Below are 57,671 nucleotides of genomic sequence, written 5' to 3' on the forward strand. Positions count from 1 at the left end.
TGTATCCACCCGCTCCATCTTAGTACTTTTATTGTAACTAAAAAAAGATATGAATCCCATAATAAAATGGAAATCATATCTTTTTTGGACTTTTTCAGTGGCCTCATAAATACATGGAGTTTTTTTACTATAGGGAACGAATTATTCTAAGGAGGGGCTTAATATTTTTGATTGTCCGCTTTCTTGACAGTGGCCTAACCAAATTATTTGCTTTATCTAACCCCTATTCTGTTAAATTTTTATAAAAAGTAGGTATTGGGAGGTTAAATGTTGAGTAAGAGTACAAGTTCTGCGCTAATTACTGGAATGTTATTAATAGCCGGGATGGTTGTAGGTATATTTAGTGTTGTTCCTGTTATAGATGAAGCAAACTACATTGTCAATGCTTTTACATATAAAAACCAAGTACTAATAGGAGGGTTTTTCCAGTTGTTAATGATTGTTGCATACGTTGGTATTCCTATTTTAATGTATCCGATACTAAGTAAGCATAATAAAGGTTTGGCTCTTGGGTCTGTAGCCTTTGGCATTATTGCGGGTGTGTTCATTATAATTGGTGTATTCATTCTTCTGTTACTATTGACATTAAGCCATGAATTTACAAAAGTTGGAGCAATGGATATATCGTATTTTCAGTCCTTAGGTGAATTGAGACAGGACGTGATTTGGTGAACCATGTGGCAACGACCCTGGCTTTTGCTTTGGCTATGCTCTTATTTAACTGCATATTTTGCCAAACAAAACTTGTTCCACGTTGGTTGTCAGTTTGGGGTATTATTGGATCTACATTGTCCATATTGGCAAGCTTATTATTTATGATTTACTTCATCGGTTTGGATGCAACCTACATGATACTAAACATTCCAATAGCCTTTCATCAACTGGTTTTGGCTATATGGTTAATTGTTAAAGGATTCAACCCAACGGTACAGGATTCAGTATCAAATTAATATAAAGGCTCTAGACAAAGAAGTGTAACTAAAATGATTCAATCAGAAAATTTTTAAAAAAACAGCAAGTGCATATGATTAATTAGAAGGATGAACAGACTTACTCAAAATTTCCTAGAGAACTTAGTGTTGTTCCTTTTAATCTATCCGCACATCAATAATGCTTTTTATAAGTAAATATGGTCCGGCTACTTTAATGTGTTTTATTTCAATACAATGCCACCTTCTTTTAACTTCTCTCGACAGTAATTATAAGAAGATGTTTTTATGTATGTTTAAATTTTTCCAAACCATTAGTTTCCTTCCTGCTTTTCATACCACATTTGATAAACATAAATGACATTGGCAACTATTGTCATTATTAATAACATTAGGATTTCTGACAAGTTCCCTGTAACAATTTCAACTTCCCTCATTCATGGAACTAAAGCATATACAAACATCCCATCCAAAATTAAATTAGTTACAAAATATACCCAAAACTTCCGAAAAGTAAAATGAAAGATCCATATGGTTGCAACCCAATATGCGCTGAACACTAAAGGAGCAGGTGTTATTTTATCCCAAGAAAAAAGGGATTTATCGTATTTCCACCAGTTTTGTGTCCAGGCAATCTCATACAAAATAACATTTATGACTGTTACAAAAAGCGCGACTGATATATATCTTCGAATAACAGAACGATCTAAAAAAAATAAAGATATGAATGGCAAAATAAAAACAGCCCAAAAAGTGATTTGAATCATTAGTAAAACAACATCCTTTTCTAAATATTTGATATATAGAATGCATATACTTGCACCAATTTATGCATTGACTATAAAAAATAAAAGAGGAATTTTATGAATATGAAATAAACGATAAGAACGTTCTCGATAGGTGATTTTATGAAAGAGAAATGACTAAGATTGTTATGGAGAAGTAAATTATGAAACGAATTTTGAATTGAAGGATGGTTTCGTGGATCAGTTAAGAAGACTAGAAAATGAAAATCCTCGCTGATCCTTAGTTTTTGCACACTAATACCTTTATGTATATAATGTAAAAGCTCCTGCTGTGAGGGGTGTTTTAGTTTGTTTGATATGACGTTATATTCTTTAAAAATTTTATTCTTTAAATAGATTGGCAGGAATTTGAGAACTTTTATAGAAATATAATTTAATCATAAAAGGGCAGTAAGTTACTATAAAAGCCGTAGTGGTAAAGAACCGACAATAAATTTTTGTAAAAACAAATTCCGTTACCCAAAGAGAGGTGATAACTAATTAATATTTGGCATCCAAAGGAATATGAACATGGAGAATTCTTAGATAAAATTTCTTTATCTGAATCACCCAAAGGATGTTATAAAAGTTGAAAATGAAAATAGAATATTTAGCTTTATATATGATCAATCAGAATTCGGGAATTTTGTACTTGCAATTCGTCTTATAGATGAAATGAAAGCGAGCTATTTATTAGAAGCAGCCAGTATAGCTAGGGAAGACTATTTTGGAGATAACAAGCAAAATTGGTATCTATATAAAACAACAAAATCCGAATTTATAAAATGGTTTGATAATTTACCCGGACCAGGAACTGACATTGACAAAATCGAACATTTCTACATCAGAAACTACATTTGAGATATTAAGTAAATATGAACCTATCGTAAAAGTGGAATTGAAATAAAACGCCATTTCATTTGAATTTAGTGCTTTCCAGAAATAATGGTTCATGCTTTCAGAAAAATATTAAGCCAAGCTAGATCGCTTAATTTTCCTATTCATTCTCTCAGATACACGCACATTGTTTTACTTATGGAAGCTAGAAAGACTAGGCAATGGCAGCTATCAAATTACTGTAGATGTCTCTTCTCATATTTCCAAAAAGCTAGATGAACAATATATGAGTCTTATTTCAATGAAATCAATACATAATTTTTAAAATAAAAGTGGGGCGTTTGTGGGTAAGGTAAAATGAACGATTAAAAACCATTTAAAAAAACTCCTCAACACATTATGTGCCAAGGAGTTCATTAACCTTAATACGTGCTCAAGTATTGTTCACGTTCCCAAGGATGCACTTGTGTTTTGAACATATCCCATTCGATTTCTTTTGCTTCTACAAAATGTTCGAAAAGATGTTCACCTAGAGAGTTAACAATTACTTGGTTTTTCTTCAATTCTTCTAAAGCACCTGCAAGTGTGCTTGGTAAATCTTGAATTCCATTTTCTTCACGCTCTTCCTTCGTCATAACATAAATATTACGATCTACTGCTGCAGGTGGTGTCATTGATTTTTCAATACCATCTAATCCAGCTGCCAATAAAGAAGATAGAGCTAGATAAGGATTTGCAGATGGATCTACACTGCGAGCTTCAACACGTGTGCTAATTCCTCGAGAGTTTGGAATACGCATTAGACAGCTTCGATTAGAGCCAGACCAAGCAATATAGCTAGGGGCTTCATAGCCAGGAACTAGTCGTTTATAAGAGTTTACTGTTGGATTGGTAACAGCCGTAAAGCTATTAGCATGCTTAATAACACCTGCAATAAATTGATATGCAGTCTCACTTAACTCCATATCGCCATTTTTGTCATAGAATGCATTTTCGCCATTTTTGAAAAGTGACATATTTACATGCATTCCGGATCCGTTTACACCGAATAACGGTTTAGGCATGAATGTCGCATGTAGATTATGCTTTCTAGCAATGGTTTTCACCACTAACTTAAATGTTTGAATATCATCTGCATGTTTTACAGCATCAGAATATTTGAAATCTATTTCGTGTTGGCCGGGGGCAACTTCATGGTGGGAAGCTTCAATTTCAAAGCCCATCTCTTCTAACTCAAGTACGATATCTCTTCGGCAATTTTCGCCTAAATCAGTAGGTGCCAAATCAAAATATCCACCATGGTCATTTAATTCTAGAGAAGGTTCGCCTTTTTCATCTAATTTGAATAAGAAGAATTCCGGTTCCGTACCGATATTAAATGCATCAAATCCAAGTTCTTCCATTTTCTTCAGGTTTCTCTTTAGATTATATCTTGGATCGCCTTCAAAAGGAGTACCATCTGTCTTATAAATATCACAAATAAAACGTGCTACTTTCCCTTTTTCAGAAGTCCACGGGAACACAACAAATGTATCTAAGTCCGGATATAAATACATATCTGACTCTTCAATTCGAACAAATCCCTCAATTGAAGACCCGTCAAACATCATTTTATTATCAAGTGCCTTGTCTAGCTGACTTAGTGGGATTTCCACATTTTTAATTGTTCCAAGCATATCCGTAAATTGTAAACGAATAAAACGAACGTTTTCCTCTTTAATTTGCTTTAGAATCTCTTCCCTAGTAAAGCTTTTTCCCATTCTTTCTCCTCCTATGAACTATATTTTTTATTTGAATAGAAAAACAGTTCTATAACATACTGTTAACACACTTGTTTTCCTAAACCTTATGGATGATTGGTAAAAAATCGTGACAACTCTCCTTGCCGTAAATTTGCTTTTCCGTGTCTGCCAGGTTCCTTTAACTCGTTTCTTAAAATTCTGCGGAGATCTTTCTCGCTTAAATCTGATGATTCAGACGATTTTTTGCCTACTTCTTTCTTTTCTTGTCCTTCACTCAATAGCAGCTTGATACCAGCGATATTTAAGCCTTTATCCAATAAATCTTTTATTTCTAATAACCTATCTACATCATGAAAAGAAAATAATCGCTGATTACCACTTGTTCTTTCTGGGTGAATTAATTCATGTTCTTCATAATATCTTATTTGTCTTGCTGTTAATTCTGTCAATTTAATAACAATGCCAATTCCAAATAAGGGCATGGAACGACGATCCTGATCATTCAATTCATGACCCCCTCATCATTAATTCTATTTTATTATATGTTATGTAAAATAACATGTCAATAATATGTTAGGTTTTCTAACATAAAAAAGGCGTTTAAAACATAACGCCCTTTGCCATGGATATACCCTACTTTATAGGGTTATAATCATCACTTTTTAATTTTTTTAACGATTCAACGAGTGCTATTTTAACGTGTGCATAGGTTAAACCACCCTGCACAAATGCAATATAAGGTGGGCGTAGTGGTCCATCCGCTGATAATTCAATACTGGCTCCCTGTATAAATGTTCCGGCTGCCATAATGACCTCATCTTCATAGCCTGGCATTTCACTTGGGTAAGGCTTTACATAGGAATTAACCGGCGAATTTTCTTGAATTGCCTGACAGAAGGTAATCATTTGCTCTCTATCCTGAAAGGTAACCGATTGAATTAAATCTGTTCGTTTCGCTTGGAAGCTTGGTGATGTATTATATCCAGCAAGCTCCATGATCCGTGAAGTAAAAATAGCCCCCTTTAATGCTTCACCAACAACATGTGGCGCAAGGAAAAAACCTTGATACATTTCATGTAATGTATCCAATGTAGCTCCTGTTTCTTTACCTAACCCTGGTGCGGTTAAACGATTAGCGCATTGCTGGATTAGATCACTTCTACCAGCAATATATCCCCCTGCTCTAGCTAAACCACCTCCAGGATTTTTAATAAGTGAGCCGGCAATAATATCTGCACCAACATGAAGTGGTTCTTTCTCTTCAACAAATTCCCCATAACAGTTGTCCACAAATACGATAGCATCCGAATCAATTTCTTTTATAAAATGAATCATCTCACTAATCTGAGTAAGGGTAAAGGACGGGCGATCATCATAGCCTTTTGACCGTTGAATGCCAATTACTTTTGGATTTGAAATCATAGCCTCCCTTACCCCAACAAAGTCAATACTACCGTTACTCATTAGATCCACTTTATTATAGGAAATATGAAAATCACGGAGAGAACCAGTGTTTGTACCTCTTATACCAATTACTTCTTCTAACGTATCATATGGCTTCCCAGTTATGTATAATATTTCATCGCCTGGTCGCAGCATCCCAAATAGTGTAGTCGTAATGGCATGGGTCCCTGATACAATTTGTGGTCTGACGAGTGCATCTTCTCCACCAAAAACATCAGCATAGATCCGCTCTAAAACTTCCCTACCTAAATCATCATATCCATAACCGCTGGTTGAATTAAAATGTGAATCACTTACTCGATATTTTCTAAATGCATCTAAAACTCTTTTTTGATTCGTTTCTACGATATGACTAACATTTCTATGCTGCTCTGCACAGTCAAATTCTGCCTGTTTAATTAACTGTTCAATCATTTGCTGTCTTTACTCCTCTAATATACGATTTAATGGATGATCATGACGCATATATCCATAAACTTGAAATATATTTGTCATTTCATCGAATATTTTATGTTCTACAATGGTTTCTTTTTCTAATTGATGGATAAGCTTACCTTGATCAGGATCTAACTTTACGTTATACCGCTGCCACGCTTCCTTCAATAAACGTTCGATAGTTGATACTAATCGAACGACATCTGATGACTCATATGCACTTATAACAAGATGCGGCTGATTGATTGGAATAACATCCTGCTTAAGTAAATCCTTTTTATTATAAACCGTTAGCATTGGAATCGATTGTGCATTTAATTCTTTAAGTAATTGCATAACGGTATCCTGTTGTTGATCCTGATCCGGATGAGAGCCATCTACAACATGTAATAAGAAGTCCGCTTCAGTTACTTCCTCTAGCGTAGATTTGAATGCTGCAATTAAAGCTGTTGGCAAATCTTGTAGAAAGCCGACGGTATCCGTTATAAGCACTTGTAGCCCTGCAGGTAATTGGATTTTCCGCGTTAGCGGATCTAACGTTGCAAACAATTGATCTTCTTCTAAAGAATTACTATGTGTTAATCGATTAAACAAAGTGGATTTTCCAGCGTTTGTATAACCAACAATGGCTATTTGAAAGACATCCTTAGTTTTCCTCCGCTTCCGATATTGTTCACGCTGCTTTACGACTGTTTCTAAACGCTTTTTAATATCATAAATCCGCCTGCGTATATGGCGCTGATCCGTCTCTAACTTTGTTTCACCAGGACCTCTAGTTCCAATACCTGCACCTAGTCTAGACATTTCAACTCCTTGACCTCGGAGTCTCGGTAGCGCATATTCTAGCTGTGCAAGCTCTACCTGCAGTTTTCCTTCTTTTGTTCTTGCTCGCATAGCAAAAATGTCCAAAATTAATTGGCTTCGATCGATAATTCGAACACCTAATAAGCTTGCCAAATTTCTTAATTGGCCAGCAGACAGCTCATCATTTGATATAACTAAATCAATATCTAGTTCATCAATTATCGAACGAATTTCCTTTATCTTTCCAGATCCAATATATGTAGCAGGGTGGATTCGATCCCGCTTTTGCGTCATAATTTGTTTTACATCTCCACCAGCAGTATGGCTTAAAGATGTGAGTTCTTGAAGCGAAGAGGCGAACCGCTCTTCATCTTGATTTGGCTTTTTTACAGCAATTACTACGATTTTTTCATCTGCCACAAACAGAACCTCTTTCCTTTCAGCTTCTTTGTTAGATATTTTAGTGGCTGTTCACCTTTTCTATCTTATCAAACAATTCTATAATAACAAAATTACATGGCGTTAATTTGTAAATCTTTAGCAGTTAAATGAATCAAATCATCAGGTGTAAAGTGCTCATTTGCCAATAACCGCATTGCATGCATCCGAATCGAATTTTCAATCACATTTCGAACATATCTAGCATTGGCAAAGTTTCTATTGTATTCTTTCGTTTTCATATATAAATGAGCCTTTAATTCTAATTCAGCTTCCCTTGTCAATTGGTAATCTCGTTCAACAGCCATACGCTTCGCAATAGACAGCAACTGACCTGCTTCATAATTCTTAAAATCTAAAATAAAGGGAAACCTTGATTGTAAGCCAGGATTTAGAGTTAGAAAACGCTCCATCTCATATGGATAACCTGCTAATATCAAGACAAAATCATGCTGATTATCCTCCATGTGTTTTACTAATGTATCAATTGCTTCCTTTCCGAAATCCTTCTCCCCACCTCTTGCCAGCGAATACGCCTCATCAATAAACAAAACTCCGCCTTGCGCTTTTTGGATAATGGATCGCGTTTTTTGTGCAGTTTGCCCAATATATTCCCCTACTAGATCCGCTCTTTCAGCCTCTATACAATGTCCTTTTGTTAATAAATTCATTTCAAAATACAACTTAGCTAGCTTTCTAGCTACGGTTGTTTTTCCTGTACCGGGGTTTCCTTTAAATAGCATATGCAGAACTTGCTTTGTATCTTGTAAGCCAAGCTCCCTTCTCTTTTCATTGATAACAACAGTGGCATAGATTTCTTTGATTCGTTCTTTTAATTCATTCATACCCACAAATGATGAAAATGCCTGATCAATATGTTTAAAAGGATTGTTTTTGAATCCTTTTTCTAAATTACGTTTCGTTGATACTGCAGACTTTCTTTCTTGTAAAATGATATTTACTTGCCCGTTTTTATTCCTAATCATTTGTGTTTCCATGTCATCACCCCTCAGTCATTTTAGTATACGCACATATGAAAAAGGTGTGACATTTGCCCATAAAAAGGACTGCTTTTAATCGAATAAAATATTCAACCAATAGAAAATGTTGGAAAATAGGATTGTTTTGATTATAGTAGCATTTATGAATATAAGAGTAAATTTAGTAAACTTTGAAACCAAATCCTTGAGTTGGAAAGTTTTAAGAAACGAAACTGATCTGTTTATATTTCTAGTTGGATTCATGTTAACGATTCGTATTTCAACTTTCTCAGATTGTCTTTAAAAATGTAGCAATTGCATCGATACCGATATTCTTTTCCCCAGCTCTTACCACTATGTCTCATCAATAAACGATAGGGAGCTATCCCAAGAGATAGCTCCCTATCTATACAACTAGAAAATACGCCATTCACGACTACCTACCACACACGAGCAAGCCTACTCCATGCAGGTTTCAAACGAACACTCTTCCTTCAGTAGCCCCTTATAAATTCCAGTCGTTGTATTTTAATGTACCTTATGTGACATCCCAGTTTTTATTGTTATTCCTTGTCCAATTCAACATTTTTAACTGGGGAAAAGGTAGAAATAGCGTGTTTGAAAATTAATTGCTGCTTACCGTCTGTTTCCATTAAAACTGTAAAATTATCAAACGCTTTTATGATTCCTCGCAATTGAAAACCATTTGTCAAAAATACAGTAACCGAAATATGATTTTTCCTCAGCTGATTTAAATATTGGTCTTGAATATTCACGGTTTGCGCCATAATACTTCCTCCTCATTTCTGTCTATATATAATATTTTCTACCTATCTTTTAAGAATCCTGCAAGATCATCTAAAATATTTCTAAATTTTTCATTAATTGTGTCAGAAGATATCGAATACCATGTAACATTCATTTTATTTCTAAACCATGTATATTGCCGTTTCGCATATCTTCGAGAATTTCGTTTCAATAAACAAATAGCATCTTCCAATGATTGTTCTCCGCGGAGATAAGGAATAAATTCTTTATAACCGATCGCCCGCATGGCTTGTGTATCCCCATAGCCCTGTATATATAAGCGATTAACTTCTTCTAGTAACCCTTGTTCTATCATTGAATCAACACGTTGATTAATACGGGTATACAGCGTTTCTCTTTCCATTTCCAGTCCAATTAACTTTATATCATAAGGTGAGTCTAACTCCTGTAGTTCTTGATATTCAGACATTGTAGTTCCTGTTGCTTCATAGATTTCAAGTGCACGTATCACGCGTCGATGATTATTGGGATGAATTTTGGCTGCTTGTTTTGGATCGATTTTCTTTAAACGTGCATATAAAGGGTCAATTCCCTTCGTATGTAATTCGTTTTCCAGCCTTTTCGTAACTGTTTCATCTTTTTTATGTGATGGAAAGTTATAGTTATACAATGCTGCTTGAATATATAAGCCGCTCCCACCAACTATAATTGGCAGCATACCATCCGCTGTGATCGTTTCAATATACATGTTAACATGTTTCTTAAAGTCAGCGGCTGAAAATGCTTCATCTGGATTTTTTATATCAATCATATAATGCGGAATCCCTTGCATCTCTTCCGCCGTTATTTTTGCCGTCCCAATATCCATCCCTTGATAAACCTGCATGGAGTCACCGCTTATGATTGCCCCGTGATATTCTTTTGCAATTGAAATACTTAATTTTGTTTTACCTACTGCTGTAGGTCCAACAATTGCAATAACCTTTTTTTTCATTAGTATTCCCCTAATTGTATATCTTTATTCATAAGCTATGTAAGCTTTTGACATCCAAATGTATTTTTCTAATTTGGCTTGTATTGAAATCAACAGATCCTCAGTTGGTGCATCCTCGTGATCTCTAGCCTCTATTAACCCCTCTTTGCGAATTTCAGCTATCAGTTGCTGAAAATCATGAATCAACTGCTCCATCATTTCATTTTCTTTGTCGTCTGCATTCGCCTCTTCTAGCGTCGCTTCCTTCACATACTTCATCATTGTTGCTAAGGGCTTTCCTTCAATCATAAGAATTCGCTCTGCTATCTTATCTAAATCTTGCGCAACATCCTCATACATTTCTTCAAACTGTGCATGTAGTTGAAAGAAATGCCTTCCTTGAACAAACCAATGGTATCGATGTAATTTTACATATAAAACAAAATAATTAGAAAGCAATTGATTAAGAAACTGTATGAGCTTTTGATTTTCCATAATACACACACCTCTCTTATTTTTTTAGTATGAGCGAGGTGTGGTTATCTTTATACATATTACATGACACGTTTGAACATTTTTTCTAATTCATAGGTGGAAAAATGTACGATAATAGGTCTTCCATGTGGACATGTAAACGGATCCTCCGTATTACGTAAATCCTCAAGCAAATGATACATCTCATCTTGATTTAGATAGTGATTAGCTTTTATGGAACGCTTGCACGACATTAAAATAGCAGCATCTTCCCGTATCTTTTCGACATTTACTTTTTCTTCATTCATTATTTGATCAACCATTTCACGAATAACTTCTTCTTCAAACCCATTCGGAAACCAAACTGGATGTGAACGAATAATATATGTTTGATGACCAAAAGACTCAAAAAACAGCCCTGCTTGTTTTAATTCTTCCTTATATTGTTCAATCCAAATCGACTCTTCCTTCGAAAAATCAAAGGTTAATGGTATCAGAAGCTCTTGAGATTCGTTTATCGGCTTTCCAAGCTTGCGTTTAAAAAACTCATACTTTACTCTCTCTTGCGCTGCATGCTGATCGACCATGTACAATCCATTTTCATTTTGGGCTAAGATATATGTGCCTTGTAGCTGGCCAATCGGATACATAACTGGTACACGTCGAATATGTTGAGTAGCTTCAAGCCTGTCTTCTACTTCTGGAACTGTTGGCGACTTCTCTGCACTATTCTCCGCTTTCGATGTAACCTGTTCTATTTGCAAATCAGGTTGCAAGTCTTCCGTTTCTTGTTCCGCTTCAGGAGTAGATACTTGATGAATAGGTTGCTGACCTTCGTAAATTTTTTCATTGCTCCAAGCTTGCTTACGCGGCTTTTCAATTTGGTCATTAAACGATAAAGAATCCTGTACTGTTTTTTCTCGTACGATCGGCTTTTGTTGGATTTCAGGAATTAAGGTAATATCTTTAAACTTACTTTTTATCGTGTTTTCAATGGCAGTAAATAATTCTTTGTCCTTACTAAAGCGAACCTCCAATTTTGTCGGATGTACGTTTACATCGACTAATATAGGGTCCATTTGAATGGTTAGGACAACAATTGGTGATCTGCCAATCGGCAATAACGTATGATAAGCTCTAAGAATAGCCTGATTTAACGGAATGCTTCTGATATACCTACCATTAATGATGGTGGACATATAATTTCGAGATGCCCTTGTTACTTCAGGTTTAGCTATATATCCTTCAATAGAGAAATCTAATGTTTTATGATTTACATAGAGCATTTGCTTCGCTACATTCATACCATAAACTTGGGATATTACCTGTAACAAGTCTCCTGTACCTGCTGTCTTAAACAAACCCTTTCCATTATGTGTTACTTCAAAGCGAACCTCCGGGTGGGATAATGCCAAGCGGTTAAGCAAATCCGTTATATGCCCTAACTCTGTGTGAATCGTCTTCATATATTTTAATCTAGCTGGAGTATTAAAAAATAAATCACTTACTGTTATTTCTGAACCCTTTCTCGCCGCTGTTTTCTTTTTCTCCGCTACCTTCCCACCATCTAAAACTAACAAAGTACCCGCTTCATCTCCTGTGGAAGTTTGAACGGTTAGTTTACTAACAGAAGCAATACTAGCAAGAGCCTCCCCGCGGAACCCCAATGTTTTCACGTGGAATAGATCTGTTTCATTTTTTATTTTACTCGTTGCATGACGAAGAAATGCTCTTTCACAATCGGCTTCAGTCATCCCTTCACCATTATCCGTTACTTTTATTTCTTGAAGCCCTGCCTCCATAATCTCAATTTTAATCCATGTACTGTTTGCATCAATACTGTTCTCAACCAGTTCTTTCACTACAGAAGCAGGTCGTTCCACAACTTCGCCAGCAGCTATCTTATTTGCAAGTGCCTCTGGCATTTGTATGATCTTCATGCAAACAATCCTTTCTACATTATTTTTTAATCATTTTCTGTAAGCGATATAATTCATTCATTGCATCCATCGGTGTCATGTCAAACAAATCGATTGCTTTTAATTCCTCTATAACTGGACTTTCCACTTTTGCCTTCGAACTACTGGCTTTATTTGGTGCTTCCGCTTCAGTAAATAGTGATAGCTGTCCAGTAGAATTTGTTTCTTGTGCGGAGGGCAACGAAGTAGGCTTTGCCCCTTTACCTTCTAATTCGTTTAATATTTCACTTGCCCGTTCAATTAACGGGTTTGGTAAATCTGCTAATTTAGCAACATGAATACCATAGCTTTCATCTGCGGCACCTTGTTTAATCTGATGCAGAAAGACAACATTTCCTTCGTATTCCTCAGCACGTACGTGAATATTTTTCAAATTTGCTAACGTGTTCTCTAATGCAGTCAGTTCGTGATAGTGCGTAGAAAATAGGGTTTTTGCATGAATATGGTTATGAATGTATTCGATAATCGCTTGTGCAAGTGCCATACCATCATACGTGCTTGTCCCACGACCAATTTCATCAAGTAAAATTAAACTTTTATCCGTAGCATTTGCGATTGCATGATTTGCTTCAAGCATTTCTACCATAAATGTACTTTGCCCTGCTACGAGATCATCAGCAGCGCCAATTCTAGTAAATATTTGATCAAATAATGTCAATTCAGCAGATTCACACGGTACAAAACAACCGATCTGCCCCATAATTACGGTTAATGCCAGCTGCCGCATATACGTACTCTTCCCTGACATATTCGGTCCCGTTATTAATAAGATATTATTTTCCTCATCAAGATCAATATTATTCGGAACAAACGAGCCTTCCTTCATGACCTGCTCGATCACGGGATGTCTACTTTGTCTAATCTGCAATTGGTGGTTCATTGCAAATGTAGGCCTCACATAGTTATTTGCTTCGCTTACCGTAGCAAATCCTTGAAGGACGTCAATATGACTGATGGCATCAGCCAAGCGCTGTAATTCCGGTATATATGCTTTCATCTGATCACGAATCTCTATAAATAGCTGATATTCCAGTTCTACACTTTTTTCTTCTGCTTCCAGGATTAGCTGCTCTTTTTCCTTTAATTCAGGGGTTATAAATCGTTCTGCATTTGTTAATGTTTGTTTTCTATGATATCTACCTTCAGGCAGTAAATGTAAATTTGCTTTTGTAACTTCAATATAATATCCAAATACACGATTATAACCAATTTTCAATGACTTAATATTTGTTTCCTGTTTCTCCTTTTGCTCTAATGCCGCAATCCATTGCTTGCCATTTCTAGAAGCATCCTTATACGTATCTAATTGTTGGTGATAACCATCCTTAATGATCCCTCCTTCTTTTACAGAAATCGGTGGATCATCTACTAAACTTTTATCTAATAAATCAACAATATGTGTAGGATAATAAAAGTTTTGTGCAAGCCTTTGAATCTCAGGCTGTGAAAATTGCTCTAAAAGAGCTTTAAGATGTGGTATTTTTTTCAATGATTCTCGTAATTGAATAAGATCTCTTGCGTTCACATTCCCGAATGCTATTCTTCCAGCGAGTCGTTCTAAATCGTATACGGATTTCAGTATTTCTCGCAAATCATCTCTTTCCATAAATTGCTGATACAAACCATCTACGATCTCTAAACGTTCTTCAATAAGCGTTCGATTCAATAACGGCCTTTCCAGCCATTTTTTTACCATCCGAGAGCCCATTGCTGTTACTGTCTTATCCAATACCCAGAGTAAGCTACCACGCTTTTCTTTTTTCATCATTGTTTCCGTAAGCTCTAGGTTGCGCTTTGAGTACATATCCAATGAGAGATAGTTATCTAATTCAATAAGTTCTGCTTGCTGCATGTGATCAAGCGAACGCTTTTGCGTGTGTTGAATATAATTTAACAATCTGCTAAAAGCATTTAAAAGCCGTTCATCATGAAGGTTATTACATAAATCACGATATTCCGCATTAAAGGTTACTTCATCTTGATAGGATAGCGTCACCTTTAACCTTTCACGCAATTGAGTTTGTAAATCCTCATCTAATTTAGAGGAAACTACAATTTCTCGAATTGGCTGGTTATACAATTCATGTATGACTCCACTCCAATCCGTTTCGAACAGTGCAATCCGATTCTCTCCAGTTGATAGATCACTATAAACAACAACATAGCTATTTTCAAAATGAGAAAGACTAGCAATGAAATTATTTTCCTTTTCATTTAGCATGTTTTTCTCCATGACTGTTCCGGGAGTTATTAATTGAATTACTTCTCGCTTTACAACTCCTTTAGCAACTTTCGGATCTTCTACTTGTTCACATATTGCAACCTTATATCCCTTTTCTACTAGAATTTTTATGTAATTTTCTGCTGAGTGGTATGGCACGCCGCACATCGGAATTGGATCATCACTATTCGAATCTCTTTTGGTTAGTGTAATCTCTAGCTCTCTTGCCGCTAATACAGCATCGTCAAAAAACATCTCATAAAAATCACCGAGTCGAAAGAAGAGAAATGCATCTTTATGTTCTGCTTTAATTCTTAAATATTGTTCCATCATTGGTGTTTGCTTTGCCATGTTTTATCCCCCAAAAAGCACAATTATTCTTTTGTCATTATAGCATACAATAGGTTTGCGATACGATAAATCTATTTGTATTTACATTCATGCCTAATTTAGCTATTTTACAAAAAAAATTACGAGGAATATAATCCCCCGTAATTTTTTTAATCCTTCTTATCAAGAAAATCTGGCTCTACACTATCTAATTCATCATCTGTTAATTCAAAATCCCAACTATCACTGTCATCATCATCAAATTTTTCACGCTTTGGATCAACTCTTACAGCAATTTTGGTATCACCAATTACCTGCACAATAAATTCCCTTTCAATTTCCACCACAATTTTATGCCCTTTATTCGCAATATTACACTCTAAACAATTTGGTTGCTGTACGACCTTAGCAATAACATCAAAGTCATCGTTTAGGCAATGATCATCCTTTACGGAAAGAGGAATAATATCGCAATACGTTACTCTTTCTGTTATTGCTTCTGTTTTCGTATTATCATTATACGAATACCAAATATTAATGTCATAGCTACCATTAACTTCAACAGTGTCTTCTGACTTTTTCTTAGCATTGTACAGGTGGTTAATTACCCAGCACCCCAAAATACTAGAAGGTCTATGTGATGGCGAAATGGAATGTGATGCTTGCGTGAATTTGCGACCTTTTCCACATACCGCTTTCGTAATGATCTCTCTATATTCTTTATCTAGAAAAGTCATAATTACCTTTACCTCCTCTTTTTTCATAGTCATTTTATGCAAGACAAATACCTAAAGTGCATAGCTATTTATGAAAAGGAGGAAAGTTATGTAGGAATTTTACATACGAAATCAGACAGGAAATCATTTCCCTGTCTGATTGTCATTAATGACTACAGCCAGATTTGTTTTTCAATTTCGACCCTGTTTCTCCTGCCAAAATATCGCCACCAGTTGACTGAATAACATTATTCGTAACTTCTCTGGCGATGGTTCCAGTTACGAGTTGTAATACATCGTTCACGACCACTTGTGTTTCTTTGAATTCTTGAACAACTGGTATCGCATCGATTTCAGCTTGAAAGATATCGATTTGCTCTTCAACTTTCTTTAATGCTTCCTTTTTATCATAAGCCTGTAAGTTGACAGCTTGCTTCTGTAGTGCCTTTATTTTTGTAATAAGCTGCTGCACTTTCTTATTCTCATTTATTTTAGCTTCTACTTGTTTAAAGCGATCTATTTCTGCTGTATTTGCAAGCATACTTGCTAATTTTTTTGCTTCCTCAAGTACCTGTTTACGAGTATATTCTGCCATGCTATTCCACCTCAACCATTTTTTCTACCATTATACCATTTAATGACCACGTTTTCGCTTCTGTTACTTTTACTTCAACTATCTTACCAATTGCAGATTTCGGTCCTTTAAAGTTCACTAGCTTGTTTTTCTCTGTATAGCCAGCGAGAACATTTGGATCTTTCTTACTTTCACCTTCAACAAGAACCTTAACAACCCTATCTTGGTATGTTTTCATTGAAGCAGCCGATTGTTTGTTAACAAGCTCATTTAAGCGATATAAACGTTGTTTTTTCACTTCCTCAGGTACATCATCTTTTTTACGTGCTGCAGGTGTGCCCTCTCTTGGTGAATAAATAAATGTGTAGGCAGCTTCAAAGCCAACCTCTTCCACTAAACTCATCGTTTCTTCAAATTGTTCCTCTGTCTCATTTGGGAAGCCAACTATGATATCAGTTGTTAATGTAGCATTTGGCATTGCTTCTCGAATCTTACGAACAAGCTCCAAGTAAGATTCTCTTGTGTATTTTCGATTCATTTTTTTCAATATTTCACTGCTTCCTGATTGAACAGGCAGATGAATATGATCAAGCAGATTTCCACCTTGAGCAAGTACTTCGATTAATCGATCATCAAAATCTCTAGGGTGTGATGTCGTAAATCGAACTCTCGGTATGTCAATACGATGAAGATCATCCATTAAGTCTCCAAGCCCATAAGTAATATCATCAAAATCCTTTCCATAGGCATTTACATTTTGACCTAATAACGTAACTTCTTGATATCCTTGAGCAGCCAAATGACGAACCTCTTGAATAATATCCTCAGGCCTTCGACTTCGCTCCTTTCCGCGTGTCATTGGAACAATACAATACGTACAAAACTTGTCACAGCCATACATAATGTTAACCCATGCTTTAATTTTACCTTTTCTGGCCTTCGGAAGATTTTCAATAACATCTCCTTCTTTAGACCATACTTCTACAATCTTTTCTTTGCCAAACATGGCTTCTTTCACAAGGTGTGGTAGGCGATGAATATTATGCGTACCAAATATTAAGTCTACGTGCTGGTGTTTCTTTAAAATTCGGTTTACCACTGACTCCTCTTGAGACATACAACCACATACTCCAAGTATGAGATCTGGCTTTTCTAATTTTAATGGCTTCAAATGACCGATTTCACCGAACACTTTGTTTTCTGCATTTTCTCTTATTGCGCAAGTGTTAAGAAGTATAATATCCGCTTCATTTGTATCCGAAGTGGATTCATACCCCATTTCCGTTAAAATTCCAGCCATCACTTCTGTATCATGTTCATTCATTTGACAACCGTATGTACGTATTAAAAACTTCTTTCCTTCACCAATTTTCTCCATGTCTTCTGGGATAGCAAAATCATAATGAACATTAATCTTGTCCCGGCCACGTTTTCGTGCCTTATTTAGGTTAGGTGGTTCATAGGTAGTTTCAAAGTATTTTGCAAAATCAGCACTTGTTTTTTCACTTAACGGTTTATCCTGTCCGGATTTTCTGTCCGCGGCATCCAGCTGTTTAATTTGCGCTTGTTGTTTACGCTGTTCTTCGTTCATCTTTATGCTCCTCTCTATCATTCAATCATCGCAAATAAGTCCAATTATTATAGTATAATGCTTCGCACTTATTTTAACAATATCTATCCGTTTCCCGCCACTAAAAACTTCTTTCTGACAGTGAAAGATTACGAAATATGTCACTCTTTTATAGCATAGTCAAATCAAATAAAATGAAACTTCAATCAGTGGAGGTGATTTGTTCATCACTTAGTACCACAAGGGTATGACCTTAAGGACTTTGAACCAATCGGACATTTACTGGCAAACGGTCCCCCACTTACATAATGGTTTCACTTTATTCTTTGAAGTAGGATATTACTGCCAGTTATATATGAGCTAAATATGAAATCACATGAATCAAATTTCATCATGCCAAGCAGAAATGATCTGCTTGCTATTAATGGGACACAGTTGGTACCCTTCTCTCGTTCTATCTAATCTTCTTGAAAGAAAAAGTAAAACAGAACAAAAGTGAAAGCACCCGATTAGAAGCGTAGCGGCTGGAGCGAGCCGACGGAGATAAAAGAATCACGATTGAGCTTGCAAGTCGATGATGACTTAGATTAGGACGATTCGTGAAGTAGCCTCGTTTCTGGGCGCTGGAGCTCAACATTCCCATAGTTATCCACATGGGCAAACTTTATAATTTCCTATAATTTTCTAGACAATAAAAAAGTGCTACGCTTTACGTAACACTCTAATCTTCGTAATTCAGCTTATCATGCTAACGAGGTTCTACGATTAATTTAATTGCTGTACGTTCTTCATCATCAATTAAAATATCAGTAAATGCCGGAATACAGATGAGGTCAACTCCACTTGGTGCAACAAATCCTCTAGCAATTGCTACTGCCTTTACAGCTTGATTTAATGCACCAGCGCCTATCGCTTGAATTTCTGCTGAGCCGCGTTCTCTTAAAACATTCGCAAGTGCACCTGCTACTGAATTGGGATTTGATTTTGCTGACACCTTTAATACTTCCATTACTAGTACCTCCTTCATTAACTATTATAGTTCTATTGCTACTATATTCCTGGAGATGTTAGCTTATTACCCTATTATGCATTAATAATTCGAAACATTCAAATAATCAATAAATAAACGGATGATCATCATTTATTAGAATGCGCTCCACCTTTGTTGCTTTCCCACTTTTATCATCAATCGTAACGAAAAAACCATTTAACTGACTTCTTCCCTTTTTTGTAATTTCAAAACGTACAGGCATGGAAGTTAAAAACCGTTGGATCACCGCTTCTTTCTCTACGCCTAATATTCCATCATACGGGCCCGTCATCCCTACATCGGATATATATGCAGTACCACCAGGCAATATGCGTTCATCAGCGGTTTGTGTATGCGTATGAGTACCAACGACTGCACTAGCACGACCGTCTACATACCATCCTAATGCCTGTTTTTCACTAGTTGCTTCGCCATGAAAATCTATAAAAATTATATTTGTTCGTTTTTTAGCTTCCTCTATTAATTGATCTGCTTTAGTAAACGGATCATCACTAGGTGGAAGGAATGTCCTTCCTTGTAAATTCATAACAGCGACTTCAATTCCATTAATATTTACATAAATAATTCCTTTTCCAGGATTATTTTCCGGAAAGTTCGCTGGACGGATCATATTCTTAGCATCGTCTATAAAATCATATATTTCCCGCTTATCCCATGTATGGTTTCCCATTGTAACAACTTGGGCTCCCCACTCCAGAAATTGTTTATAAATTTTTTCAGTTATTCCTTTACCTGATGCTGCATTTTCCCCATTAACAATAGTAAGATTTGGTCGATATTTCTCTTTTAACTTAGGCAAATATTCCTGTACCATATTTCTACCTGGAGAGCCAACGATATCTCCAATAAATAAAATTTTCATTAATCTTATCATCCTATCCTTTTGATTACTTTAAGTCTTTCATACCGTGTTTATCTTGTCAAAATTTCTAGTCATTATGTAAGGAAAAATATGCAGTCATCCTTAAAATACGCAAAATAAAAAGCGGTCTATGACCACTTTTTATTTTGCATATTCAACAGCTCTCGTTTCCCTGATTACCGTTACTTTAATATGACCTGGGTAATCAAGTTCTCCTTCAATTCGCTTGCGGATGTCCCGTGCGATTCGAACGGATTCTACATCATCGATTTCATCAGGCTTTACCATAATGCGAATTTCTCTTCCCGCCTGAATAGCAAATGATTTTTCCACTCCAGTGAACGATTCAGAAATCTCTTCTAATTTCTCTAATCGCTTAATATAATTTTCCAACGTTTCACTTCTAGCACCAGGTCTTGCTGCAGATAGCGCGTCCGCTGCAGCAACCAATACTGAGATAATGGAAGTAGGCTCTTCATCGCCATGGTGAGAAGCTATCGAATTAATGACAACCTCATGTTCCTTATATTTCATTGCAAGTTCTTTACCAATTTCGACGTGACTTCCTTCCACTTCATGATCTATTGCTTTACCAATATCATGGAGTAGTCCCGCTCTTCTTGCCAATGTTTCATCTTCACCTAGTTCAGCAGCAAGCAATCCAGAAAGGTATGCAACCTCAGTTGAATGCTTCAATACATTTTGTCCATAGCTTGTACGATATTTTAATCTACCAAGAATCTTTATTAAGTCTGGATGTAAGCCATGCACACCTACTTCAAACGTTGTTTCTTCACCAATCTCACGTATATATTCATCTACGTCGCGTCTCGCCTTATCTACCATTTCCTCTATTCGTGCTGGATGGATTCTTCCATCTTGTACGAGTTTTTCTAAAGCGAGGCGAGCTGTTTCTCTTCTAATCGGATCAAATCCAGATAAAATTACTGCTTCTGGAGTATCATCAATAATTAAATCAATACCTGTCAGCGTTTCTAGCGTACGAATATTCCGCCCTTCACGACCAATAATTCGTCCTTTCATTTCATCATTAGGAAGGTTAACAACTGAGACGGTTGTTTCAGCAACGTGGTCAGCAGCACAGCGTTGTAAAGCTAACGATAGGATGCTTTTGGCTTTTTTATCTGCTTCTTCTTTTGCGCGATTCTCAGCCTCTTTTATTAATAATGCTGATTCATGCGCAACTTCTTGTTCGATTCTTTCAAGAATAATTTGTCTAGCCTGGTCTGTTGTATATCCTGAAATGCGTTCAAGCTCGGTTTGCTGCTCTTGTAATGTAGCTTCCACTTTGCTTTCCATTTCTTCAATTTGTTGTTGTTTTTCTGTTAACGACTGTTCTTTCCTCTCTAACATAAGCTCACGCTTGTCTAGTGTTTCACTTTTTCTGTCCAGATTTTCTTCTTTTTGCATCAGACGATTTTCTTGCTTTTGTACTTCGTTACGTCGTTCACGAAGTTCATCTTCGGTCTGTTGGCGAAGTTTATGATTTTCATCCTTCGCTTCAAGAAGCGCCTCTTTTTTGGAGGCATCTGCATTCCGATGCGCCTCATCAACGATTTGTTTAGCTAATGTTTCAGCACTAGAAATTTTAGCTTCAGCAATAGATTTACGAATCAGATAACCAACAACAATACCGACGATTAGGATTCCAAGCAAAATGGAGATGAGTAAAAGACTGTCCATGATTTCACCTCCTATTGCTATAAAGTTGTACAATTAAATTATTGTCGGCATGTAGCATTTTCAATGCGTGAAAACAATAAAATATATCATTGAAATGATAAATCTATACAGTATTAATTTTAATTGTGTAGAATGCGAATGTCAAGGAAACGTCACAAGTTGTCGCTATTACTTGTGTAAATAATGGAAATATACTTACTTTAGTTAAGAGATAGTAATATTTTTGTTAATAAGTGCTTTAGACAAACATAACTTCTCACTCAAAATACAAACAATTATTTTATCACTATGGGAATATAATCATCGCAACCTGAAATATATCCGTTTCCGCGGGAGTCTCGCTTATTTTAGGTGCTAAATTATTAATTCTAATCAAAAAAACGAACTATAATCAACTTTAACTAATTATAGCTCGTTTTGATTGTTTCTTATTTACTTTTATCCCAGACTTTTTAATTATTGACTAGACATCTAAACTTTCCTGACCGGCTTCTTCTACTTCTTCCTTTGGCTGATCATCAAGATTATAATGACTGCGAATAGCCTCATGAATTTCCGTCATCACATTCGTATTTTCTTTTAGGAACTGCTTCGCATTCTCTCGACCTTGACCAAGTCTTTCTTCATTATAAGAATACCAAGCACCGCTCTTAAGGACAATATCCAAATCTGATCCAATATCCAATATTTCTCCTTCTTTGGATATACCTTCTCCATACATAATATCTACTTCGGCTTGTTTAAATGGCGGTGCTACTTTATTTTTCACTACCTTAATTCTTGCCTTATTTCCTACCATATCATTGCCTTGTTTTAATGACTCTGCACGACGTACTTCTAATCTAACAGAGGAGTAGAATTTAAGTGCTCTTCCACCAGGTGTTGTTTCAGGATTACCAAACATGACGCCGACCTTTTCACGGATTTGGTTAATAAAAATGGCTGTTGTTTTTGATTTATTAATTGCACCAGAAAGCTTCCTTAAAGCCTGTGACATTAAACGAGCCTGAAGACCAACATGAGAGTCTCCCATTTCACCTTCTATTTCGGCTTTAGGAACTAACGCTGCAACAGAATCGACTACAATAATATCAACGGCACCACTACGAACTAACGCTTCGGCGATTTCTAATGCTTGCTCTCCTGTATCAGGCTGTGAAAGGAGTAATTCTTCAATATTCACTCCTAAAGCACGGGCATAAGTAGGGTCTAATGCGTGTTCTGCATCGATAAACGCAGCTTGTCCACCTTGACGCTGTGCTTCGGCAATAGCATGCAAAGCTACAGTTGTTTTACCAGAGGATTCTGGACCATAAATTTCAACTACTCTCCCTCTCGGATAACCTCCAATACCTAAGGCAACATCTAATGCTAGTGAACCACTCGGTATGGTAGCAATTTTTTGTTCAGCTTGTTCTCCAAGTTTCATAATGGAACCTTTACCGAATTGTTTCTCTATTTGTCTTAACGCCATATCTAAAGCTTGTTTTCTATCACTCAAAGCGTCGTCCTCCTTTAATAATCTACTTACATCATACATGGTTTTCGACCTTTTGCCAAGCAAAAAACGAATAAATGTTCCCTTTTTTAGAGGGGAATAACAAAAGGAAAAAGAATTATAGAATAGATTTCCGCGTAACTATGTAATTATCCATTCAATTATTCTGCTAACTTTATCATTTTAAATGATTGTACAAAAGCTCTAAACCTTTCTGAACAGTTCTTCTTCTTATCGTATCTCGATCTCCTTGAAATTGACATTTCTCTCTTATCGTATGTCCAGCTTGATCATATATAGCAATATATACTGTACCAACAGACTTTCCTTCTGTTTCTGAAGGTCCAGCAACTCCAGTAAACCCAATACCGATGGATGCATTGAGTTTCGTTGCTGCGTTTTTTGCCATTGCTAAAGCACATTCCTTACTAATAGCACCATATTCCTCAATCACCTGAGGTGGTACGCCTAAAACATTTTGTTTTACCTCGTTATTATATGAAACAATGCCTCCACGAAACACGTCAGAAACACCAGGAACAGATGAAAGCTTTCCGGAGAATAGTCCTCCTGTTAGACTTTCAGCAGTTGCTAGTTGTTTGCTATCTTTCCTTAGCAGTTCTACAATTTCCCCTTCTAGCGTGGCTTGATTGACTCCATAAAAATAGTGACCTACTAAATTTAAAATTTTTGATTTGGTTTTATCTAGTAATTCATCTACTTGTTGCTCTGATTCTCCATTAGCTGTTAACCGAATCACGATCCCATCATCCTGGGCTAACGGTGCAATAGTCGGATTTGTCTGGGCTTGAATCATGTCCCGCAGTTCATGTTCTAGCTTGGACTCACCTATTCCTATAAATTTTAATACGACAGATTTTATGATTTCATGCTGACTAACCATTTGCTGAATCGTTGGGAATACATGCTCGATAGCAAGTGATTTCATTTCCCTGGGAACACCAGGTAAAAATATCCATTTCCGACCTTCAAATGTTACCATCATCCCTGGAGCCATCCCTACACTGTTTTTCCAAACATCTGCTGTTTCAAAAACACGAGCCTGCTTTCGATTATTCGGGGTCATCTCAACGTCTTGCTTATGAAAATATGCTTGTATTTTATCCATGGAAGGCTTGTGTTCCACCATCGATAAATTCGATAATGCTTGAAAAGCCTCTCTTGTTAAGTCATCTTCTGTTGGCCCTAACCCACCAGTTACTAAAATAATATCGGATCGCAGATGTGCTTGTCTAAATGCCTCTTCGACGCGGCGTAGGTTATCACCGACGACAACATGGTTATATATGTTAACTCCATACTGAGCAAGTTGCTGCGATAGCCATTGCGCATTCGTATTTGCAATCTGACCGAGCAGTAATTCTGTTCCTACAGCAATAATCTCAGCTTTCACTTTTTTGGTCATTTTGAATCCCTCATTACATGCCAGTTTTTCATGAAATAATCAACCCCAGATAAAATAGTAAAGAACAGGCTAATATACAGCATCCATTGTCCAAATGGAAATCCTATATAGGCAAACGGAAAATTATGCAGTAGTAATACTGCTATAGCAATCATCTGCGTTGCCGTTTTCAATTTACCCATACTCCCAGCTGCTAAAACAATTCCTTCACCAGCAGCAACAAGTCTAAGACCTGTGACTGCAAATTCTCTACTGATAATAATGATAACTACCCATGCTGGAGCTACCCCCATTTCTACCAGTATGATTAATGCTGCTGAAACAAGTAACTTATCTGCAAGCGGATCTAAAAACTTACCTAAATTTGTTACCAAATTGTATTTTCTTGCATAGTGGCCGTCAATCCAATCAGTAGCGGCGGCGACAATAAATAATAATCCAGCAACAAAATGAGTCAGAGGTAATTGAGCTTCACCAATGTCCCACGATCCCCAATCAAATGGCACACTCATTAAAATAATAAAAACTGGTATTAAAAGTATTCGAGATAACGTTATTTTATTTGGTACATTCATTTATACATCCTCCTCGTGTAAGCATCTATAAATTAAAACCCTTCCCAACAAGTTGAAAGGAAGGGCTTATCAGTTATTCAGCTTCTTGATTTAATTCTATCCATATATTTTGTCTTACGGTTTGTGGGTCAACTGGATATTCCATTTCCACTCCATTAATGGTAATCGTAAGTACAGATGCATTACCGATTTTGAAGAACACACGATCTTTCCCTGTAAGCTTCAGTTCTAAAGGTGATTTTTCCTCATTAAACATAGCCTCTTCAAAGAACGTTTCCCCATCTTCCGTTTTAACACCAAGCCATGTATCCCCTTCAGCTTCAAGAGTTGCCTCCACTTCCTCACCAGAATAATTGAAGGCAACAATCGATTCCGGAGTACTTCCTTCACCTTTCTCTATGACAGAAAAAGCTGCTTCTGATTCATCATTTTTATCGTTCTGAGCTTCATCACTTTCATCAGTTTTATTTTCTTCATCACTCTTTGTATCTTCTTCTGCTGGTTGTTTTGAACGTTTATCATCATTAATCACAACACTATCGTCTTCTTTCACTTCTTCATTATTAGCATTTCCCGACATATTTTGATTAATAAAGATCAAGGCAACTACGATAATACCAATAATTAGTAACACGACGATGATCGTAGGGAAGATCGAAAAGCTTGAAGGAGTCTTTTCGGCATTCGTCTCCTTACGAGTCCGTTGAATCCTACTTAGCTGCTCTCCATCAGGTTCTTCCGTTTTCGGTACTTCTTCTTTAAATTCTTCCATCAATTCATCCGGATCAAGTCCTACTGCATTTGCATATTCCTTAATAAATGCTCTTGCATAGAATTTTCCTGGTAGAATATGTAAATTACCTTCTTCTATGGCAAGTAAATACCTTTTTTGAATCTTTGTTGTTTCCTGCAAACTTTCTAATGAGAGGTTCTTTGCCTCCCTTGCTTCCTTTAGCCTTGCTCCAATTTCCATTTCAAACACCATCCATTTTAAAAATCGAACGTAGAGAATCCATCTTCTTGACTAAATTGTTGTCTTTCAATAGGTTCATACGTAATTTCTTCATTCTCATAACTTCTTAGTTCAATAATGTAATCAAAGTCATCCATTTTATACTCTGTTGATTGTACAAATATATCCGGATGTTCAACTACCTTTATAGCAGGTAGCTGCATAACCTCTCGAATTAGCTGCCAGTGCTTTTCATTAGCACGTCTTGTCGAAACCATTCCATCAATGATATAAATGTTATCTGGGTTGTATTCTCCCTCGATTAATTGACTACGAACTGTCTGCTTCAATAACGTACTGGATACAAACAGCCATCGCTTATTTGCACAAACACTAGCTGCTACAACTGACTCCGTCTTGCCAACTCTTGGCATTCCGCGAATCCCAATTAATTTATGACCTTCTTTTTTATATAACTCCGCCATAAAATCAACCAATAGCCCTAGGTCATCACGGACAAATCGAATGGTCTTACGATCGTCAACATCTCTATGTATATATCTTCCATGTCGCACTGCCATTTTATCTCTGAGTTTAGGCTTTCGAAGTTTAGTAACGTTGATCATGTCCATTGTTTCTAAAATTGATTTTAGGCGTGTTATATTTTCATCAAATTGCGACAATAATAGCATACCTCTACGTGCATTTTCCACACCATTAATTGTAATAATATTTATGGATAACATACCTAATAACGACGAAATATCACCAAGTAAACCAGGTCGGTTAATTTGAATTTCATATTCAAGATACCATTCTGTCTTCTCCATAAAAAGCTCCTTTAAGTGACAACTTTTTTACAGACCTTCTTCAATTTAATTTTAACGATATAACTATATAATAAAGGATTTTACTCCAAGTGAAAAGAGATTATCATAAGAAATAAAAAAAAGAAGCTGTTTATTTAAAAATAAACAACTTCGTAAATGAATACAAAATAGTCCCTATTTTGTATTGCCTTGATTTTGCACAAATTTCACCATTGTATTTGCAATAGCTTGTTGCTCATCCTCTGAAGCGGCATTCCATAAATCACGTAAAATTGCCTCTTCATTATTCTTTGCGTCGACATTTTGTGCAAGATAGTCGCCGACCTCTTGTGCCATATTTTGTATCGTTTGTTCACTCATCCCTTGCTCTTGTGCTTGATTAAGCTTATTTGCAAGGAAACTTTTCCACGAATCAAAGTTATCAAGAACTGACATACTTTCTCCTCCTTCAATATTTTTACATGCATAGTATTTGAATTATTTCCTTGTTTATACATGCATGAAGGAACAAAAGTGAACATATCAAAACTGTTGGCTAGATTACCAGCCACCGGTAACATTGATTATTTCTCCTTGAATATAGCTACTATTCCCGGAAAGTAAAAAACTAGTCATATGTGCAATTTCTTCTGGCTTCCCAGCTCGATTTAGCGGAATATCAGCTATAATTTCTGCTTTCTCTTCATCTAAAAGATGTTGGTTCATTTTGGTTTCGATATAGCCCGGACTAATTGCATTTACCGAAACGCCCGACGGTCCCACTTCTTTAGCTAAGGCCTTTACAAAGCTATTTTGTGCACCTTTTACAGATGAATAAATGACTTCATTACTGGCACCTTGTTCACCCCAAATAGATGTAATAAAAATAACTTGCCCGCCTGTATGAATCATGGACGGTAATAATTCTTTTACGATCATCCAAGGCGATTTTATGTGAAGCTGGAGCATCTCATCCATTACATCTTCGGGTGTATCTTGAAACAAACCAAAGTGTGCTTTGCCACTTGCAAAAACAACTGCATCAATAGGGAAAACGAGCTGCTTAACAAAGGCCTTGCAAGCAGTTGCATTACTTAAATCTGCTTGTAGCATAGAAAGAATTTTTTCCGGTTCGATACTTTTACGGAAAGCTTCAAGTGCCTGTTTGTTATGATTGTAATGAAGAATAAGCTGATAATTTTGCTCTGCCAATTGTTTAGCAATTGCCACACCAATATCGCCACTCGCACCAACGATTAAAACATTCTTCCCCATTGTATTTACTCCGCAGCGATTGTACAAACAGATAAACGCTCTTCACTAATCCAGTTCTGCATAAATTGCTGAGCATCTTCGAATGTTAAAGCTCTCACTGTTGATAATATGGAGAAAAAGTCCAAATCCAAAATATGGTAATGTGTATATAAATTAGCCATTGTCTCTAAGTTATTCATACTCCGGAGCAACTTTCCAATTTTTTTTCTTTTTATCCGTTCGAATGTTTCGCTAGTAAGCTTTGCGTTCGTTATCCGAAGTAACATTTCTTTTAATGTATCAGCAAATTCAGTAGGCCGCTCACTATTACTACCTATTAAAGTATAACCAAAGTTGCGATCTAAATTCGTCTCAAAAAAGAAGCTATCATCAATTAACTGCTCTTCATATAATAGCTGATAAAATTCGCCACCCTTAGAAAAATAATGGTCCAATATCATGCCTTGTAGCAGATCCTTTTTCAGAAATGCTTCATTTGAAATGTCTAGGTTTGCTTCTTTGATACCAACTGTACATTTAGTAATGGAAACAGGCATTGTTATTTTTTTCTCTTTTGTCGCAACTTCTTGAGGTTCTACTGGGAAATTCCTACGTAACTCTTTCATTTCCTTAAAATCTTTGCGGTTTTGATTTCGTTCAACTAGCTGCATCATTTGATTGGGATCAAAATTTCCAGTAATAAACAACGTCATATTCTCCGGATGATAAAACGTGTTATAGCATGTATATAGATCATCTTTTGTAATCTTATTAATCGATTCCACCGTACCTGCAATATCCACGTTAACTGGATGGTGCTTAAACATTGCTTTTATTGTACCCATAAAAGATTGCCAATCGGGCTGGTCATCATACATGTTTATTTCTTGTGCAATAATTCCCTTTTCCTTTTCCACTGATTGTTCTGTAAAATATGGATCTTGAACAAAGTCGATCAATGTTTCTACATTCTTCTCAATTTGATCGGTGGCTGTAAATAAATAGGCAGTTTTCGTAAACGATGTATAAGCATTGGCGGATGCACCTTGTTTGGAGAAGTCAGCAAATACATCACCCTTCTCACTTTCGAATAGTTTATGTTCTAAAAAGTGGGCAACTCCTTCTGGAACAGTTACGAGTTCGTCCTTACCGATAGGAACAAATTCTAAATCAATCGAACCATAATTTGTCGTAAATAATCCATGAGTCTTTGCCATTTCTGTTTTCGGCAACAAGATAACATCCAAGCCATTTTCCAATTTTTTTGTGTAAATCGTTTCACCGATCTCTTCATACGTATGCTTATTCATTAGAATCTCCTTTCTCTGCTGTTAATAAATAGAGAGTATCTTCTTCAAGCTTGTTCGCAACAGCAACGACTTCCTCTTTCGTTACGCGCTTAATCTGTTCAATAAACGCTAGAGGTTCAACTTTTTTATTAGATAAAACTTGCTGATACAAAAATTCTATGGTTCCTTGAGGGTGATCTAATGTTTCTAGTAACTGATTGGATATTAACGCTTTTGTTTCATCTAATTCATTTTCTGTAAAGTCACCCTGCTTCATTGCAGTCATCTGCTCTCTTATGATATCTCTTGCTTTTTCAAAATCATCTGGTGCAATACCACTAAATACGAGTAATAGACCTTTATGACTTTCCATTCTAGATGCAGCATAGTAAGCTAAACTATTTTTTTCTCTGACATTTATAAATAATTTAGAGCTAGGAAAACCTCCGAATAAGCCATTAAATACATGTAATGCATAATAGGCATCATCTTGAAATGTAATATTTGTTCGATAACCGATATGCAGTTTAGCCTGTTGAATTTTATCTGTTTCAATAACTTCTCTAGGCTTGGTTTTCTCAACAGAAGCCGGCTTCGGGTTTTTGGTAATTTGCATTCTTTCTGCTTCAAGATCGTCTCGATGAAATACAGCGGATAATTTTCTCTCCATAACCGCTTCGTCCAAATCACCTTGTATATAGAGATCAATACTATCTTCCTTAAGCATCTGTTGATAGTAAGTAAATAAATTCTGTTCATTAAGTTTATTAAGATCTTCCTCGTAACCATGTACATGTAATTGATATGGTTCGCCATTACACATTTCATCAATTAACCGCATATTAGCATAACTCATTTTGTCATCTTTTAATGCATTGATTTTTTGTCTTAATGTTTCTTTTTCTCTGTTAAAAATGGCTTGTTCAAATTGTTGATTTGTTACATTCGGATCAAATAATATTTCGTGCAATAAATTAATTCCTTCATCAAGAATCGTCGTTGTATCCTCGAGAAATTTCTGATTCGCTATTTCAAGACGTAGACTAATAATATGATTTTCTCCTTTTTTAGCACCATCGATGGAAATAGAAGCACCATAGAGATCATCTAATTTCATTTGTAGCTTTTGCTTAGAAGGGTACTTTTTGGTTCCTTGCTTTAAAATGTAAGGAATTAAAGCTCTTTTTGTTATCGTGTCCCTGCTTAAAGGAGCTTTTAATTTCAATACCAATGTAATTGTCTTATATTTTTTATTTGGAATAAAATGAAGATGTAGTCCGTTTACATCTTTCGTTGTTTCTAAAATTTCGCGCATAAACATCCTCCTGAATTTCTCTAAGATTTATCAACTTTATTCTTCACATATTTTCCATTTGTCATCCATTATAAAACAAAAAAAACCGGGTTGCGACTATAAGACGCAATCCGATTGAAATAGTTATCTATCTGCTACCTTTTATATATGGATCTCCGTTTGCTCTTGGAGCTTCAGCTCTACCAATAAACCCTGCTAAAGCGAGAATCGTTAATACATATGGTGCAATTAACAGGAATACCTGTGGTACATCAGCCAAGAAAGGAATACCTGCACCAATTACACTGAGACTCTGGGCAAAACCGAAGAATAATGCCGCACCCATCGCACCAAGTGGATGCCATTTCCCAAAAATAACTGCTGCCAAAGCCATAAACCCTTGCCCAACAATTGTAGCATGCGAGAAATTAAGCGCGATAGTTAATGCAAAAACAGCTCCACCTAATCCACCCATGGCCCCAGATATAATTACTGCTACATAACGTAATTTATATACATTAATCCCATTTGTATCTGCAGCCATCGGATGTTCTCCGACTGCGCGAAGTCGTAAACCAAATGGTGTTTTATATAGAATGTACCATGCAATAAGCGCTAATACGATAGCTACATATGAAGTAATATAAATCCCTTGAAAGAAAATTGGACCGATGATAGGTATATCCGCTAATAATGGAACATCTGTCGTATAGAATGGCTGACTAACCATATCTGTTTGCCCTTTATCATACCACTGCTTCGTTAAGAAAACACCTAACCCTAACGCTAAAAAATTAATTGCAACCCCACTAACAACTTGGTCAGCGCGAAATGATACGGAAGCAACTGCATGAATAACCGAAAATAATGCAGAAATCACCATTGCGACGGCGATAGATAACCATGGTGTCCATGCACCGAAGACATCAGCGAAGGTTAAGTTGAAGACAATTCCAACAAAAGCTCCCATTACCATAAGCCCTTCCAAACCAATATTAACAACGCCGGATCGCTCACTAAACACTCCGCCCAATGCCGTAAATATTAAAGGCGCTGAATAAAATAATGCAGTTGGGATGATCGATTGTAATAATTCAATAAACCCCATTTATTTGCCCTCCTTTTTGAAGCGAAGTATAATCCAACGAATAATATAGCTAGATGCAACAAAGAAAATGATTAATGCAATAATAATATCAACAAGTTCATTTGGAACGCCCGCCTGTGTCGGCATATTTAGCGCCCCTACCTTTAATGCACCAAATAAAAATGCTGCAAGAACTACTCCAATTGCACTATTAGCTCCCAACAACGCAACTGCTATGCCATCAAAACCAATATTCGAAAATCCAGAGCTAACGGTCATATTCCCATAGGTTCCTAGTCCTTCCATAGAACCAGCTAGTCCTGCAAAGGCTCCAGAAATAACCATTGCCAAAACGATGTTGCGTTTAACGCTCATTCCGGCATATTTCGATGCATGTTGATTATAACCTACCGATTTAAGCTCATAACCAATATTCGTTCGCTCAATGATAAACCACATGATCATTGCAGCAAATAGAGCAATTAAAATCCCATAATGCATCCTTGAAAAATACGTTAATCCTTCTAACCATTCAGAAGCTAAAGATGCACTTGGTGCGATCATCTCTGTTTTATCAGCATTATTAGTTAGTACGTTACGGATAATTGCATTTGCACTATAAAGGGCAATATAATTCATCATGATGGTAACAATTACTTCATGAACACCAAGCCTCGCCTTTAATACCCCAGGAATAAACCCCCAAATAGCTCCAGCTAATGCAGCGACGATAAGCGCTAATGGTATATGAATGATCATAGGTGCCTCTACCGTTGTACCTATCCACACAGCAGCTAGCCATCCAACAATAACCTGGCCCTCTGCTCCTATATTGAATAACCCCGTCCTAAAAGCAAATGCGATAGCGAGTCCAGTTAATATATAAGGAGTTGTCTGTCGAATTGTTTCACCAAAGAAATAAGGGTCTCCAAATGCTCCATTAAACAGGGCGACATAACCTTGAATCGGATTATACCCGAATCCAAGCATAATGATTGCTCCTGCAAGTATACCAATAAAAACAGAAATAATAGGAACTAGAATATTGAACCACTTGTTCGAATTCATTGATTATCACCTGCCTTTTCTTGGTTACTGCCAGCCATTAATAACCCTAATTCCTGTTCATTCGTATTTTCTGGTGACACATTTGCTACAATTTTCCCATCAAAAATGACGGCGATTCGATCACTGACATCTAATATCTCATCTAATTCGAAAGATACGAGTAAGATTGCCTTTCCTTTATCACGTTCTTCAATCAGTTTGCGATGAATAAACTCTATCGCTCCTACATCAAGTCCTCTAGTTGGCTGTGCAGCAATTAACAAAGCTGGAGAACGGTCAACTTCCCTTGCAATAATCGCCTTTTGCTGATTTCCACCAGACAGCGCCCTTGCTTTTGTATAAGCACTAGGAGTTCGAACATCATATTCGGAAATTAGACTTTCTGCCTTTTGATAGATTTCTTTATAATTAAGAATCTTATATTTAGAATAGGGGTTTTTGTAATAAGTCTGTAACACAATATTTTCGCCAATAGGAAAATCCAATACTAGCCCAAACTTGTGTCGGTCCTGAGGTATATGACCAACTCCACTTTCTGTTACTTTACGTGGGGATAAATTAGAAATTTCCTTTTCATTTAACCGAATACTTCCAGCGTTTGTTTTTTTTAATCCAGTGATTGCTTCAATCAATTCTGACTGTCCATTGCCATCTACCCCTGCTATCCCTACAATTTCTCCGGCACGTACGTCTAGATTCAAGCCCTTAACCATGTTTACCTTTCTTGAATCTTTTACGAATAAATCTTTAATTTCTAAGACTGTATTAGTAGGTTCAGCGGTTTTCTTTTCCGTTTTAAAAGAGACATCTCTTCCAACCATAAGCGCGGCCAATTCGGTTACATTTGTTTCCGCTACATTTACAGTACCAATTCCTTTTCCTTTACGAATAACTGTACAACGGTCACAAATTTGCATAATCTCTTTTAGTTTATGTGTTATTAGAATGATAGATTTGCCTTCTGCTATTAATGCTTTCATTATCTCCATCAACTCTTTAATTTCTTGAGGAGTAAGTACAGCAGTTGGTTCATCAAAGATTAAAACATCAGCACCACGATATAGTGTCTTTAAGATTTCTACCCGTTGCTGCATACCTACCGAAATATCGCTTATCTTTGCTGTAGCATCAACCTGTAAGCCATAACGATCAGATAACTCCTGAACTTCTCGTTCTGCTTTTTTTATATTAATCTTACCGTGCTTCGTAGGCTCACTACCGAGAATAATATTTTGCGTTACCGTAAACGGTTCTACTAGCATAAAATGTTGATGAACCATACCGATACCTAATTGATTGGCAACATTTGGATCTGCAATATTTACCTTTTTTCCTTTGACACGTATTTCACCTAGCTCAGGCTGATACAATCCGAACAGTACATTCATTAACGTTGACTTTCCAGCACCATTTTCTCCTAGCAGAGCATGTATTTCTCCCTTTTTAAGTTGAACAGTAATGTCATCATTAGCCACTATCCCCGGGAATTCTTTCCGAATATTCAGCATTTCTATTACATAATCCATGGGACTTCACTCCTTTAATATTCAAGTAATCATTACATGCTATCAGAAAAACTAGCAACGGAAGAGGGCTGGAATTTCGCTTCCGTTGCTAACCTTTCTTCCAGCTTACATTACATGCAAAGAGGCTGTTCAACCAGCCTCTTCATTATTGTTCTATAAAGATTCCTCGAATGTCTTCAGTTCATCTCTTGTTTGTGGAACATCTACATCGCCCTTAATAATTTTTTCTTTCCAGTCGTCCACAGCTGAAACGATTTCGTCTGTTATTGCATCTTCATTTGTTTTAGCTAAGAATACGCCATCATCAGATAACCCAAATTCAAGAATTTTTCCACCTGGGAAATCTCCTTCTAGTCCCATGTTACTTACTTTTTGTACGGATAAATCTACACGCTTGACCATTGATGTAAATGTTACATTATGATCGCCAATTTTCCCCTCTTCGTGTTGATCGCGATCCACACCAATAACCCAAATATCACGTTCTGGATCATTTTGTTTAATATCTTTAGCTTGAGCAAATACACCATTTCCTGCAGCACCAGCAGCATGATAAATAATGTCGGCATCATCATTATACATACGCGTAGCAATCAGCTTTCCGTCTGCAGCAGAACTGAAATTCCCTACGTATTGAATGTCAATTTCGATTGCTGGATTTACTGATTTAGCACCAGCTACAAATCCAGCTTCAAATTTATTAATTAAATCAGAATCAACGCCACCAATAAATCCTAATTTATTTGTTTTTGTTTTCATAGCTGCTGCAACGCCAGCCAAGAATGATCCCTCGTGTTCGGCAAAGGTTAAACTAGCAACATTGGGTGCTTCAACAACTGTGTCAACGATCGCATAATTCGTTTCAGGATTTTGTTTTGCCACTTTAGTTATCGAATCTTGAAGCAAAAAGCCAACTCCAAAGATTAAATCATAGCCTTCTTTTGTCATTCTTGTTAAGTTTGGAAGATAATCAGATTCATCTGAGGATTGCGCATAGTCGAACCCATTTCCTTTTGAAAGTCCATGCTCCTCTCCCCAAGCCTTTAACCCTTCCCATGAAGATTGGTTAAAGGATTTATCATCTACTCCACCCTCATCGGTAACAATAGCTGCTGAATAATCCGTTGACTCGCCTTTTTCACTTCCCTTGTCTGCTTCCTTATCATTTGAAGTTCCACAAGCTGCTAACACCATACTAAAACTAGCAATAACAGCAAAGAATAATAAAAACTTACGCTTCTTCATTGATTAAACCCCCTATTATTTTTATAAACATCATAAGTACTTCCTACTTCAATAACTACGCTATAACCACCCCCTCGATATAATTCACAAAAGCGGGAAAATTCAGCATAAAAAATGAAAGCCGTTTCACAAATGGATACGCTTCATTTTTTATCATGTACTACTTTCATACATTCATTCAACTACATTTTACAAACGCTTTCTTAACACGTGAAAGCTGAACATATCAGATCGAAAATAGTTTGCTGAATATAATACTGCCTCATCCTCTTCTGTATAGTGCATTTGTTTTAGGAGTAATAAGGTTTGTTCTGGATGACAGTCTAAAATGTTATAAATTCGATCATGATATCCAATCGGTTCAATATAAGTCACTGCATAAGCTACTCGTTTATTCGCGTATTCCTCCATAAGTTTAAAGATGGAATCTTCTTTATGTACACGATTAAGTGGTATTAAATCTTCTGGAATCTTATCGATACAGAAAACGACAGGTTTACAATCCGCTGTTCGAACCCGTTCAATCTTCGCTAAACGCTTTACTGATTTCGGAGCAAATCTACTCTTTTCATCGTCTGTAGCATCTTGCACATCTGTAGATAAGTATTGCGAACCCGCAATCTTTCCAGATTTCTCGATCATTGATGTCACACTTGTTAATTGTTCGATACCTGATGAAAAAATAGGTTTAGGGTTAACAAATGTACCTACACCATGTCTTCGCGTTACGATATTATCTTCTTCAAGGATGCGCAATGCTTCTCTAAGTGTCGCACGAGAAACACCAAGAAGCTTAGATAATTGAAATTCCGAAGGTAGCTTCTCCTTTTCCTTATATTTCCCCTTTTCAATATCTCGTTTAATTTCATCAATTACTTGTAAATACAAATGTCTTGCATCGGTTTTAATCGACAAGCTATATCCCCCCATCCAATATTTACAAACATCAAGAAATCCGACATCTGACGTATGACTCGTTTGTTCGTCATAAATCATACCATTAATCTTAAGATAAATAAATAGCTATAGGACATATTTCTTAAAAATAATCTTCCTATTTCGACATTAATAGACATTTTTCCACTGATTGTTTTGCTCATTACAAAAAACCGTATAAAGCTGTTTGCACAGACTTTATACGGTTCAATAAAACCTATGAAGATTGCTCCTCTGCTGATTGACTGATTAATACAGTTCGCGGTTTACTCCCTTCATAAGGCCCAACAATTCCACGTTGCTCCATAGCATCAATCAATCTTGCCGCTCTTGTATAGCCAATTCTAAATCTTCGCTGTAGCATCGAAACACTTGCGCTTTGCATTTCCGTTATGAGTTGAACGGCATCATCATATAGTTCATCGTCCACTTCATCTACAACTTCATTCGTTTCTTCTGGAATCATTTCCTCTTGGTATGAAGCCTTTTGCTGATCAATACAATGATCAACAATTCGTTCTACTTCTTCATCAGATAAAAATGCACCTTGTACACGTGTCGGCTTTGATGCTCCTACTGGTAAGAACAACATATCCCCTCTGCCAAGTAGCTTTTCTGCTCCCCCTGAATCCAGAATTGTTCTTGAATCAGTTGTAGAAGAAACACTAAAGGCAATACGAGAAGGGATATTCGCTTTGATAACACCTGTTATAACATCAACAGAAGGTCTTTGTGTGGCAATAATTAAATGAATACCTGCTGCTCTAGCCATTTGCGCTAAGCGCGTAATGGAATCTTCCACATCATTTGAAGCAACCATCATTAAATCGGCTAATTCATCTACTAAAACTACTATATAAGGAAGGTTCGGCTGTGTTTCATCAGCATGTAGATTATGCTTCCTTATGTATTCATTATATCCTTCAATATTTCTAGTTCCTGTATCAGAGAATAGTTCATAGCGTCGTTCCATTTCGGATACAACCTTTTTCAATGCTCTAGAAGCCTTTTTCGGATCAGTCACAACTGGAGCTAGCAAATGTGGGATGCCATTATACACATTTAATTCCACTTTCTTCGGGTCAATCATCATCATTTTCACTTCATGTGGTTTGGTTCGCATCAAGATCGTAGTAATGATTCCGTTCACGCAGACACTTTTACCACTTCCTGTTGCACCTGCTATTAGTAAATGTGGCATCTTATTTAACTCTGAAACTACGGCGTCTCCAGATATATCTCTACCTAAAGCAAAAAGCAGTTTAGAAGCTTGTTTATTAACCATACTATCTAGTACCTCTCGTAAAGATACCATGGCTACTTCCTGATTGGGTACTTCAATACCTACGGCGGATTTACCTGGAATTGGTGCTTCGATTCGAATATCCTTTGCAGCCAATGCCAGGGCCAGATCATCATGCAAACTAACAATCTTACTTACTTTCACGCCTGCTTCTGGATATACTTCATATTTCGTTACTGCTGGTCCAACATGAACCTTTGTTACCCTAGCCTTCACCCCAAAACTATTAAACGTACGCTCTAATTTTCGAACAGTAGCTTGAATCTGTGACTTTTCCTGTTGTTGGGAATTATGTGCTGGCTCTGCTAATAGTTGCATGGAAGGTAATACATATTCATAGTTTTCCGTTTCAGTCATTGGCATATTTTCAAGTGTATCCTCTTCCCCGTTGTCTGCTTCTGGCTGTACAGTTTTTTTGCCTTGATCAGCTTGCGGAGTATGAGGGGTATATGCAACATCTGTAAAGTCTTGAATGACTGGCTCTTCCTCCGTATGATATACCACCTCATCAACTTCAGGTTCATCAGCATCTGTATCAACTGGATGGTTCACTTCTGGAAGTTGCTTATTTGCACGCTTTTCCTTCCAAGCGGCTTTATATCTAGCAAAAGAACCGCCAACTTTCTTCCAAAGCTTTGAAAAGATATCACCTATTGACAATTCCGTCATAAATATGATCCCAATAACAATGGAAAAAACAGCAACGATTTTAGCACCTGCTAAGGAGAATAAATAGTACGTGAAGGTGAGTAATAGAGCACCTGCCATTCCACCACCCAAATAGCCAGATGACAATTGATTTTCAAGATATGCAGCGTAATTTTCCCATGTTGTACCAATAATAGAAAGCTGACTATCTGAAGCTATTACCTGATCGAACATCTGAATGTGTGTGAGTAACAATATGCCGCAAAAAACAATATAAAACCCTACAAGTTTTTTGTTTGCAAAATCCGGAAATCTTCGCTTTGCTACTAAAATCATTCCTGTAATTAACAACAATACAGACGCAGCAAAGTACCATATACCTAAAAAGAAGCGAAATAAGTGCTCTAATCCTCCCGGAATAGCTCCGTCACTAATAGCACTTGCACCACTACCAAATATCCCTAAAAATATAAACAAGAGACCGAGTAACTCAAATTTGAGTTGTTTTTTAAACTTACTCTTTCGTTTTTTTCGTTTCTTTGCCATTATTTCACCCCAATCGATCTTGGCAAGTATACATGAAGAATAAACCCCTGTCGAAAAAATGACAAGGGTTTTTTCACGATGCATTTATTTCAATTATACCATAAAACACCAATTTAATAATAACAGTAACGAATCGATGCAAATTTAATGAAAAAAAGCAACGAGGAATTAATTGTCTTTGATGTTTGTATTAGGCAAGATGGTTCCAGGTGCATAGTTTTCATTTAAAAAATCTTGCGGATCTGAGGAAAGTAACTGTAAGACTTCCAAAGAACCATCTGTTTTTTGTTGACAATACATGTATCTACCTTCGAACGAGATCATATGTCTATTCGTATGCTCAGATGGGGATGGAGGAAAGATATCTTCTTTTGAAAGCGGCGTATATAAAATCATTGTATCACCTGATTTTCCGCATTCTGTCTATTCTTAATCAGCTCAGTGACTTTCTCCATCGCCTCTTTCACACCACCAACATCATCAATTAGTCCATAGTCTACTGCATCTTTCCCTACAACATTCGTACCAATATCCCTTGTTAGGTTTCCTTTAGCGAACATAAGATCTTTAAACTTCTCCTCTTTTATATTTGAGTGATGAACAACGAAATTAACAACGCGATTCTGCATTTCATCAAGGTATTCAAATGTTTGTGGTACACCAATGACAAGTCCGGTTAAGCGAACTGGATGAATCGTCATTGTTGCAGTGGGAGCAATAAATGAGTAATTAGTTGCTACAGCAATCGGTACACCAATTGAATGTCCACCCCCAAGTACAATCGAAACAGTCGGCTTCGACAAGGATGCAATCATTTCAGAGAGGGCAAGCCCTGCCTCTACATCGCCACCAACTGTATTAAGTAAAAGAATTACACCTTCTATTTTAGGATTTTGTTCTATAGCTATTAATTGCGGAAGCAAATGTTCATACTTTGTCGTCTTATTCTGCGGCGGTAATTGCACATGACCTTCTACTTGTCCAATGATTGATAGTACATGAATATTAGAATCTGGAGCTTGTGGTACATTTGATTGACCTAACTGCTGAATTTTTTGAACCAATGCAGATGGATTAGCCTCTTGATTCTGATCATCTTTCTTTTCCGGTTCTTTATTCATTTACGTACACTCCTTATTGTTATAACTTCTCTTAGTATGAACGTAAATGATTTCCTCATGCATAAGAATAAAGTGAAACTTCAATCCAAACCAACTATATCCTACTATGAAATGAGTTTTTTTTATTTACCATGCTATAAACTCTCTAGCCCCCAGCATAGCCAGGGGTTTTCTAAGCCATTAATAAAGGCTGTCGAGACTTTTCTCGACAGCCTACAGGCTTTAATTAATACGCTCTATAATATTTTTAAGGTTTCGTTCTTCTGTTTCTGAAATACTGACAAGTGGTAATCGTAATGCTCCAGAATCTATTCCTTTCATACGTAATGCTGCTTTTACAGGGGATGGCGATGGAGCTGTAAATAGTCCCTTCATAACAGGTAAAAGTTTACGATGTAGCTTTGCAGCTCCTTTCGTATCACCTTGATTGTATAAATTAACCATTTGCTGCATTTCTTGACCAATTATATGAGAAGCAACAGAAATAACCCCCGCCCCTCCGATAGAAAGTAACGGTAATGTCATACTATCATCTCCACTGTAAACACTAAACGTATCGTTAGTAGCTTCAATTATTTCTGATACTTGATCTAAATCTCCACTAGCTTCTTTTATTGAAACAATGTTGTCTATTTTACTTAACGCAATTGTTGTTTCTGCAGTTATATTTACAATAGACCGACCTGGAATATTGTAAAGCATTACAGGTAAGGATGTTTCCATAGCAATTGTTTTAAAATGTTCATATAAACCTTGTTGATTCGGTTTATTATAGTACGGTGCTACAAGCATTATAGCATCTACACCACAACGTTCAGCCTCTTTTGTTAACGCAATAGAAGCCTGCGTATTATTACTTCCAGTCCCGGCAATAACAGGTACACGATTATTAACTGTTTTTACGACATGGTTAAACAGGCTAATTTTTTCTTCGGTTGTTAAAGTTGGGGATTCTCCTGTTGTACCTGCAACTACTAAACCATCCGTGCCATTATCAAGTAAATACTCAATGAGTATTTCTGTCTGATTAAAATCAATATTCCCTTTGGCATCGAATGGCGTAACCATTGCTGTTAGTACCTGACCAAAATTCATTCTTATCACCTTTTTTCTGTTGATTAAGCAGGACTGCCTGCATCGCTTAATTCAAACACATCGTGCAGCGCATTGACTGCAGTTTTTAAATCTCTGTCATGCACAAGCACCCATATGGTTGTATGACTATCAGCAGACTGTAGAATTTGCACATCTGCATCAGTTAATGCCTGCACTATTTTTGCTGCTACTCCTGGCACACCAGTCATACCTGCACCTACTGCTGATACCTTTGCACAGTTCCCCGTAATTTCCGGATGAAAACCTAATGTTTCTAATATATGAACTGCTTTGTCTGCAAAAGCATTTGGTACAGTGTAAATAACTCCAGTTGGTGATATTGTAATAAAATCTACAGAAATTCCTGCCTCAGCCATAGCCTTAAATACATCAGACTGCATTCGATAAGCTTCTTCTTTTGTTTGAACACGTATTTGTGTAATGTTGGCAATATGAGCAATACCAGTAATCAATCTATCAGCTACATCCATTCCTTCCACTCTTGAAGAAGTAACAAGTGTTCCTCCTTCTTGTGAATATGTCGACCTTACTCTCATAGGAATTTTAGCCTGCATTGCTATTTCTACAGCTCTAGGATGAATCACCTTTGCACCTTGATATGCTAAATTACAGATCTCTGAATACGTAACAACGTCTAGTGGCCTGGCTTTTTCAACTACACGTGGATCAGCAGTCATGATTCCATTTACATCAGTAAATATCTCTATTCGCTCAGCATTTAATGCAACTCCTAAAGCAGCAGCAGTCGTATCGCTTCCACCTCTTCCAATTGTAGTTATATCTCCACTAGGAGTTATTCCTTGAAAGCCTGCTACTACTACAACATCATAGGTTTTTAATTCCTGTAAAATTCGCTCAGGTTGTACTTCCTTGATTTTTGCTTGAGTAAAATCATCAGATGTTACAAAGCCCGCATGTGCACCTGTTAACGCTGTAGCAGTAATATGATGCTTCTGTAGTTCATTTGATAATACAACGGAGGAGATAATTTCCCCACATGACATAAGCATATCTAATTCGCGAGAAGAATTCTTGTTCGCTGGAAAATCAACTAAACCTAGTAGCGTATCCGTTGCATATGGATCTGGTTTTCTTCCCAATGCCGAAACAACAACGACCAGTTTATAGTCTTGCACTAATGCATCTTTTATATGTTTAATTACATGTTCCCTGTTTTCTTCAGACTGTACAGAAGTACCGCCAAATTTTTGAACGAGTATATTCATGGTAACACCTCTATCGCTGCAGCCAGTTATTTTCTATTAATGATTGTGCTATTTGTACTGTATTCCATGCAGCACCCTTCATTAGGTTGTCGGATACAACCCAAAGATGAAAACCATTCTCTTTATCCGGATCTTTTCTTACTCGACCAACAAACACCGCTTCTTTATTGGACGCACTCAATGGAGTTGGATATAGCTGTGCAGATGGATCATCTTCTAAGATAACACCTTCTGCATGCTTTAATTCATTCCATAAATCCGCTACCGTTACCCCTTCTTTATTAACCTCGATATATACACTTTCTGCATGTGATGTAAAGAAAGGCAAACGGACACAAGTAGCCGCTACTGACAATTCCGGTGCATGCATAATTTTTTTCGTTTCATTGATCATTTTCATTTCCTCAAACGTATACCCATTATCCTGAAATACATCTATTTGAGGCAGTGCATTAAAAGCAATTGGGAAGTGCTTCTTATCTCCTTTTACCGGAAGAAGACTTGCTTCCATTTCTTTATTATCCAAATAATCCTTCGATTGCTGTTCCAATTCCATATTAGCTTGATTACCTGCGCCTGAAACTGCTTGATATGTTGAAACAATAACTCTCTCTAAGCCAAAAGCATCTTTAAGTGGTTTTAGAGCTGCTACCATCTGAATAGTTGAACAGTTCGGATTAGCGATAATACCTTCATGATTCTGTAGATCAGCTTTATTTACTTCTGGTACTACCAGCGGTACATTTTCATCCATACGAAAAGCACTCGTATTATCAACAACAACAGCTCCTCGTTTTACTGCTTCTGGAGCCAATGCTTTAGAAACGGAACCTCCAGCGGAAAACAAAGCAATATCGACCCCAGAAAAACTTTCGGGAGTTGCTTCTTCTACTGTTAATTCTTTTTCTTTAAATCGTTGTTTCGATCCCGCTGATCTTTTGGAAGACAACAGCTTTAACTCATTTATTGGAAAATCCTTTTCTTCTAGTAATTGGATTATTTTTTGCCCAACTGCACCTGTTGCTCCTACGACAGCTACATCATATGCTGTTTTTTGTGGCATTTTTCCTATTGCTCCCTTCATAAAACAAGTTTAATAGACTTCTAGCTTATCATTTTATCATAGTTCAGCTGTTATGAGGAACAATAACCGGCTGAAGTTGCTTAAATTCTAATGCAGATTCTATCGTTTCGGGCAATAGGTCCATCTTAGCCACAAGCGAATTTGGTTTTTTATATGGATCATCCTGTCCATAAGGAATGAAATAGATAAATTTACTCGCCATCAAGCGCATCAAATTTACGCCATTTAAACCTAGCGCATCATTTGTTGAAACACCTAATACAACTGGTTGCTGGTTTCGCATGGTTGCTTTTGCTGCCATTAAAACTGGAGAATCCGTTAATGCGTTTGCCAGCTTACTTAAGGAATTACCAGTTAACGGTGCAATGACCATACAATCCAGAGGCATTTTCGGTCCTAATGGTTCTGCCTCTGGCATCGTAGAAATAACTTGCTTTCCTGTTATGGATTCTATTTTTCCAATATGGTCCTCCGCTTTCCCAAACTTTGTATCAGTTGTCCTTACTGTATAAGTTACGATCGGTATTACATCAGCATTTAATTCAATTAATCGTTCTATTTGAGGGAATACTTGATCATATGTGCAATGCGAACCCGTCAAGCCAAACCCTATTCTTTTACCCGATAAATCCATTTGTATAACCTCCCAGTAAATTAATACTTATTTCGTTTTTTGAACGAATTGCTTCACCACATCTGCCAAAATTTTCCCAGCAGTTTTAGGCGCTACAATTCCTGGCAAACTCCGAGCAAGTATTGCCTTGATTCCACGCTGTTCTGCATATTTAAAATCAGTACCTCCTGGCTTGGAGGCTAAGTCAATAATCACTGCATGTGAAGGTAAATGTTTAATTGCCTCTTTTTCGATTACGGGAGCAGGTATTGTGTTTATTAGTAAGTCACAGTTATGCATTTTCGTAGACAATTCTTCAAGAGGAACAGCAGATAACCCCATTTCTGTTATTCGTGCTAAGTCTTTAATTCTTGTTGCGCTTACAGAGACCTTTGCACCAAGTGATGAGAACTTATTAGCTACTGTATTGCCAACCCTTCCAAAACCTACTACCATGACTCGAGAGGAATGAATGGTAAAGTCCGTATGTTCAATTGCCATCATAATGGTGCCTTCTGCAGTAGGAATGGAATTATAAATTGCTACATCATCTCTATCTAATAATGGTACAAGTTTTATATTTGCTTGCTTTATAACATCTCTTAAATAATCGTTTGTAATTCCAGTAAATACGATTGAGGAGCTGGGAAGCTCTTTAAACCATTCTGCTGTTAGATAAATCGGTTTTTCCGAAAATACCGCTTCGACACGGCCTTCGTTATCTATGCCCGTTATAGGTAATATAACAGCATCTAATTGACCTGGGATTAATTCATGTACATCTAATTGTTTTAAACCCGTAAATCCTTGCTCTAATTTGTCAAATCCAACAAGGACAATGGTAGTATCAGTCAAGGATTGAAGCTGCCGAATTAATTCCAGATAACGGGCATCTCCACCGATAACTGCAATTGTTTGACTCATTCTTGTTGACTCCCTCCAAACGTACAATTTGTTTAGTATTCCTTTATAGCTTATGTGCCTCGAGCATGTTAGTGATTGGGAGTTAGCAAAAAGGACAGGAAAAAAGGCTGATATCTCACCCGAGACACCAGCCTATAAAAAAGTTATTTGATTTTGTATCGTGAGTAAGAAAAACGGAGCAAAATTCGCTCAGTCCGTATCACTACATGCTCAGATTTACGCTTCCTCTAGTAGCTATTATGGAATAATAGCTACTGCTTGACCACCACTCCGGCTGCCCACTTCCCTTTCCGTGGGGTTTGTCCTTCAGCTAACTTTTTTGAGCAAAACCCGCTCAAAAAAGTGGATCTTCAGGTCAAACAATTCCCACAGGAGTTGAGGTGGGCGGCCTTCGCTATTATCAGGCTCTACAACGTTAACATGAAGTAACACAGCTGCTTTTATACTCACGGATAGCGATTTTCACTTTACCCATTGTAACAAAAGTCAACCTATTACTTATGACAAGAATTGTTGCACCTTCTCATAGCGGAGACTAATTACGTAGACTCCTGCGGGAATAGCGCGAGCCGAAAATCCACTTTGCAACGTGTTCTTCTTTGCAAAGTTAGTTGAGGCCGTGCCCGCGGAAAGCGAAGTAATTAGTCGGAGCATTGCCAATAGACATCAAACATTTCAAAATAACTACTTGGCTTAACGCAGTCATTGCACTGATTTTATACTTTCTTAACTTATAAAAAACATTAATTTAATTTTTCTGTATCAATTATAATCATGTCCTCACCAACCTTTTTAATAGCACTCCAACGAATCTTTGTTTCCTCTCCTTCTTTTTTTAATCCAAACCATTTATAATTTGGTATAATAAATGATTCAATTTGTCCTGTAGTTTCATTTATTTCTAAATCCGTTTGACCAAGTATTCCTAAACGTGACCCTTCATTTACATTTACAATCTCCTTACCACTTATATCTTTATAGCGCATAAAAATATCTCCTCCAATCAAGCTTTATAACATATATATGCACAAAAAAAACACCTATGTTTCCATAGGCGAACAGCTTGTAGAGAATCTACCATTTATAGCCGAAAGTGAAAATCGAAAATCACCTTGCTCCAACAGACACGGAACAGAAAAAGATGCTTTGCCAACTAGCTGCTATAGCTACGTATATGCCATTTCTCTGATGCTTGACAAGCAACTTCTTTCCGTTCCATTTCTGTTTTGTATAAAGTGAAACTTCAATCCGTGGGGGTTTTGTTTTATCCCACACGGATTGTTAGTACCACAAGGATATGACCTAAAGGCCTTTGAACCATCGGACATTTACCGGCAGTCGATCCCCAATTACCAAAAGTGTCTCACTTTATTGCTTGAAGTGGTGGTATTACTGCCAAGTTATATGCGGGAAAAAATAATAATACTTTTTTCTAGTGAGTTAATTCTCAGTATCTGGAGCAATTAAGGCTATAGAAGGAGACTGCTGGAATATACTATCCATCACTTGATGGATAGAAGCATGCGAAACTTCATCAATCACCTGAACCATCTCATCTAAGCTACGATGCTGCTGTAATATTAACTCATTTTTACCATTACGGCTCATTCTACTATTCGTACTTTCTAGACTTAATAACAGGCTACCTTTCAGCTGTTCTTTGCTATTTTGTAATTCTTTATCCGTTAAACCGTTTTTACTAAACGTAGCAATAGTTCCTTCAATTACTTCTGTTAATTTGTCTAACTGATCTTTCCCTGTACCAGCATATATAGTTAACAATCCATTATCGATAAAGGAGGAATGATAGGAAAAAACAGAGTATGCTAATCCCTGTTTTTCACGGACATCCTGAAACAGTCGGGAACTCATACTTCCACCTAGAACGTTATTCATAATAATTAAACTATAAATATTTTCATCATCAACTGCCAAGCCATTATATCCCATACAAAGATGCGCCTGTTCTGTATCTTTTTGTCGTATCAGCTTTTCACTTACAAATGCTGGTTTTGTAAGTAAGGATGGTGAATGGTCTGTTTGATAATTACCAAAATAACCTTCTACCGCCTCGAGATAAGATGAATCCACATTACCCGCGATCGAGATTACTACATTTTGAGGAGTATATCTTTCTTTCATATAATTTCTTAATTCATCAGGTGTAAAGGATTTTACATGATCCATCGACCCTAAGATTGGAAAACCTAGAGGATGATTTCCATACGAAGCTCTTGCTAAATAGTCGTGCACGATATCATCTGGAGTATCTTCGTACATTTTTATTTCTTCATACACAACTTTCTTTTCTTTTTCCATTTCTTCTTCATCAAATGTTGAATTAAAAAACATATCTGCAAGAATCTCTAATGCTTTATCCTTATGTGTATCTAATACTTTTGCATAAAAGCAGGTATATTCCTTAGATGTGAAAGCATTTACTTGTCCACCTATTGCATCAAATTCTTCAGCAATATCTTGAGGTGAACGGTTTATTGTACCTTTGAAGAACATATGCTCTAAAAAATGTGAAATACCATTATTCGCTATTGATTCATTTCGTGAACCTGTCAATACCCATATACCTACTGTTACAGATCTTACAGCAGGAATAGGTTCTAATACTACGCGTAAGCCATTTTTACAAGTATGTTTTTCTATCAATGCATTTCCTCCTATGTGTGTAGATAATACATACCAATGCTACCTTTTTGCATCTAAAAGCTTTTCTATTGTACTAATTTTTAAGTCTTTATCTTTTATGGAAGTTATAAGCGAATTTAATCCTCGTTCAGTAGCAGCAGTTGGATGCATTAATACTGTCGCACCTGGATGAATCTTTTCATTTACTCGATTAAGCATAACAGAAACAGAAGGGTTCTTCCAATCAATTGTATCTACCGTCCAGAGAATGGTGTTCATATGTAATTGATGACTCACTTTCACTACTTGATCATTAAAACTTCCGCTTGGCGGTGCAAACCATTTTGGACTACTACCAATAATTGCCTTAATAATATCATTCGTTTGAACGATCTGATCAACTATGCTTTGATAATTCATTTTTGCCATATCTGGATGATTATACGCATGATTACCAATAACATGTCCTTGTTCATGGATCATTTTAACGAGATCTGCATGTTTTTTAGCCCATTTTCCTTCTATGAAAAATGTAGCCTTTACATTATGATCCTTTAACGTAGATAATATGTCTGGAATATATTCTTCCCCCCACGATACATTTATTAAGAAAGCCACCATTTTTTTCTTCGGATGACCACGATAAACTGGTGATGCTGGAAGGTCATCCAACGAAACTTCTGGAGATACTTGATCATACACCAATAAGGATTCGTCAAAAGTACCAGTTTCTTTCATTTTTTTATAAGATTTGTCAATATTTACTTTCAAACCATTTCTTCCTGGTGTTTTTTTCCAGACGTTATCAATATATGCATCTTCAGGTGATTCATTATACTTCTCAGCTTTCATTTCTATCTCCTTGTATAATGAATCCTCTGTTTTTACTGCTTCCATTATTTCAGATGTTTCTGTAATGGTAACAGGACTCTTTTGTATATCAAAAGTCAAACCGACTAAAATGATAAATACAAAGAAATGGATCATATGACGGAATCGGTGCATAGTTAAGTCCCCCTTTGCTTTCATTTATATGAAAGGAAGGGACAAGGTATGATTAATTTGCCAAACGTACCAGTTGTTTGACAGAATAATAATAGCAAAATAAAAAGAAACTGGTACGCCAGCTTCTTGTTTAAGACTCTTATGATTTTGATTTTTCAGCTGCTTCTTTACGTTCACGTTCTTCTTTTATAACAGCTTTTCTAGAAAGATTAACTCTCCCTTGATGATCAATTTCTTTTACTTTCACCATAATTTCATCACCAATGGAAACAGCATCTTCTACTTTATTTGTTCTTTCCTCTGCCAGTTCAGAAATATGCACTAAGCCATCTTTTCCTTTAAATAATTCAACAAATGCACCAAATTTTTCAATTCGTTTTACCTTACCAAGATACATTTGACCGACTTCAACTTCTCTCACTAAGTCTTCGATGATTTTTTTGGCTTTTTCGTTCATAGTTGCGTCCGTTGATGATATAAACACACTTCCATCTTGTTCGATATCTATTTTAACGCCAGTTTCATCAATGATTTGATTAATCTGCTTTCCGCTTGGTCCTATAACATCACGGATTTTATCAGGATTAATACTCATGGTAAGGATCTTTGGAGCGTATTCAGAGAGTTCATTTTTAGGCTCCCCAATTGTCGCAAGCATGGATTCAAGTATCTGCATCCGTCCTTTTTTCGCCTGGCTTAATGCTTCTTCTAAAATCTCCTGGGATAATCCGTCGATTTTAATATCCATCTGTAAGGCTGTTACCCCCTGTGCTGTCCCAGCTACCTTAAAATCCATATCTCCTAATGCATCTTCCATACCTTGAATATCAGTTAAAATAGTATAGTCTTCTCCAGATTTAACAAGTCCCATCGCTATACCAGCAACTGGTGCTTTAATTGGTACCCCTGCATCCATCATAGCTAGTGTCGAAGCACAAATGCTGGCTTGAGATGTAGATCCATTTGATTCTAAAACTTCGGAAACAAGCCGTATCGTATAAGGAAACTCCTTATCAGAAGGAACCACTTTTTCTAAAGCACGCTCACCTAACGCACCATGACCAATCTCCCTACGTCCTGGTCCTCTAATTGGTCCAGTCTCACCAACGCTGTACTGCGGAAAATTATAGTGGTGCATAAAGCGTTTAGACTCTTCCAAATCAAGTCCATCAAGAATTTGGACATCTCCTAATGCACCAAGCGTACAAACACTTAAAGCTTGTGTTTGGCCACGAGTGAACAGACCAGATCCATGTGTACGAGGTAGAACATTAATACGAGAGGATAATGGACGAATTTCATCAATCTTTCGACCATCAGGACGTATTTTCTCTTTTGTAATAAGTCGACGGACCTCTTCTTTTACTATTTTATCAAGAACCGCTTTTACTTGTTTAATTTGGTCTTTATCTTCTTCATCATAGCCTTCGATGATCGCATCTTTCACAGCACTAATTGCTTCTTCTCTTGCATGTTTTTCTTTCACTTGAATTGCTGCTAACAATTTTTCTTTCGCTTCTGCTTCCACTTTTTCAGCAATCTCATCTTTTATTTCAAATAAGATTACTTCTTGTTTAGCTAAACCAACTGCTTGTACAATCTCTTCTTGGAACGTCACCAATCGTTTTATTTCTTCGTGTCCAAACATGATTGCTTCAAGCATTACTTCTTCAGGTACTTCTTTTGCTCCAGCTTCAACCATGTTGATAGCATCCTTAGTACCAGCAACAGTGAGTTCAATATCGCTTAGTTCTTCCTGTTCAATCGTTGGATTAATAACGAATTTCCCATCCACTCGACCAACATTAACACCAGCGATTGGTTCTGCAAATGGTATATCAGAAACGCTCAATGCTATGGATGAGCCAATCATTGCTGCGATTTCTGATGGACAATCTTGATCCACACTCATGACTGTACTAATTACTTGAACCTCATTACGGAATCCATCCGGAAATAAAGGTCGGATAGGGCGATCAATTAATCGAGAAGAAAGGATTGCTTTTTCGCTTGGTCTTCCTTCACGCTTGATAAATCCTCCAGGTATCTTCCCAACTGCATACAAGCGCTCCTCATAATTTACAGTAAGCGGGAAAAAAGGTAAATCTTTTGGTTCACTTGATGCCGTTGCTACGGATAACACAGCAGTATCGCCATAGTGAATCATACATGCACCATTTGCTTGTTTTGCTAATTCTCCTATTTCGACGGTAAACTTCTTACCGGCAATTTCTGTAGAAAATAGGTGTTTGTCATCTGCCATTAGTTATAGTACTCCTTTCAATAAACATTCTACCACTCATTTTATAGTTTATAAGCATGATTGTAAATTTTATGTAGGTAAAAAAGTGGAACTTCATAAGAACGGCTCATTACCAAATGACATGCTCTTCCAATGTAGAAAAAAAAGCAGGATTTCTCCTGCTTTTTAAATCTATCGGCGTAGGCCAAGATTTTTAATTAATTCACGATAACGAGTAACGTCTTTTTTACGAAGATAGTTAAGTAAATTACGACGTTTACCAACCATTTTCAAAAGACCACGACGTGAATGATGGTCTTTTTTGTGAACACGTAAATGTTCATTTAGTGTTGTAATTTCTTCAGTAAGTACAGCAATTTGTACTTCTGGAGAACCAGTATCACTCTCATGAATTTTGTATTCATTGATAATTTCATTCTTACGTTCTTGTGTAATAGCCATCTGGCTCACCTCCTAATAATCTTTTTAGCCCCATTCCCCTAGCAATCGTCGGAGTTACGTATTGCCAAGCGATGGTTTTACGTTTTTAATCGTACACTTTTTTTCAGGAAAATGCAAGGGGATTGATCAACAATTCTTAGTGAAATAATTGCGAATTTTCACCTCATCCTCTGCGATTTTCTTAATAAGCTGTGCGGCTCCAGCAAATTTTTGTTCTTCTCGAATAAATGCATGAAATTCCACAAGAAGCTCATCACCGTAGAGATCATTGTTATAATCAAATATGTTCACTTCAAGGACAGGCTCTAGCAAATCTGGTGTAAAGGTTGGATTCACTCCAAGGCTCGCCATACCCTCATACCTTTCATTTTTATAGATTATTTTCACCGCATAGACACCGGTTTTCGGCAACAGTGCATCACGATTTGTGTCGATATTCGCTGTTGGGTAACCCAACGCTTTTCCTCTCTGTTCCCCTTTAATAACAATACCATCTACGATTAATGGTCTGCCTAAGAGTTCATTCGCCTTTTCTATCTGACCTTTTTTTAAGCATTCCCGTATTCTTGTTGAGCTAATTTTCTCATTATCTAGTTCTACTTTGCTAATCGTAGTATACGAAAATGCATCAGCCGCATGCTCTTTAATCGTTTCCATATTTCCTTTCCCTTTATGTCCATAGGAAAAATCAAACCCTGCTACAACATGCTTTATATTCAATCCCTTTATAAAATGATCTATAAAACCTTGAGGAGATAAAGAAGCTAATTCTTTATTAAATTTAATAATATAGAGTCTATCTACTCCAAGCCGCTTCAGAATTTCCTTCTTTTCACGTAATGGTGTTATGTATTTAACATGTTGCGCATCTTTTTTTAATACAACAGAAGGGTGAGGAAAAAAAGTGATAACTGCGCTTTCCATATTTCTATTTTTTGCTTCAGATACAGCTGTTTGGATCACCCGCTGATGTCCACAATGTATTCCGTCAAAAAAACCAATGGCTGTTACGGTTTCTGGTAGCTCGTTAAAAACTAATGCATGTGGATACTCTAATTCAAATGTTCGCATATTGCTTCACCTACACTTTTATTATCTGCTAAAAACACGAATTGGCTTCATCATTTCAGGGTTGTCAGGATGGATCTGATAGACTGCCAACAATTCATCCTGATACATTACTGTAAATGGATTTGTCGTTAATTTATACGTGTACTGCAGTTTTTGACCATGGAGTACTTTCTGTTTTGTATCTCGATCGACACGTAAGCAATCAAGATGTAAAAGTCCTTGTTCGATCGGCTGCAGAAGATCGGCTTCCTTTTTATTTCTGACCGCCTCCTCTATTGTAGCAAATGTCACGGTATTTTTCTTTGAAAAAGCACCGGTTGCCTCTCTAGTTAACTCAGCCATATGTGCAGGGTAACCCAATGCTTTTCCAATATCCACACATAGAGTTCTAATGTACGTTCCTTTCGAGCAGATCACTTTGAAAGAGATTGTATCTTGCTGTTGCTCATCTTCAGAAAGTTGCATGAGCTCATAGATATATACATGTCGTATTGGTCTTTCAACTGTCTCATTAGCGCGTGCATATTCATAAAGCTTCTTACCATTTACCTTAACAGCAGAATACATGGGGGGAACTTGTTCGATTTCCCCTAGAAATGAGGGTAATACTTCTTCTATTTGTTGCACATTTGGACGATATACTACCTCTTTCTCCTCGATGACTCTTCCTGTTGCATCCTCTGTATCTGTTGCTTGTCCGAGCTTTAACTTGGCAATATACGTTTTTTTAGTATCCGTTAAAAAAGGAACAATTTTGGTTGCTTGTCCAATACAAATAGGCAGTACCCCTTCAACATCCGGATCAAGGGTACCTGTATGACCTACTTTTTTGGTATGAAATAATTTACGAATTTTAAAGACGCAATCATGAGATGTCAAGCCTTTTGGCTTCCACAATGGCAGGATTCCATCCATTTAAAAAACCTCCGTTTATTTTCTGTACATGAAGGGAAAAATCTGACCTATTTATAAATAGGTCAGATTTTTGCAATCATCACTTATTCAAATCCCTAAGGATTGTTTCAATACGATTACCATATTCATAAGCCTCATCAAACTCAAACATGAGTTCAGGTGTTTTTCGTAACCGAATACGATGGCCAATTTCTGATCGAATAAAGCCCTTGGCCTTCGCTAAACCTAGTAATGTATCTTGCTTTTGCTTTTCATCCCCAAGAACAGATATAAATATTTTTGCTTGTTGTAAATCTCCAGTAACCTCAACATCCGTTACAGTAACAAAACCTACTCGAGGATCTTTGATTTTTCGAGTAAGAATTTCACCTAATTCCTTTTTCATCTGTTCGGCTACTCTATTTGCACGTAAATCAGCCAATTCAATCACCTCATGTATAACTCCTTGCAGAACAAGAGACTTTAAATTCGTTCTACTTCGGTAATAGTTCGCTCAAGTTCAGTATATGAATCAATTACGTTTATTACTCCTTGAATTATCTGTTGCGCATGCTTCTGCTCATTGGAAATAGTAACAATTCCAAGTTTCGTTCGCTGCCAAAGATCATGATAATCCAATTCAGTAACTGCAACATTATAGTCATTTTTTAATTTTGCAATTAAACGCTTAATGACAGAACGTTTCTGCTTTAACGAATTCCCTTCATACATCATGCACTCAACTTCAGCATAAATGATCATGTACGCTCAATTTCCTCCATTACAAATGCTTCAATAATATCGCCTTCTTTAATATCATTAAAGTTTTTAATCGTTACACCACACTCATAATTCTGTGCCACTTCCTTCACGTCATCTTTAAAGCGTTTTAGGGCAGCTATTTCACCTTCAAATAATACTACTCCATTACGAATTAAGCGTACTCCAGCATCTCTTGTAATCTTACCATCAGTTACATAGCTTCCAGCAATGGTACCAATTTTAGATACCTTGAATGTTTCTCTTACTTCCGCTTGACCAATAACCTTTTCTTCAAACTCAGGATCAAGCAGCCCTTTCATTGCTGCCTCTACTTCTTCAATTGCTTTATAAATGACACGATGTAAACGAACATCTACTTTTTCTGACTCAGCAGCTTTTTTCGCATTCGCATCTGGACGAACATTAAAGCCAATTACGATAGCATTAGATGCTGCTGCTAGGATAATATCAGACTCAGTAATGGCACCAACACCGGTATGAATAATTTTAATATTTACTCCCTCTACTTCAATTTTTCGTAACGAAGAGGCAAGTGCTTCCGCAGAACCCTGTACATCTGCTTTAATAATAATGTTTATTTCCTTCATATCTCCTTGTTTGATTTGTTCAAACAAGTCATCTAGACTAACCTTCGTTTGTTCACCACGATTTTCTTGTATTTGCTTTTGCTGACGTGCTTCACCAATTTGACGAGCTTTTTTCTCATCTTTAAATACAAGAAATTGATCACCAGCTTGCGGAACATCATTCAAACCAGTTATTTCTACAGGTGTAGACGGTCCAGCATTGTTAACTCGCTTACCTAGATCGTTAACCATTGCACGTACTCGTCCATGTGTATTACCTACAACAATCGAATCACTAACATGCAATGTACCATTCTGGACTAATAATGTAGCAACAGAACCTCGTCCTTTATCAAGCTGTGCATCAATCACAGTACCAAATGCTGTTGTATGTGGATTTGCCTTTAGTTCTTCTACTTCTGATACGAGAACGATCATTTCGAGTAGTTCGTCAATACCTTCACCTTTTATAGCTGAAAGATTAACAAAGATCGTATCTCCGCCCCAATCTTCAGGAATTAATTCATATTCTGTGAGCTCCTGCATAACCCGATCTGGGTTTGCGCCTTCTTTATCCATCTTATTAACTGCTACTATAATTGGAACTTCTGCAGCTTTTGCATGGTTAATTGCTTCAACAGTCTGTGGCATAACTCCATCATCAGCAGCAACTACTAAGATGGCTACGTCCGTTACTTGAGCACCTCTTGAACGCATACTTGTGAAAGCGGCATGACCAGGAGTATCGAGAAATGTAATTTTCTTGCCATCGTTTTCAACCTGATACGCACCAATATGCTGTGTGATCCCACCTGCTTCCCCGGCAGTCACTTTCGTATGGCGGATAGAATCTAATAACGTCGTTTTCCCATGGTCCACATGCCCCATTATCGTTACAACAGCTGGTCTTTCAATTAAATCCTCTTGCTTATCTTCCTCAATATACTTATCGAAATCCGTATCCTCAAGGATAATTTCCTTTTCAACTTCTACATCGAATTCAGCGCAGATTAATTCAATAGTATCATCATCTAAATCTTGGTTTTTCGTTGCCATTACGCCAAGGAACATTAGCTTTTTAATAATTTCTGACGCTTCTTTATTTAATTTCTCGGCCAATTCACTTACCGTTAGCTTATTATGATAGGTAATGTGTTTAGGTGTCTCCTTTTTAACTGGTTGTGAATTCCCAACGGGCTTATTTCCTTTACCCTTTTTACCTTTTTTACCTTGAAATTTTTGCTGTTTATTTGGTTTGTTATTATTCTGATGGTTCTTTTTGTTTTGTTGTGGAGAATTATGATTGGATTTCCCTTTGTTCTCCTTCTTACCTTTATGTTCCGTTTTATCGCTACGTTGTTCCGCTGGCTTGTCGGATTTCATTGAAGCCTGTGATTTATTATCTGACTTAAAATGATTATCTAGTTTCGCTATAACATCTGAAGAAATAGTAGACATATGGTTACTAACCTCTACATTAATCCCTTTCAAAAATGTCACTACATCCTTACTTGATGTATTATTTTGTTTTGCATATTCATATACACGCATTTTACTCATACGTTCACCCCCGAATTTATTACCCGAGTAACGATTTGAACTTCGCAGCAAACCCTGCATCTATAATTGCAATGGCTACTCTTTGGGCTTTGCCAATAGCTTTCGATATCGTATCTCTGTCGTCCACTATGACATATGGAATTTCATAGGTTTTACATTTATCCGTTAATTTTTTTCGTGTTTGCGGACCTATATCGTTCGCTAACAATACTAGTTTTGCCCGATTGGATCGAATTTCTTTAAGTATTGCATCTTCACCAAGTACACACTTACCTGCTCGATGAGCAAGACCTAACAAATTTAAATAATTACTTTTCATGATTCTTACCTGTTATCAGCGCTTTAAGTTCTTCAAATATGCTAGCATCGATGTCAGCATTTAAATGGCGACTAAGGACACTTGATTTTTCTGCCTTTGCAATAACATCCAAATCCTTTGATACATATGCGCCTCTTCCATTTTTTTTACCAGTGGGGTCTACAAACACTTCCCCTTCCTTATTACGCACAACTCGAATTAAATCTTTTTTTGGCATCATTTCATTTGTTACTACACATTTACGTGTAGGTATCTTTCTTTGTTTTGTCATTTAATGATCCCCCTTATTCAAACAAGCTTTCCTCATTGTCGGAATAAGTCTCATCCGCTTCATCCAATAAGCCTTCATCACGTGCTTCGGACTCACTTTTAATATCAATTTTCCATCCAGTGAGCTTAGCAGCAAGTCTCGCATTTTGACCACGCTTGCCAATAGCTAATGATAATTGATAGTCAGGAACAATGACAGTTGTCGCTTTTTCCTCTTCATTCACTAATACTTCAACAACTTTAGATGGGCTTAACGCATTTGAAACATATACTGTTGGATCTTCAGACCATTCTACTACATCAATTTTTTCTCCTTTTAATTCGTTTACAATTGCTTGCACACGCTGGCCTTTTTGTCCAACACATGAACCTACCGGATCAATTTCTGGATCTGGCGCGTAAACAGATATTTTAGAGCGGTCTCCTGCTTCCCTAGCAACGGACTTGATTTCGACAATGCCGTCATAGATTTCTGGAACTTCCATTTCAAATAATCGTTTTAATAACCCTGGATGTGATCTTGAAATATAGATTTGTGGGCCTTTGCTTGTATTTTCAACCTTTGTCACAAAAACCTTGATTCGGTCATGAATATAATATTCCTCCGTTGGCATTTGTTCAGCCTCAGCAAGTTTAGCTTCTATTTTTCCAAGGTTCACATAAACGAAGCGTGCGTCCTT

53 protein-coding genes (1 of these 53 running past the window's edge) are annotated in these 57,671 nt (G+C 36.8%); 2 read left to right on the plus strand and 51 right to left on the minus strand.

Features of this window, described 5'->3' with window-relative positions; all coding sequences use genetic code 11:
• The first annotated feature begins 270 nt into the window (after window positions 1-270).
• Both JUJ52_RS23310 and JUJ52_RS23315 read left to right on the plus strand, forming a co-directional pair.
• Window positions 271-672, plus strand: a complete 402-nt coding sequence (locus JUJ52_RS23310; protein ID WP_255637458.1) for a DUF4386 domain-containing protein — start codon at window positions 271-273, stop codon at window positions 670-672.
• Entirely contained in the window at window positions 669-950 is a 282-nt protein-coding gene (locus JUJ52_RS23315) for a DUF4386 family protein (protein ID WP_308035999.1), read from the plus strand. The genes JUJ52_RS23310 and JUJ52_RS23315 overlap by 4 nt, the downstream gene beginning before the upstream one ends.
• A 2,023-nt stretch (window positions 951-2,973) precedes the next feature.
• Here JUJ52_RS23315 and glnA read toward each other — a convergent pair.
• From glnA to nusA, 51 genes are all read right to left on the minus strand, one after another.
• On the minus strand, window positions 2,974-4,311 hold the full coding sequence (gene glnA, locus JUJ52_RS04345) for a type I glutamate--ammonia ligase (protein WP_026680978.1): 1,338 nt from the start codon (window positions 4,309-4,311) through the stop codon (window positions 2,974-2,976).
• 86 nt (window positions 4,312-4,397) lie between these two features.
• The gene (locus tag JUJ52_RS04350; protein ID WP_121605904.1) at window positions 4,398-4,775 is read right to left on the minus strand and encodes a MerR family transcriptional regulator; all 378 of its coding nucleotides are present in this window, start codon (window positions 4,773-4,775) and stop codon (window positions 4,398-4,400) included.
• A gap of 151 nt (window positions 4,776-4,926) precedes the next feature.
• Window positions 4,927-6,171, minus strand: coding sequence for a methionine gamma-lyase family protein (locus tag JUJ52_RS04355; RefSeq protein WP_026680976.1), 1,245 nt, complete (start codon window positions 6,169-6,171; stop codon window positions 4,927-4,929).
• A 9-nt stretch (window positions 6,172-6,180) separates the two neighbouring features.
• Entirely contained in the window at window positions 6,181-7,416 is a 1,236-nt protein-coding gene (hflX, locus tag JUJ52_RS04360) for a GTPase HflX (protein WP_166530907.1), read from the minus strand.
• Between the two features lie 92 nt (window positions 7,417-7,508).
• Window positions 7,509-8,432: an AAA family ATPase gene (locus JUJ52_RS04365; protein ID WP_205388592.1), complete on the minus strand. Its 924-nt coding sequence runs from the start codon at window positions 8,430-8,432 to the stop codon at window positions 7,509-7,511.
• Between the two features lie 545 nt (window positions 8,433-8,977).
• Window positions 8,978-9,202 carry an RNA chaperone Hfq gene (hfq, locus tag JUJ52_RS04370; RefSeq protein ID WP_026680973.1) on the minus strand — a complete coding sequence of 75 codons (225 nt, stop codon included), beginning with the start codon at window positions 9,200-9,202 and terminating at the stop codon, window positions 8,978-8,980.
• A 38-nt stretch (window positions 9,203-9,240) separates the two neighbouring features.
• Window positions 9,241-10,176, minus strand: a complete 936-nt coding sequence (gene miaA / locus JUJ52_RS04375; RefSeq protein WP_205388593.1) for a tRNA (adenosine(37)-N6)-dimethylallyltransferase MiaA — start codon at window positions 10,174-10,176, stop codon at window positions 9,241-9,243.
• A gap of 24 nt (window positions 10,177-10,200) precedes the next feature.
• The gene (locus tag JUJ52_RS04380) at window positions 10,201-10,650 is read right to left on the minus strand and encodes a Dps family protein (RefSeq protein WP_026680971.1); all 450 of its coding nucleotides are present in this window, start codon (window positions 10,648-10,650) and stop codon (window positions 10,201-10,203) included.
• 59 nt (window positions 10,651-10,709) lie between these two features.
• On the minus strand, window positions 10,710-12,569 hold the full coding sequence (gene mutL, locus JUJ52_RS04385) for a DNA mismatch repair endonuclease MutL (RefSeq protein WP_026680970.1): 1,860 nt from the start codon (window positions 12,567-12,569) through the stop codon (window positions 10,710-10,712).
• 19 nt (window positions 12,570-12,588) lie between these two features.
• Entirely contained in the window at window positions 12,589-15,180 is a 2,592-nt protein-coding gene (gene mutS, locus JUJ52_RS04390; protein WP_026680969.1) for a DNA mismatch repair protein MutS, read from the minus strand.
• A 149-nt stretch (window positions 15,181-15,329) separates the two neighbouring features.
• The gene (locus JUJ52_RS04395; RefSeq protein ID WP_026680968.1) at window positions 15,330-15,896 is read right to left on the minus strand and encodes an outer spore coat protein CotE; all 567 of its coding nucleotides are present in this window, start codon (window positions 15,894-15,896) and stop codon (window positions 15,330-15,332) included.
• Window positions 15,897-16,041: 145 nt separating this feature from the next.
• Window positions 16,042-16,470: a YlbF/YmcA family competence regulator gene (locus JUJ52_RS04400; protein ID WP_026680967.1), complete on the minus strand. Its 429-nt coding sequence runs from the start codon at window positions 16,468-16,470 to the stop codon at window positions 16,042-16,044.
• Window position 16,471: 1 nt separating this feature from the next.
• Window positions 16,472-18,040 carry a tRNA (N6-isopentenyl adenosine(37)-C2)-methylthiotransferase MiaB gene (gene miaB / locus JUJ52_RS04405; RefSeq protein WP_121605201.1) on the minus strand — a complete coding sequence of 523 codons (1,569 nt, stop codon included), beginning with the start codon at window positions 18,038-18,040 and terminating at the stop codon, window positions 16,472-16,474.
• 727 nt (window positions 18,041-18,767) lie between these two features.
• Window positions 18,768-19,028, minus strand: a complete 261-nt coding sequence (locus tag JUJ52_RS04410; protein ID WP_021291504.1) for a stage V sporulation protein S — start codon at window positions 19,026-19,028, stop codon at window positions 18,768-18,770.
• A 106-nt stretch (window positions 19,029-19,134) separates the two neighbouring features.
• The gene (locus JUJ52_RS04415) at window positions 19,135-19,932 is read right to left on the minus strand and encodes a TIGR00282 family metallophosphoesterase (protein ID WP_121605202.1); all 798 of its coding nucleotides are present in this window, start codon (window positions 19,930-19,932) and stop codon (window positions 19,135-19,137) included.
• A gap of 141 nt (window positions 19,933-20,073) precedes the next feature.
• Window positions 20,074-21,636, minus strand: coding sequence for a ribonuclease Y (gene rny, locus JUJ52_RS04420; RefSeq protein ID WP_026680965.1), 1,563 nt, complete (start codon window positions 21,634-21,636; stop codon window positions 20,074-20,076).
• Between the two features lie 463 nt (window positions 21,637-22,099).
• Window positions 22,100-23,137 (minus strand): recombinase RecA, encoded by a 1,038-nt coding sequence (recA, locus tag JUJ52_RS04425; protein WP_121605203.1) that lies wholly within the window; start codon window positions 23,135-23,137, stop codon window positions 22,100-22,102.
• Window positions 23,138-23,312: 175 nt separating this feature from the next.
• A complete protein-coding gene (locus JUJ52_RS04430) occupies window positions 23,313-24,560 on the minus strand; it encodes a competence/damage-inducible protein A (protein WP_121605204.1) in 1,248 nt (415 codons plus the stop codon).
• Window positions 24,557-25,135 (minus strand): CDP-diacylglycerol--glycerol-3-phosphate 3-phosphatidyltransferase, encoded by a 579-nt coding sequence (pgsA, locus tag JUJ52_RS04435; RefSeq protein ID WP_026680962.1) that lies wholly within the window; start codon window positions 25,133-25,135, stop codon window positions 24,557-24,559. Before pgsA ends, JUJ52_RS04430 begins: the two co-directional genes overlap by 4 nt.
• Window positions 25,136-25,208: 73 nt before the next feature.
• Window positions 25,209-26,108 carry a helix-turn-helix domain-containing protein gene (locus JUJ52_RS04440; protein ID WP_121605205.1) on the minus strand — a complete coding sequence of 300 codons (900 nt, stop codon included), beginning with the start codon at window positions 26,106-26,108 and terminating at the stop codon, window positions 25,209-25,211.
• A 17-nt stretch (window positions 26,109-26,125) separates the two neighbouring features.
• Window positions 26,126-26,917 (minus strand): YmfK family protein, encoded by a 792-nt coding sequence (locus JUJ52_RS04445; protein ID WP_026680960.1) that lies wholly within the window; start codon window positions 26,915-26,917, stop codon window positions 26,126-26,128.
• A 174-nt stretch (window positions 26,918-27,091) separates the two neighbouring features.
• Complete coding sequence (locus JUJ52_RS04450) at window positions 27,092-27,352, minus strand: DUF3243 domain-containing protein (protein ID WP_026680959.1); 261 nt, start codon at window positions 27,350-27,352, stop codon at window positions 27,092-27,094.
• A gap of 105 nt (window positions 27,353-27,457) precedes the next feature.
• A complete protein-coding gene (gene ymfI, locus JUJ52_RS04455) occupies window positions 27,458-28,171 on the minus strand; it encodes an elongation factor P 5-aminopentanone reductase (protein WP_121605207.1) in 714 nt (237 codons plus the stop codon).
• Between the two features lie 5 nt (window positions 28,172-28,176).
• The gene (yfmH, locus tag JUJ52_RS04460) at window positions 28,177-29,460 is read right to left on the minus strand and encodes an EF-P 5-aminopentanol modification-associated protein YfmH (RefSeq protein ID WP_205388594.1); all 1,284 of its coding nucleotides are present in this window, start codon (window positions 29,458-29,460) and stop codon (window positions 28,177-28,179) included.
• A complete protein-coding gene (gene yfmF, locus JUJ52_RS04465) occupies window positions 29,453-30,754 on the minus strand; it encodes an EF-P 5-aminopentanol modification-associated protein YfmF (protein ID WP_121605209.1) in 1,302 nt (433 codons plus the stop codon). Before yfmF ends, yfmH begins: the two co-directional genes overlap by 8 nt.
• A 127-nt stretch (window positions 30,755-30,881) precedes the next feature.
• Window positions 30,882-31,841, minus strand: coding sequence for an ABC transporter permease (locus JUJ52_RS04470; RefSeq protein ID WP_205388595.1), 960 nt, complete (start codon window positions 31,839-31,841; stop codon window positions 30,882-30,884).
• Window positions 31,842-32,888 (minus strand): ABC transporter permease, encoded by a 1,047-nt coding sequence (locus JUJ52_RS04475; protein WP_121605210.1) that lies wholly within the window; start codon window positions 32,886-32,888, stop codon window positions 31,842-31,844.
• Window positions 32,885-34,414 (minus strand): ABC transporter ATP-binding protein, encoded by a 1,530-nt coding sequence (locus tag JUJ52_RS04480; protein WP_026680953.1) that lies wholly within the window; start codon window positions 34,412-34,414, stop codon window positions 32,885-32,887. The genes JUJ52_RS04475 and JUJ52_RS04480 overlap by 4 nt, the downstream gene beginning before the upstream one ends.
• Before the next feature lie 153 nt (window positions 34,415-34,567).
• Window positions 34,568-35,659 carry a BMP family lipoprotein gene (locus JUJ52_RS04485; RefSeq protein ID WP_026680952.1) on the minus strand — a complete coding sequence of 364 codons (1,092 nt, stop codon included), beginning with the start codon at window positions 35,657-35,659 and terminating at the stop codon, window positions 34,568-34,570.
• Between the two features lie 189 nt (window positions 35,660-35,848).
• Entirely contained in the window at window positions 35,849-36,574 is a 726-nt protein-coding gene (locus tag JUJ52_RS04490) for a GntR family transcriptional regulator (RefSeq protein WP_121605211.1), read from the minus strand.
• Between the two features lie 238 nt (window positions 36,575-36,812).
• A complete protein-coding gene (locus JUJ52_RS04495) occupies window positions 36,813-39,092 on the minus strand; it encodes an FtsK/SpoIIIE family DNA translocase (protein ID WP_121605212.1) in 2,280 nt (759 codons plus the stop codon).
• Window positions 39,093-39,260: 168 nt separating this feature from the next.
• Window positions 39,261-39,488 carry a YlzJ-like family protein gene (locus tag JUJ52_RS04500; protein ID WP_026680949.1) on the minus strand — a complete coding sequence of 76 codons (228 nt, stop codon included), beginning with the start codon at window positions 39,486-39,488 and terminating at the stop codon, window positions 39,261-39,263.
• Window positions 39,485-40,213 (minus strand): ClpP family protease, encoded by a 729-nt coding sequence (locus JUJ52_RS04505; RefSeq protein ID WP_026680948.1) that lies wholly within the window; start codon window positions 40,211-40,213, stop codon window positions 39,485-39,487. Before JUJ52_RS04505 ends, JUJ52_RS04500 begins: the two co-directional genes overlap by 4 nt.
• 222 nt (window positions 40,214-40,435) lie before the next feature.
• Entirely contained in the window at window positions 40,436-41,308 is an 873-nt protein-coding gene (gene dapA, locus JUJ52_RS04510; RefSeq protein WP_026680947.1) for a 4-hydroxy-tetrahydrodipicolinate synthase, read from the minus strand.
• Window positions 41,309-41,331: 23 nt separating this feature from the next.
• Window positions 41,332-42,555 carry an aspartate kinase gene (gene dapG / locus JUJ52_RS04515; protein ID WP_121605213.1) on the minus strand — a complete coding sequence of 408 codons (1,224 nt, stop codon included), beginning with the start codon at window positions 42,553-42,555 and terminating at the stop codon, window positions 41,332-41,334.
• Between the two features lie 10 nt (window positions 42,556-42,565).
• Window positions 42,566-43,618, minus strand: coding sequence for an aspartate-semialdehyde dehydrogenase (gene asd, locus JUJ52_RS04520; protein WP_026680945.1), 1,053 nt, complete (start codon window positions 43,616-43,618; stop codon window positions 42,566-42,568).
• Between the two features lie 64 nt (window positions 43,619-43,682).
• A complete protein-coding gene (gene dpaB / locus JUJ52_RS04525) occupies window positions 43,683-44,273 on the minus strand; it encodes a dipicolinate synthase subunit B (RefSeq protein ID WP_205388596.1) in 591 nt (196 codons plus the stop codon).
• 27 nt (window positions 44,274-44,300) lie between these two features.
• Window positions 44,301-45,176 (minus strand): dipicolinic acid synthetase subunit A, encoded by an 876-nt coding sequence (gene dpaA / locus JUJ52_RS04530; protein ID WP_026680943.1) that lies wholly within the window; start codon window positions 45,174-45,176, stop codon window positions 44,301-44,303.
• A gap of 743 nt (window positions 45,177-45,919) precedes the next feature.
• On the minus strand, window positions 45,920-46,162 hold the full coding sequence (locus tag JUJ52_RS04535; protein WP_026680942.1) for a YlmC/YmxH family sporulation protein: 243 nt from the start codon (window positions 46,160-46,162) through the stop codon (window positions 45,920-45,922).
• 454 nt (window positions 46,163-46,616) lie between these two features.
• On the minus strand, window positions 46,617-47,840 hold the full coding sequence (locus tag JUJ52_RS04540) for a M16 family metallopeptidase (RefSeq protein WP_026680941.1): 1,224 nt from the start codon (window positions 47,838-47,840) through the stop codon (window positions 46,617-46,619).
• 39 nt (window positions 47,841-47,879) lie between these two features.
• Window positions 47,880-48,824 (minus strand): polysaccharide deacetylase family protein, encoded by a 945-nt coding sequence (locus JUJ52_RS04545; protein WP_026680940.1) that lies wholly within the window; start codon window positions 48,822-48,824, stop codon window positions 47,880-47,882.
• A gap of 139 nt (window positions 48,825-48,963) precedes the next feature.
• On the minus strand, window positions 48,964-51,087 hold the full coding sequence (pnp, locus tag JUJ52_RS04550) for a polyribonucleotide nucleotidyltransferase (protein ID WP_026680939.1): 2,124 nt from the start codon (window positions 51,085-51,087) through the stop codon (window positions 48,964-48,966).
• Between the two features lie 171 nt (window positions 51,088-51,258).
• Window positions 51,259-51,528, minus strand: a complete 270-nt coding sequence (gene rpsO / locus JUJ52_RS04555) for a 30S ribosomal protein S15 (protein WP_026680938.1) — start codon at window positions 51,526-51,528, stop codon at window positions 51,259-51,261.
• Window positions 51,529-51,654: 126 nt separating this feature from the next.
• Window positions 51,655-52,599, minus strand: a complete 945-nt coding sequence (locus tag JUJ52_RS04560; protein WP_205388599.1) for a bifunctional riboflavin kinase/FAD synthetase — start codon at window positions 52,597-52,599, stop codon at window positions 51,655-51,657.
• Between the two features lie 21 nt (window positions 52,600-52,620).
• Window positions 52,621-53,514, minus strand: a complete 894-nt coding sequence (gene truB, locus JUJ52_RS04565; protein ID WP_121605214.1) for a tRNA pseudouridine(55) synthase TruB — start codon at window positions 53,512-53,514, stop codon at window positions 52,621-52,623.
• A 79-nt stretch (window positions 53,515-53,593) separates the two neighbouring features.
• Complete coding sequence (rbfA, locus tag JUJ52_RS04570) at window positions 53,594-53,935, minus strand: 30S ribosome-binding factor RbfA (RefSeq protein ID WP_026680935.1); 342 nt, start codon at window positions 53,933-53,935, stop codon at window positions 53,594-53,596.
• Between the two features lie 41 nt (window positions 53,936-53,976).
• Window positions 53,977-54,255, minus strand: a complete 279-nt coding sequence (locus tag JUJ52_RS04575; protein WP_121605215.1) for a DUF503 domain-containing protein — start codon at window positions 54,253-54,255, stop codon at window positions 53,977-53,979.
• Window positions 54,252-56,402: a translation initiation factor IF-2 gene (gene infB / locus JUJ52_RS04580; RefSeq protein WP_205388600.1), complete on the minus strand. Its 2,151-nt coding sequence runs from the start codon at window positions 56,400-56,402 to the stop codon at window positions 54,252-54,254. The genes JUJ52_RS04575 and infB overlap by 4 nt, the downstream gene beginning before the upstream one ends.
• A 19-nt stretch (window positions 56,403-56,421) precedes the next feature.
• Window positions 56,422-56,721 (minus strand): YlxQ family RNA-binding protein, encoded by a 300-nt coding sequence (locus tag JUJ52_RS04585; RefSeq protein ID WP_026680932.1) that lies wholly within the window; start codon window positions 56,719-56,721, stop codon window positions 56,422-56,424.
• On the minus strand, window positions 56,711-56,992 hold the full coding sequence (rnpM, locus tag JUJ52_RS04590; protein WP_026680931.1) for an RNase P modulator RnpM: 282 nt from the start codon (window positions 56,990-56,992) through the stop codon (window positions 56,711-56,713). The genes JUJ52_RS04585 and rnpM overlap by 11 nt, the downstream gene beginning before the upstream one ends.
• Before the next feature lie 13 nt (window positions 56,993-57,005).
• A protein-coding gene (gene nusA, locus JUJ52_RS04595; protein ID WP_026680930.1) for a transcription termination factor NusA crosses the window boundary here: on the minus strand, window positions 57,006-57,671 show its 3' portion. 432 nt of this gene lie beyond the right edge of the window; 666 of the gene's 1,098 nt are visible here — the last part of the coding sequence; its start codon lies off the right edge, out of view; it ends in the stop codon at window positions 57,006-57,008.

The organism is Virgibacillus sp. AGTR, assembly GCF_016919725.2.
GTDB classification, from domain to species: domain Bacteria; phylum Bacillota; class Bacilli; order Bacillales; family Amphibacillaceae; genus Virgibacillus; species Virgibacillus salarius.

What these genes read in the sequence shown, in the direction of transcription:
- glnA (WP_026680978.1), bottom strand. Translation starts at nt 4,311, where the DNA reads ATGGGAAAAAGCTTTACTAGGGAAGAGATTCTAAAGCAAATTAAAGAG.
- JUJ52_RS04350 (WP_121605904.1), bottom strand. Translation starts at nt 4,775, where the DNA reads ATGCCCTTATTTGGAATTGGCATTGTTATTAAATTGACAGAATTAACA.
- JUJ52_RS04355 (WP_026680976.1), bottom strand. Translation starts at nt 6,171, where the DNA reads ATGATTGAACAGTTAATTAAACAGGCAGAATTTGACTGTGCAGAGCAG.
- JUJ52_RS04365 (WP_205388592.1), bottom strand. Translation starts at nt 8,432, where the DNA reads ATGGAAACACAAATGATTAGGAATAAAAACGGGCAAGTAAATATCATT.
- hfq (WP_026680973.1), bottom strand. Translation starts at nt 9,202, where the DNA reads ATGGCGCAAACCGTGAATATTCAAGACCAATATTTAAATCAGCTGAGG.
- miaA (WP_205388593.1), bottom strand. Translation starts at nt 10,176, where the DNA reads ATGAAAAAAAAGGTTATTGCAATTGTTGGACCTACAGCAGTAGGTAAA.
- JUJ52_RS04380 (WP_026680971.1), bottom strand. Translation starts at nt 10,650, where the DNA reads ATGGAAAATCAAAAGCTCATACAGTTTCTTAATCAATTGCTTTCTAAT.
- mutL (WP_026680970.1), bottom strand. Translation starts at nt 12,569, where the DNA reads ATGAAGATCATACAAATGCCAGAGGCACTTGCAAATAAGATAGCTGCT.
- mutS (WP_026680969.1), bottom strand. Translation starts at nt 15,180, where the DNA reads ATGGCAAAGCAAACACCAATGATGGAACAATATTTAAGAATTAAAGCA.
- JUJ52_RS04395 (WP_026680968.1), bottom strand. Translation starts at nt 15,896, where the DNA reads ATGACTTTTCTAGATAAAGAATATAGAGAGATCATTACGAAAGCGGTA.
- JUJ52_RS04400 (WP_026680967.1), bottom strand. Translation starts at nt 16,470, where the DNA reads ATGGCAGAATATACTCGTAAACAGGTACTTGAGGAAGCAAAAAAATTA.
- miaB (WP_121605201.1), bottom strand. Translation starts at nt 18,040, where the DNA reads ATGAACGAAGAACAGCGTAAACAACAAGCGCAAATTAAACAGCTGGAT.
- JUJ52_RS04410 (WP_021291504.1), bottom strand. Translation starts at nt 19,028, where the DNA reads ATGGAAGTATTAAAGGTGTCAGCAAAATCAAATCCCAATTCAGTAGCA.
- JUJ52_RS04415 (WP_121605202.1), bottom strand. Translation starts at nt 19,932, where the DNA reads ATGAAAATTTTATTTATTGGAGATATCGTTGGCTCTCCAGGTAGAAAT.
- rny (WP_026680965.1), bottom strand. Translation starts at nt 21,636, where the DNA reads ATGGACAGTCTTTTACTCATCTCCATTTTGCTTGGAATCCTAATCGTC.
- JUJ52_RS04430 (WP_121605204.1), bottom strand. Translation starts at nt 24,560, where the DNA reads ATGACCAAAAAAGTGAAAGCTGAGATTATTGCTGTAGGAACAGAATTA.
- pgsA (WP_026680962.1), bottom strand. Translation starts at nt 25,135, where the DNA reads ATGAATGTACCAAATAAAATAACGTTATCTCGAATACTTTTAATACCA.
- JUJ52_RS04440 (WP_121605205.1), bottom strand. Translation starts at nt 26,108, where the DNA reads ATGGAAATTGGAGCAAGGCTAAAGGAAGCAAGGGAGGCAAAGAACCTC.
- JUJ52_RS04445 (WP_026680960.1), bottom strand. Translation starts at nt 26,917, where the DNA reads ATGGAGAAGACAGAATGGTATCTTGAATATGAAATTCAAATTAACCGA.
- JUJ52_RS04450 (WP_026680959.1), bottom strand. Translation starts at nt 27,352, where the DNA reads ATGTCAGTTCTTGATAACTTTGATTCGTGGAAAAGTTTCCTTGCAAAT.
- ymfI (WP_121605207.1), bottom strand. Translation starts at nt 28,171, where the DNA reads ATGGGGAAGAATGTTTTAATCGTTGGTGCGAGTGGCGATATTGGTGTG.
- yfmH (WP_205388594.1), bottom strand. Translation starts at nt 29,460, where the DNA reads ATGAATAAGCATACGTATGAAGAGATCGGTGAAACGATTTACACAAAA.
- yfmF (WP_121605209.1), bottom strand. Translation starts at nt 30,754, where the DNA reads ATGCGCGAAATTTTAGAAACAACGAAAGATGTAAACGGACTACATCTT.
- JUJ52_RS04470 (WP_205388595.1), bottom strand. Translation starts at nt 31,841, where the DNA reads ATGGGGTTTATTGAATTATTACAATCGATCATCCCAACTGCATTATTT.
- JUJ52_RS04475 (WP_121605210.1), bottom strand. Translation starts at nt 32,888, where the DNA reads ATGAATTCGAACAAGTGGTTCAATATTCTAGTTCCTATTATTTCTGTT.
- JUJ52_RS04480 (WP_026680953.1), bottom strand. Translation starts at nt 34,414, where the DNA reads ATGGATTATGTAATAGAAATGCTGAATATTCGGAAAGAATTCCCGGGG.
- JUJ52_RS04485 (WP_026680952.1), bottom strand. Translation starts at nt 35,659, where the DNA reads ATGAAGAAGCGTAAGTTTTTATTATTCTTTGCTGTTATTGCTAGTTTT.
- JUJ52_RS04495 (WP_121605212.1), bottom strand. Translation starts at nt 39,092, where the DNA reads ATGGCAAAGAAACGAAAAAAACGAAAGAGTAAGTTTAAAAAACAACTC.
- JUJ52_RS04500 (WP_026680949.1), bottom strand. Translation starts at nt 39,488, where the DNA reads ATGATTTTATATACGCCGCTTTCAAAAGAAGATATCTTTCCTCCATCC.
- JUJ52_RS04505 (WP_026680948.1), bottom strand. Translation starts at nt 40,213, where the DNA reads ATGAATAAAGAACCGGAAAAGAAAGATGATCAGAATCAAGAGGCTAAT.
- dapA (WP_026680947.1), bottom strand. Translation starts at nt 41,308, where the DNA reads ATGAATTTTGGTCAGGTACTAACAGCAATGGTTACGCCATTCGATGCC.
- dapG (WP_121605213.1), bottom strand. Translation starts at nt 42,555, where the DNA reads ATGAATATACTCGTTCAAAAATTTGGCGGTACTTCTGTACAGTCTGAA.
- asd (WP_026680945.1), bottom strand. Translation starts at nt 43,618, where the DNA reads ATGCCACAAAAAACAGCATATGATGTAGCTGTCGTAGGAGCAACAGGT.
- dpaB (WP_205388596.1), bottom strand. Translation starts at nt 44,273, where the DNA reads ATGGATTTATCGGGTAAAAGAATAGGGTTTGGCTTGACGGGTTCGCAT.
- dpaA (WP_026680943.1), bottom strand. Translation starts at nt 45,176, where the DNA reads ATGAGTCAAACAATTGCAGTTATCGGTGGAGATGCCCGTTATCTGGAA.
- JUJ52_RS04535 (WP_026680942.1), bottom strand. Translation starts at nt 46,162, where the DNA reads ATGCGCTATAAAGATATAAGTGGTAAGGAGATTGTAAATGTAAATGAA.
- JUJ52_RS04545 (WP_026680940.1), bottom strand. Translation starts at nt 48,824, where the DNA reads ATGCACCGATTCCGTCATATGATCCATTTCTTTGTATTTATCATTTTA.
- pnp (WP_026680939.1), bottom strand. Translation starts at nt 51,087, where the DNA reads ATGGCAGATGACAAACACCTATTTTCTACAGAAATTGCCGGTAAGAAG.
- rpsO (WP_026680938.1), bottom strand. Translation starts at nt 51,528, where the DNA reads ATGGCTATTACACAAGAACGTAAGAATGAAATTATCAATGAATACAAA.
- JUJ52_RS04560 (WP_205388599.1), bottom strand. Translation starts at nt 52,599, where the DNA reads ATGCGAACATTTGAATTAGAGTATCCACATGCATTAGTTTTTAACGAG.
- truB (WP_121605214.1), bottom strand. Translation starts at nt 53,514, where the DNA reads ATGGATGGAATCCTGCCATTGTGGAAGCCAAAAGGCTTGACATCTCAT.
- JUJ52_RS04575 (WP_121605215.1), bottom strand. Translation starts at nt 54,255, where the DNA reads ATGATCATTTATGCTGAAGTTGAGTGCATGATGTATGAAGGGAATTCG.
- infB (WP_205388600.1), bottom strand. Translation starts at nt 56,402, where the DNA reads ATGAGTAAAATGCGTGTATATGAATATGCAAAACAAAATAATACATCA.
- JUJ52_RS04585 (WP_026680932.1), bottom strand. Translation starts at nt 56,721, where the DNA reads ATGAAAAGTAATTATTTAAATTTGTTAGGTCTTGCTCATCGAGCAGGT.
- rnpM (WP_026680931.1), bottom strand. Translation starts at nt 56,992, where the DNA reads ATGACAAAACAAAGAAAGATACCTACACGTAAATGTGTAGTAACAAAT.